The sequence below is a fragment of the Streptomyces sp. XY431 genome, from assembly GCF_001279805.1.
GTDB lineage: Bacteria > Actinomycetota > Actinomycetes > Streptomycetales > Streptomycetaceae > Kitasatospora > Kitasatospora purpeofusca.
This window is the reverse complement of record NZ_LGDO01000184.1, coordinates 1-55701: the sequence shown is the minus strand read 5'-3', so window position 1 is coordinate 55701 and position 55701 is coordinate 1. Positions and strand designations below refer to the sequence as shown.

The following is a 55701-nucleotide window of genomic DNA, read 5'->3' as shown; positions in this document are numbered from 1 at the left end:
CCTCTCCGGCTACAACGACCCGGCAAAGGAGCCGGACTCGCTGGTCGGCAAGGACGCGAAGCTGCGCGAGGCCAACAACCCGGTGACCATCGTGAAGGCCGCGCCCCAGCCGCCGAAGGTCTCGCTGTACGTCTCCGGCAACAAGGGCGACGGCTACGAGGACGGCCAGGCCGTCGCCGCCGCCGCCAAGGCGCCGACCACCGTCCAGGTGGTCGAGACCACCGGGCCGCACACCAGCGATGTGTGGAAGGACATGGTGCCGGGCGTCTTCGAGTGGCTGACCGGCATCATCCCGGCCCAGTAGCGGAGCACCCCCGCGCAGAGCGGAGGCCCCGGAGCGCGGTGCTCCGGGGCCTCCGCTCTGCGCGGAGGGACCGCTCTGCGCCGAGGGGCCCTCAGGCGAGTTCGAGGGCCAGGTAGAAGTCCACCCGGTCCTCCAGCCGGGACAGGTCACGGCCGGTCAATTCCTCGATGCGGCCGATCCGGTACCGCAGGGTGTTGACGTGGACGTGCAGCTGCGCGGCGCACCTGGTCCACGAGCCGTCCGAACGGAGGAACGCCTCCAGCGTGCGGACCAGGTCCGCCTGGTGCTCGATGTCGTAGGCGATCACGGTGTCCAGCAGCCGGCTGCGGAAGGCCCGGCGCACCTCGTCCGGGACGGCCGCGAGCAGCAGTACGTGCGAGGCCAGCTCCTCCGGCCCGGCCACGCAGACCCGGCCGACCCTGGCGGCGGCGATCCGGCGGGCGTGCCGGGCCTCCTCCAGCGCGCCGCGCAGACCGACCGCCTCCTTGGCGGGGGCCGAGACCCCGAGGGTGATCCGGCCCTCCGAGCCGAGCCCGGCCTCCAGCGGGGCGAGCAGCTCGCGCAGGGTGTCGGCGGGCACCGGGCTGTCCAGTGCGGGCAGCACCACCACCGCGCCGGCCCCGGCCCCGGCGACCAGCGCCCGGTCGCTGGTGCCGCCCAGCGCCTCCTCCAGGATCGCCCGCACCGCGCCCTCGGGCAGGCCGGTGCCCTCGGCGCTGAGCACCAGCCAGGAGCCTTCCGCCGCCTGCGGCTTCGGCTCGCGGCTCTCGTAGCGGGCGGCCATCGCCGAGGACGCGTACAGGGTGCGGCTGATCTCGGCCGGGTCCGCGTCGCGCTGGAGCAGGGTGAGCACCTCGTCGGCGAGGCGGCGGCGCAGCCGCCGGCCCTCGTCCCGGCGCTGGCGTTCGGCGGCGACCAGCCGGGCCAGGTTCTCGGCGAGCTGCTGGCGCTTCGCGGTCCACTCGGTGACGTCGCCCGCGACCGCGAGCACCCAGTCGGCGAGCGGCGCCTCGGCCTCGGGCGCGGCCGGCGCGGGCAGCAGCGAGTAGGCGCCGGCCGCGAGGCGGGCCCGGTGCGGGGGGCGGCGGCGCTGGCGCTGGGCGGCGAGGTGGGCGCGGATCAGCTGGTCCCGGTCGGCGGGCGGGAGCCGGTCGACGGGGCCGGCGATCACCGCGCCGGTCGGGGTGAGCACCCAGCAGTCGAGGTCGAGGTCGCCGCCGAGCAGGTCGAGGACGGCGTCCAGGCCGCCGCCGCCGGCCGCCGAGACCAGCAGCCGGTGCCGGTCGACCAGGGCCGCCAGGTCGGCGGCCCGGTCGGCGGAGACCTGGCGGCCGACGAACTCGGTGACGGTGCCGAAGGCGATGTCGTCGGGGACGGCCAGCAGCGGCATCCGGTGCCGGCGGCAGGCCTCGACGAGGTCCTCGGGGACGGGGCCGACCTCGGCCTCGCCGGCCGCCAGGGCGACCGCGCCGCCGGCCACGATGGTGCGCACGAAGCGCTCCGAGTCGGCCGGGGCGGTGCGCCAGAGCATGCCGGTGAGGACCAGCTCGCCGCCGTGCAGATAGCGCCCCGGGTCGTGCAGGTCGGTCGTCATCACCCCGCTGACCTGCCGGTCCAGCTCCTCCTCGGCCGCGAGCAGACGCAGGCGCGGGGCGCCGGGGGCGAGCAGGTCACGGACACGCATCCGGAGGCTCCTAACGGGCAGGTGGCGGGGGCGGGGGCGGTCCGAGGGCTCGGTCCGGGGTGACAGTGTGCCCGAACATCCGTGCTCGGCGTTACGTCCCAACGGGTGCCCGGACCACGGGGCCGTAGCTCGGGAATCACGGCCGGATTACGGTCGTAGGTGTGGCCCGGCCGACGGCTGGGCTGCGAGATCGTCCTTCTTAGAGGAACGTACAGGATGCCGGGCGGGACCACAGCCGGGGCTTCATGCCATCGGTGACTGCCAGTGGCCCCCGTCACAGCGGTTCACTGGCCACACGCCGCCGGACACACCCCGGTGACCGGAATCCGACGCGGAGGCGACGACGCGGAGGTCCCGGTCCGAACACCGGGGCCCGGGCGACCGGGCCGGGCACTGTGCCCACCCGTCCGGACGGTTACGACTTGAGGAGACACCCGCATGGAGTTCCTTCGGCCCGCCACCTGGGACGAGGCGCTCGCGGCGAAGGCCGAACACCCGACCGCGCTGCCCATCTCGGGCGGTACGGACGTCATGGTCGAGATGAACTTCGACGTGCACCGGCCACCCGCGATTCTCGACCTGAACCGCGTCACCGAGCTCACCGAGTGGTCGAACGACGGCGAGGTGGTCCGACTCGGCGCAGCCGTCCCCTACAGCCGGATCATCGACGAGCTGTCCGGCCCGCTGCCCGGCCTCGCGCTGGCCGCCCACACCGTGGGATCCCCACAGATCCGCAACCGGGGCGGCGTCGGCGGCAACCTGGGCGCGGCCTCGCCGGCCGGCGACTCCCACCCGGCGCTGCTGGCGGCCGGCCGGGACGTCCTGGTCGAGGCGGCCTCGGTCCGCGGCACCCGGCTGATCCCGATCGACGACTTCTACGTCGGGGTGAAGCGCAACTGCCTGGAGCCGGACGAGCTGATCCGCGCCGTGCGGATCCCGGTCGCGGACGGCCCGCAGCAGTTCTCCAAGATCGGCACCCGCAACGCGATGGTGATCGCGGTCTGCGCGTTCGGCTTCGCGCTGCACCCGCGGAACGGCACCGTCGGCACCGGCATCGGCTCGGCCGCCCCCACCCCGCGCCGCGCCGTCGAGGCCGAGGAGTACCTGCGGGGCGTGCTCGCCGAGCGCGGCCTGTGGGAGAGCGGGGAGCTGCTGGGCGCCGAGGTGATCCAGCGGTTCGGCGAGCTGGTCAAGGCCGCCGCCTCCCCGATCGACGACGTCCGGGGCACCGCCGACTACCGGCGGCACGCGCTCGCCGTGATGGCGCGGCGCACGCTCACCTGGACCTGGAACGACTACCGCAAGCAGATCAGGAGCGCGGCATGAGGGTCACGTTCACCGCCAACGGCAAGCCGGTCGAGGCCGACGACGTGTGGGAGGGCGAGAGCCTGCTCTACGTGCTCCGCGAACGCGTCGGGCTGCCCGGTTCGAAGAACGCCTGCGAGCAGGGCGAGTGCGGTTCCTGCACCGTCTACCTGGACGACGTGCCGGTCTGTTCCTGTCTGGTCGCGGCCGGCCAGGTGCAGGACCGCGAGGTGCGCACCGTCGAGGGGCTCGGCGGCGAGGACGGCGAGCTGGGCCTGGTCCAGCAGGCGTTCGTGGACGCGGGCGCCGTCCAGTGCGGCTTCTGCACGCCGGGCCTGCTGGTGCAGACCGACGCGCTGCTGGCGCAGGACGCCCAGCCGTCGGACGCGGACATCCGCGAGGCCCTGTCGGGCAACCTGTGCCGGTGCACCGGCTACGAGAAGATCATGGACGCGGTGCGGCTGGCGTCCGCCCGCAAGTGCGCCGGCACCCCTGCCGGCGGGGCGGTGGCGGAATGAACGCGCGGACGAACACCCACGGCAGTAGCGGGACCAGGGCCGGGACCAGGGCCGGGACCGGTGCCGGGACGAGTGCCGGGACGAGTGCCCGGAACAGTGCCAGGACCATCCAGGGCCAGAAGAACCTCCAGGACATCCGGCAGTCCAGCAAGGACGGCATCGGCGGCTCGCCGCTGCGCCCGGACGGCACGCTGAAGGTGCGCGGCGAGTTCGCGTACTCCTCCGACATGTGGCACGAGGACATGCTCTGGGGCATGGCGCTGCGCTCGCCGCACCCCCGGGCGAACATCCTCTCCGTGGACATCTCCGAGGCGCTCACCGTGCCCGGCGTGTACGCGGTGCTCACCCACGAGGACATCCCCGGCGCCAAGTACTACGGCCTGGAGATCGCCGACCAGCCGGCCCTGGCGATCGACAGGATCCGGTACCACGGCGAGTCGATCGCGCTGGTCGCCGCCGACCACCCGGAGACCGCCCGGCGCGCGGTGAAGAAGATCAAGGTCGAGTACGAGGTGCTCACCCCGATCGTCACCGAGGAGCAGTGCCTCGACCCGGAGACGTACGGCTACGTCCACGAGCCGCACGAGTACAAGTCGCACGCCCACGGCAACATCTGCCACGAGCAGCACCTGGTCTCCGGCCTCGGCGTGACCGACGAGGTGCGGGCCCTGGCGGACGTCGTGGTCAGCGGCACCTACGAGGTCGGCATGCAGGACCAGGCCTTCCTCGGCCCGGAGTCCGGGCTCGCGGTGCCCGCCGAGGACGGCGGCATCGACCTCTACATCGCCACCCAGTGGCTGCACGTGGACCGCCAGCAGATGGCGCCGGTGCTCGGACTGCCGGAGGAGAAGGTCCGGCTCACCCTGGCCGGTGTCGGCGGGGCGTTCGGCGGCCGCGAGGACCTCTCGATGCAGATCCACGCCTGCCTGCTGGCCCAGCGCACCGGCAAGCCGGTCAAGATCGTCTACTCCCGGGACGAGTCCTTCTTCGGCCATGTGCACCGCCACCCGGCGAAGATGTACTACGAGCACGGCGCCACCCGGGACGGCAAGCTGGTCTACGCCGATGCCCGGATCGTGCTGGACGGCGGCGCCTACGCCTCCGCCTCGCCCGCCGTGGTCGGCAACGCGGCCTCGCTGGGCCACGGCCCCTATGTGATCCCGAACGTGCGGATGCACGCCGTCGCGCTCTACAGCAACAACCCGTCCTGCGGGGCGATGCGCGGCTTCGGCGCGGTGCAGGCGGCGTTCGGCTACGAGACCCAGATGGACCGGCTGGCCGCCGAACTGGGCATGGACCCGGTCGAGTTGCGCCGGCTCAACGCCATGAAGCAGGGCGACCTGATGCCCACCGGCCAGGAGATCGACGCACCCGCGCCGGTCGCCGAACTGCTGCGCCGGGTCAAGGACATGCCGCTGCCGCCGCCGCTCGACACCGACGACCTGGACGTGCGGCTGCTGCCCGGCGCGCTGTCCAACACCTCGCACGGTGAGGGCATCGTGCGCGGCGTCGGCTACTCGGTCGGCATCAAGAACGTCGGCTTCTCCGAGGGCTTCGACGACTACTCCACCGCCCGGGTGCGACTGGAGGTGATCGGCGGCGAGCCGGTCGCCCTGGTGCACACCGCGATGGCCGAGGTCGGCCAGGGCGGCGTCACCGTGCACGCCCAGATCGCGCGGACCGAGCTGGGCGTCGAGCAGGTGACCATCCACCCCGCCAACACCGAGGTGGGCTCGGCCGGTTCGACCTCCGCCTCGCGCCAGACCTACATGACGGGCGGCGCGGTCAAGCTGGCCGCCGAGGCGGTCAAGCGCGAGCTGATCGAGAAGGGCCGGCGCCGCTACGGCTGGACCCAGCAGGACCTCACACTGGCCGGCGGCAAGGTCGTCTCCGAGTCGGCCGGCGCGCTGGTCTCCATGGTCGACCTGCTCGGCGAGGACGCCATCGACCTCACCCGCGAGCACCACCACCGCCCGACCGTCCCCTTCGACAAGGAGACCGGGCAGGGCTTCGGCCACGTCCAGTACACCTTCTGCGCCAACCGCGCGGTGGTCGACGTGGACGTCGAACTCGGCCTGGTCAAGGTGGTCGAGCTGACCGCCGTCCAGGACGTCGGCAAGGCGCTCAACCCGCTGTCGGTGGTGGGCCAGATCCAGGGCGGCTGCACCCAGGCGCTCGGGCTCGCGGTGATGGAGGAGATCATCGTGCGGGACGGCAAGGTGCGCAACGCCTCCTTCACCGACTACCTCATCCCCACCATCCTGGACACCCCGCCGATCCCGGTGGAGATCCTCGAACTCCCCGACCCGCACGCCCCGTACGGGCTGCGCGGGGTGGGCGAGGCGCCGACCGTCTCGGCGACGCCGTCCATCGTGGCCGCCATCCGCAACGCCACCGGCCTGGCGCTGCGCCGGATCCCGGTCCGGCCCGAGCACCTGACCACCGAACGGCCCGGGGAGCTGTAGGGCCCGTCCCCGGCCCGCTCCCCCACCCCCCACAACTCCCCGGGGCGGCGTCCGGTCTTCCCCGCCGCCCCGGGGCCGAGCACGGCCCGTACGACCCGCACGACCCGCACGACCTGCGGCATCCGCACGACCTGCACGATCTGCACGGCACCACCCGGCACTACCCGGCACTACCCGGCACCGCTGGCACCGCTGGCACCGCTGGCACCACCACCGCGCCGCCACCGCGCCGCCACCGCACTGCCACCGCACCAGGACCGCCGCCCGCCCACGCCGGGGCCCGGCGACGGCCCGCACCACCCGTGCAACCGTGAGTCGAATCGTCCCCCTGTGCCACGCCTTCGTCGCCTGGCTGCCAGGTCGGCTCGCCCACCCCAACCCCCTTTGACACTTGGGAGTGGACATGACCAGGATCCCCACGGAGCCCGGCACCACTGCAGACAGACCCACCGAGGCCGACGAGGCCACCGGGAACGACGCCCCCACGTCGGTCCCGGCCGCGCCCAGGAACGCACTGGACGCCTACTTCAAGATCTCCGCCCGGGGCTCGACCCTCGCCAATGAACTCCGGGGTGGCCTCACCACCTTCATGGCGATGGCCTACATCATCCTGCTGAACCCGCTGATCCTCGGCGGCGCCGACGTCACCGGCGTCAAGCTGGACCACGCGGCGCTCACCACCGCCACCGCGCTCGCGGCGGCCGTCACCACCGTCCTGATGGGCGTGGTCGGCAATGTGCCGCTCGCCCTCGCGGCCGGCCTCTCCGTCTCCGGCGCCGTCTCGGCCCTGGTGGTGCCGCACACCACCTGGCCGCAGGCGATGGGCCTGTGCGTCATCTACGGCCTGCTGATCGTGCTGCTGGTGGTCTCCGGCCTGCGCGAGAGGATCATGAACGGCATACCCCTGCCGCTCAAGCACGCCATCACCATCGGCATCGGCCTGTTCGTCACCGTGATCGGCCTCTTCAAGGCCGGCTTCATGCACACCGGCGGACCCACCCCGCTCTCGCTCGGCCCGGCGGGCGAACTCACCGGCTGGCCGGTCCTGGTCTTCTGCCTCACCCTGCTCGCCATCTTCGTGCTGATGGCCCGCAACGTGCGCGGCGCGATCCTCATCGGCATCGCCGGCGGCACCGTGGTCGCGATGATCGTCAACCAGCTCGCCGACGTACCCGCCGAGGCCTGGCGCAACTCCGCGCCGGTCTGGCCCGGTTCGCCGGTCGCCGCACCCGACTTCAGCCTGTTCGGCGACGTCGACCTGTTCGGCGCCTTCGGCGGCCAGGGCCTGGGCGCGATCAGCGCCTCGGTCGCGGTCTTCACCCTCGTCCTGGCCGGCTTCTTCGACGCGATGGCCACCATCATCGGCGTCGGCACCGAGGCCGGACTCGCCGACCGGCGCGGCCGGATGCCCGGCCTGTCCAAGGCCCTGTTCATCGACGGCGCCGGCGGCGCGGTCGGCGGCCTGGCCGGCGCCTCCGGGCAGACCGTGTTCGTCGAGTCCGCGACCGGCGTCGGCGACGGCGCCCGCACCGGACTCGCCTCCACCGTCACCGGCGGACTGTTCGCCCTGATGCTGTTCTTCTCGCCGCTGGCCGCCATCGTGCCGGTCGAGGTGGCCTCGGCGGCCCTCGTCGTCATCGGCTCGATGATGATGAGTCAGGCCCGGCACATCGACTGGTCCGACCGCGAGGTGGCCGTCCCGGCCTTCCTCACCTGCACGCTGATGCCGTTCACCTACAGCATCACCGCCGGTGTCGCGGCCGGCGTGATCTCCTACACGGTGATCAAGGCCGGCCGGGGGCGGTGGCGCGAGCCCGGGGCGCTGATGTGGATCCTCACCGGGGTGTTCGTCGTCTACTTCGCGCTCGGCCCGGTCAAGTCCTGGCTCGGCGTGCACTGACCGGCCGACCTCTCTTTCGGAGCACCCGCCGCCGTACGGGATCGTTCTCCCGTACGGCGGCGGCCCCACCGGCCCGTCCCGTGCTCGTCCGCCCCGTCCGCACCCGCCCCCTCCGCACCCGATTGACTACCCTCGAAAGCGCAAAGGAGCTTCCGTCATGCAGGACATCGCCGAGCAGCTGCTGGCCTGGCACACGTCCGGCCGCTCCTTCGCCGTGGCCACCGTCGTCGGGGTCACCGGCAGCGCTCCGCGCGACCCGGGCGCCGCGCTCGCCGTCGACGCGGACGGCGAGGCGATCGGCAGCGTCTCCGGCGGCTGCGTCGAGGGCGCCGTCTACGAGCTGTGCCGGGCCGCGATCGAGTCCGGCGAGCCGGTGCTGGAACGGTTCGGCTACAGCGACGAGGACGCCTTCGCCGTCGGCCTGACCTGCGGCGGGATCCTGGACGTCTTCGTCCAGCCGGTGCGCCCCGGGGCCGACCCGGCCCTCGACGCCGGTATCGCGCTGATCGCCGACGGCACCCCGGTGGCGCTCGCCCGGGTCGTCGCCGGACCGGCCGGACTGCTCGGCGCCACCGTCGCCGTCACCGCCGACACCCACCACGGCCTGCTCTCCCCCGCGCCCTCCGTGGCCGCCCCGCTGGAGCGGTCGGTCGTCGCCGAGGCCCGGGCCATGCTCGACGCCGGCCGCACCGGCCGGCTCGTCCTCGGCCTGGACGGGCGCCCCTGCGACGAGCACGGGCAGGGCACCGTCACCCTCTTCGTGGAGTCGTACGTGCCCGCGCCGCGGATGCTGGTGTTCGGCGCGATCGACTTCGCCGCCGCGGTGGTACGGATCGGCAAGTTCCTCGGCTACGACGTCACCGTCTGCGACGCCCGGCCCGTCTTCGCCACCGAACGGCGCTTCCCCGAGGCCGACCGGGTGGTCGTCGACTGGCCGCACCGCTACCTGGACACCCAGCTGGACCGGCTGGACGGCCGGACCGTGCTCTGCGTGCTCACCCACGACGCCAAGTTCGACCTCCCGCTGCTGGAGCGCGCGCTGCGACTGCCGGTCGGCTACGTCGGCGCGATGGGCTCGCGCCGCACCCACCGCGAGCGCGAGGCCGGACTGCGCGCGGCCGGACTCACCGACGCCGAGATCGGGCGGCTGCGCTCGCCCATCGGCCTCGACCTCGGCGCCCGCACCCCCGAGGAGACCGCCGTCTCCGTCGCCGCCGAGATCGTCGCCCACCGGCGCGGCGGCAGCTGCCTGCCGCTGAGCGCCGGGACCGGGCCGATCCACCACGACCTGGCACAGGCCCCGGCGGCGGCCGAGGACAGCCGGGAGGCACCGGCCCGCCGGGACCGCAAGCCGCACGCCGCCTAGAGCCCCAGGCCCTGGGCGGTCAGCGCACCACGTTGTAGGCCTCGCAGATCAGCGGCGGGCCGCCCGCCATCCCCACCTCGCGGAGGATCGGCATCAGCACCGCCGCGAAGTGCTCGAAGGCCTCCCGGGACTCCCAGACGTCCGTCACGTGCCAGCCCGCGCCGTCCGGCAGCGGGCCGGCCGCGTGTGTCAGCAGCCCGCGCACCGGCCAGTCCTCGGGCCGGTTCAGCCCGGAGCCGCCGGTCAGCCGGTCCACCGACTCCTCGTACTGCTCCCGGCTGACCCCGGGAAGGTCGAACACCACGATGACCGCCATCGGGACACTCCTGTCCTGCGCCGCCCGCGCACCCTGCGCCGCCGCGCTCCGGGGCGGCGTCCGCTCACCGCCCGGCCGCCTCCCAGTGCAGCCCGCGAACCGTCCCGACGGCCACCCGGTACCGCCGACCGGGTGAATTGCGGGCCCCGCAGGAGCGGAGCACGCTGGAATCGAGGACTCGTCCGGGCCCTCGCCCGCGCCCGGGAAGGGGCACCGCCATGCGCGCGCTACTGGAGATCGAACTCGACACCCAGACGGCCAACCGGGCCGTCGCGGACGGCGCCATCATGGCGAGGTTCAACCAGATCATGGCCGACCTGAAGCCCGAGGCGGCCTACGCCTTCCCGCGCAACGGCCGGCGCTGCCAGATCGTGGTCGTCGACGTCGCCGACGAGGCCTCCGTGGTCGCGATCTGCGAGCCGTTCTGGCTGGAGTTCAACGCCCACATCGACATGCACATCTGCATGAACCCGGACGATCTCCGCGAGGGCCTCGGCCGCGTCGGGCGCTGAGCGGCCTGGCGCTGATCCGACCGGGCGGACCGGGCGGAATCAGTCCGAGACCGCCAGCTTCACGCCGAAGCCGACCACGGCCAGGCCCGTCACCCGGTCCATCGCCCGGCGCGCCGACGGGCGGCGCAGCCAGCCGCGCAGCGCCTGGGCGAAGCCCACCAGCACCGTCGACCAGAGCAGGCCCTCGACCACGTGCACACAGGTCAGCGCCACCCCGGCGGCGAAGTGCGGCGCCCCCGCCGGGATGAACTGCGGCAGCACCGCCACGTAGAAGACGCCCACCTTGGGGTTGAGCAGGTTGGTCAGCAGACCGCGCCGCCAGCCCGCGGCGAGGCCGCCGGCCGGGGTGTTCGCGGGGGTGTCGGCTGCGGCGGCGTCCTCGGGCTCCGGGTTCGCGTTCGCGCGGGAGCGGAGCATTCCCACGCCCATCCACACCAGGTACGCGGCACCCGCCCAGCGGAGGATCTCGTAGCCCAGCTGCGAGGCGGTGAGCAGCGCCGTCACACCGGCCGAGGTGAGCGCTCCCCAGAGCAGGGTGCCGGTCTGGATGCCGAGCACCACGCCCCAGGCCTGCCGCCGGTGGCCGAGCGCCGAGGTGCGGAGGATCAGGGCGGTGTCCAGGCCCGGGGTGAGCGTCAGCAGGCCCACGACGAGGGCGAAGGACCACAGGGCGGTCGTCATCTCCATGGCCCACGATCGTAATGGCCCGCGATCGCACGGGGGCCGGGCAGCCCGGCCGCAAGGAGAGGTGCGACCGGGCGGCGGAGGGGTCGGGCCGGGACGCTCGGCGGGACGGGTCAGGCCGGGCGGCGCACCCGCTCCGCCACCCGGCGGCCCTCCTGCTCGGTCGGGTCGAACTCGACCCGCTGCCCCTCGACCAGCGTCCGGTCGCCGCCGTCCGCCGCCACGATCGAGTCGTAGTACACGTACAGCGCCGGGCCGTCGTCGTCGGGGGTGATCAGGCCGTACCCATGGTCGGCCTGGTAGGACTGCACGATACCGGTGGCCATCGGGGTCTCCTCGGGTCCGTCGTCGGCACGCGGGCCGCGACCTCCCCCCTCGCCACCCATGATCGGTGCAGAACCCGCCGGGCGCACGCCCCGGCCCGAACCGGAGGACGGCGACGGATGCGGACGGCCCGCGCGATCTCCCTGCTCCTGCTGCTCCAGGCCCGCCGCAGCATGACCGGCGCCGAACTCGCCGCCGAACTGGAGGTCTCCGAGCGCACCGTGCAGCGCGACGTCCTGGCGCTGGCCGAGGCCGGGGTCCCGGTGTACGCCGACCGGGGGCGGGCCGGCGGCTACCGGCTGCTCGACGGCTACCGCACCCGGCTGACCGGGCTGGACCGGACCGAGGCCGAGGTGCTGCTGCTGGCCGGGCTGCCCGGGCCGCTCCAGGACATGGGCCTCGCCGATCCGGCGCTCGCGGCCCGGCTGAAGGTGGCCGGCGAGCTGGGCGGGGCGCCGGCCGCCGGGGCGCGGCGGTTCCACCTGGACGCGCCCGGCTGGTTCCGCGACGCCCCCGTGCCGCCGCTGCTGGCCGAGGTCGCGCGGGCCGTGTGGGGCGGACGGCTGCTGCGGGTGCGCTACCGGCGGCGGCCGGAGGCGGACCCGGTCGAGCGGGTGCTGCGGCCGACCGGCCTGGTGCTGAAGGCGGGCACCTGGTACCTGGTCGCCCGGCCGGACGAGGAGGGCGCCGAGCACCGGGTGTACCGGGTGGACCGGCTGGTCGCCGCCGAACCCCGCGAGCGGTGGTCCGCCCCCGACCGGGCCGACGAGACGTTCGACCTGGCCGCGTTCTGGGAGGCCCGGGCCGAGGGGTTCGCCCGCTCGCTGCTGCGGGAGACCTTGACCGTACGGCTCAGCCCGCTCGGCCTGGAGCGGCTGCCGCACCTGCTCGAACCGGTCGCCGCCCGGGAGGCGCTGGCGAGCGCCGGGCCACCGGACGGCGACGGCCGGGTGACCGTCCGGCTTCCCGTGGAGTCCCTGGAGGTCGGCTACGAGGAGATCCTGCGGCTCGGCCCCGAGGCCGAGGTGCTGGAGCCGCCGGCCCTGCGGCAGCGGCTGGCCGGGGCGGCGGCCCGCACCGCCGCCCTCTACGGCCCCCCTCAGCGGTAGCCGGCCGGGTCCACCGGGCCGTCCGCGCCCTCGATGTCCACCAGGTAGCGCCAGGCGTCCGGGCGGCTCCCGTCCAGGTCGGTGAAGCCGTACTCCAGGGCCAGGCCGCCGCTGGACAGCGAGGTGCCGTTGAACCGCGCCCGCCCGGGATCGGCGGCCAGCGCGACCACCGCGCGGCCCACGTACGCCGGGGACTCCGAGATGCCGAACTGCGGTTCGGCCGCCGTCGCCTCCCGCCACGTCCCCTCGGTGACGCCGAAGTGCTCCAGCATCATCTCCGAGCGCATCCAGCCCGGGGTGAGCGCCACCGCCGTCGCCCCGCGCGGACCCATTTCGTGCCCCAGCGCGAAGGCCATCCGCAGCACGGCGGCCTTGGCGATGTCGTAGAAGAAGGAGTTCCGGTAGCGGGTCGCGTTGTACTCGGCGGTGCCGTCGGTCATCTCGACCACCAGCCCGCCGGGGCGGCGCAGCAGCAGGGGCAGCAGGTGGTGGCTGGTGACCGCGTGCGTCTCGACGGCCAGCCGCAGCAGGCGCAGGCCCTTGTCGAGGTCGTGCTCCCAGACCGGGACGTTCCAGCCGAACAGCTCCTCGCCGCCCCAGATGTCGTTCACCAGGATGTCCAGCCCGCCCTGCTCGGCCTCGATCCGGGCGGCCACCGCCGCCACCTCGGCCGGGACCAGGTGGTCGGCGCGCACCGCGATGCCCTGCCCGCCGGCGGCCGTCACCAGCGCCGCCGTCTCCTCCAGGGTCTCCGGCCGCCCGTAGTCCCCCCGGTGGCCCTCGGCGCTGCGCCCCGTCCCGTACACCGTCGCCCCGGCGGCGCCCAACGCCACCGCGATCCCCCGCCCGGCGCCCCGGGTGGCCCCCGCCACCAGTGCGGTCCTGCCCTTCAGCGGCTGCTCCGTCATGCCTCGCCCTTCCTCACGTGCCGCGGTGTCTCCACCCGTCGGCATCGATGCTCCCCCGGAATCCCGACACCTCCTGTCGGGATTCCCGACGAAGCCATGGACGGACGTATGGCAGCGGCACCATACGCAGCAGCTGCCTACGAGCGCACGAAGCACGCCGCATCCACGTCACCCGAGCAGGGCGCCGCATGATCGTGGTGGTGGCGGACATCTCCGGCCTGCTCGCGGCGCTCGACCGCGAGCACCCGATCGGACCGGCAGCACGCGAGGTGCTGGACGCTGCGGGGACGCTGGTGATCTCCCCCGTCCTGCTGAGCGAACTCGACCACCTGGCCCGGAGGGTCCTCGGACCCGCGGCGTCCATGGCCGCGGTCGACGACGTCCGGCGTCGGGTGCGGTCCGGGCGCGCGGTACTGCCCGAGATCACCGCCGACACCTTGGACGCCGCTCAGGCCGTCCGGGCCCGCCACCGCGACCTGCGCCTCGACCTGGCGGACGCCGTCAACGTGGCACTGGCCGCGGACTACCGCACCGACGCGATCCTCACTCTCGATCAGCGCGACTTCCGGGTCCTGCCCTTCGACCGGTGATCGACTTCATGGCCCGGGGCGCGCGGTGGCACCGCGCGCCCCGGGTTTCGGCGGTTCGCCCCAGGTGACGTTCAGGCGGGCGGCGAGGCGGCGGAGGCCGGGGGCGAGGCGGCTCCGGGGTTCAGTCGGCGGAGCCCGGAGGGACGACCCAGCGGGTCGACTGGCCCGTAACGGCGGCGATCATGTCGTAGTCACCGTCGTAGTGCAGGACGGTGGCCCCGTGGCGTTCGGCGGTCGCGGCGATGACGAGATCGGCCACGGACAGCGCCCGCCAGTTGCCGGCCGCCGTGAGCATTGCCTGGACCTCGACCGCCCGGTCCCACACCTCGTCCGGTGTCGTCAGCCAGTCGAACCCGCGCAGGCCCTCGCGGATCCGGTCGGCGTCACTCTTGGACCGGGCGCTGTGCATGATCTCCAGCTCGACGGCGCCGCAGAGCGCCAGCCGTCCTTCGGCGAACAAGCGGTCGATCACGACCCGCACCACGGGCTTGGGGTAACGGGCGAATGCCGACTTGTCGATCAGGAACCGCTCACTCACCGGTGCCCACCGGTCCGGTCAGGTCGGGCAGCCCGCCCTCGGCGAGCCAGTCGAGGAACTCCCTGCCCTTGCGGCGCTTGACGGCGTCCTCAAGGGCGGCGTTGACGGTCGCGACCTTGGTCGTCGTCCCGAAGATCTCGGCGGCCTCCGCCAGGAGGGCGTCATTGACGTCTATCACGGTACGAGCCACGGTGGACCTCCCGGGGGTACAGGCCTGCGATATCAAATCCGAGTCTATTCGATATCACAGGCCCATGGGGCCGGTCAGGTGACGTTCAGCCGTGCCGCCAGGCGGAGGAGGCCGGGGGCGAGGCGGCTGAGGAGGCGGGCGGCCTTGGCCTCGGGGGTGACGGGGACGACGGGGCGGCCGGTGCGGACGGCGGTGAGGATGGCGGTGGCGACCTTCTCCGGCGGGAAGCCCCGGCGGGCGTAGAGGCGGGCGGCGCGGGCCTGCTTGGCGGCCTGTTCGTCGGCCGTGGTGGCGGAGAAGGTGGAGGTGCGGGTGATGTTGGTGTTGACGAGGCCCGGGCAGATGGTGGAGACGCCGATGCCGTGGCCGGCGAGTTCGGCGCGCAGGCAGTCGGAGAGCATGAAGACCGCGGCCTTGCTGGTGGCGTAGGCGGTGAGGGCCTTCGAGGGCAGGTACGCGGCGGCGGAGGACAGGTTGACGATGTGGCCGCCCTCGCCCCGGTCGGCCATCAGGGTGCCGAAGGCGCGACAGCCGTGGATGACGCCCCAGAGGTTGACGTCCAGGACCCGCTGCCACTCCTTCTCGGTGGTCTCCAGGAAGGTGCCGGAGTGGCCGATGCCGGCGTTGTTGACGAGCACGTCGGGCACGCCGTGCTCGGCGGCGACCTGTTCGGCGAAGGCGTCGACGGCGGCGCCGTCGCTGACGTCGACCCGGTAGGCGTGGGCCGGCGGGCCGATCAGGGCGGCGAGTTCGGCGGTGCGGCGGGCCGCGTCGAGGTCGAGGTCGCAGACCACCACCCGGGCGCCCTCCGCGGCGAAGGCGAGCGCGGTGGCCCGGCCGATGCCGCTGCCGCCGCCGGTGACGACGACGAGCCGGCCGTCGTCGGGGGTGCCGGCCGGAGCGGCGTCCGCCCCGGCCGCGGTGCGGGCGACGTGCTCACGGACCAGTCCGGCCACGGTGGTTCCCTTCTCCAGCAGTGCGGACCAGTGGGTGGCGCGCAGGGTTCGGCGGGTCAGCCTGGGCACCCAGCGCTCCAGGCCCTCGGACAGGTAGGTGCCGACGTAGTGGTCCTCGGTGAGGGTGATCAGCTGGACCGGCACCTCGGTGGGGCGCTCGCGCGGGTGGCGCAGGGCGGGCCGCATGTTGGCGCGGTAGAGCTCGATGCCGCGCACCGCGTCGCGCCGCAGGGTGGGCTGCGGGTGGTCGGCGCGCGGGGTGACGCCCTCCAGGTCGCGCAGCACCCGGGGCCAGGCGCGGGCCAGGCCGAGCCGCCAGACGCCGGGCGCGAGGAAGGGCAGGTGGAAGGCGGTGATGTACCAGGAGTGGGCGCCCTGGGAGAGGAGTTGCCGCAGGTGGCGCGGGGTGGGGCGGCGGAGGCGCTCGCGCAGCCAGAAGCCCATGTGGTCGAGGCAGGGCCCGGACATCGTGGTGTAGGAGGCGAGGCGGCGTTCGGCGCCGGGGGCGGTGACGGCCTCCCAGGACTGCAGCGAGCCCCAGTCGTGGGCGACGACGTGCACCGGGCGGTCCGGGCTGACGGCGTCGGCGACGGCGAACAGGTCGGCGGCGAGCTGCTCCAGGCGGTAGCCGGTGCGGTCGGCGGGGACGCCGGAGGCGCCGGCGCCGCGCACGTCGTAGCGGACCACGTGGTGGTCGCGGGCGAGGTCGGCGGCGACGTCGTCCCAGACCGCGTGGGTGTCGGGGTAGCCGTGGACCAGCAGCACGGTGGGTGCGGCCGGGTCGCCCTGTTCGTAGACCGCGAGCGGGAGGCCGCCGGACCGGACGGTGCGGGCGTGGGTGGCGCGGGTGCTCATCGGGCGACTCCCTCGGGGGCGGTGGTGGTGGCGACGGCGGTGTCGGCCCCGGCCCAGCGGCGGACGTGCGGGAGGTCGTCGTCGAGCCAGTAGGCGTCGTCCTCGGTCACCACCAGCAGTTCCTCGAACTTGATGCCGACCTCCCGGAAGCCGATGTGCGGCTCCACCGCCCACAGGCCGGGGGTGGGCGCGTGCCGGGAGGAGCGGCCGTCCGCCCAGAGCGGGGAACGGCCGTGCAGGCGCTCGCTGATGAGTTCGCGGCCGAGCGTCTGGAGGGTCCGCACGCCGAAGCCGAGGACGTTCACCCCGGCCGGGCCGCGGGCCGTCGTCCGGGTGACCTGGTGGCCGATCACCCGGCCGGGGTAGACGCGGTGGCGGTTGTCGTAGCCGTGCGCCTCGATCTGGGCGTCCACGGCCGCGTACACCTCGGCGAGCGGCTTGCGGGCGCGGACCTCGGCGAGGATCAGCTCGCGGTAGACCTGGAGGTCGGCGGCGAGGCGGTCCCAGACGCGGTTCTCGCCGACCTTGCCGCCGTAGCCGATGTCGGCGGTGTAGCCGTCCACGACGGGGGCGCAGTCCAGCACGTACGGCATGCCCTCCTGGAGGCGGCGGTTGCCGGCGAAGAACTGCAGCGGGGTGTGGAAGTGACGGAACGCCGTCCGGTCCCCGAACCAGGCGAACGGGACGTGGAAGAAGTCCTGCACACCGGCGGCGACCAGGTTGCGGCGCAGTCGGGCGGTGGCCTGGCGCTCGGTGACGCCGGGTTCGATCCAGGCGGCGACCTGCTCGGCGCAGTCGTAGGCGAGCTGCTGGGTCTCCCGGAAGCGGGCGAGGTCGCGCTCGGTGTACGGGAAGGCGGGGGTGCGCGGCACGGCGGGGGCTCCTTCTTGCGCTGGTGGCTAGACGTCGAGCACGAGGGTCTCGCCCGCGGCGGCGCGGGAGACGCAGGGCAGCAGGGCGCCGTCGGCGCGGCGTTCGGAGGTGAGGCGGCGGTCGCGGTGGTCGGGGGTGCCGGCCAGCAGCCGGACCTCGCAGGTGCCGCAGAAGCCCTGCTTGCAGGAGTACGGGAGGTCGGGGCGGGCCTCGCGGAGCACGTCCAGGGCGGAGCGGTCGGCGGGGACGGGCAGTTCGGGGCCGTCGGCGCCGAGGCGGACCGCGAACGGCTCGCCGTCGGTGACCGGGGCCGCGCCGAACCGCTCGAAGTGCAGGGAGGCGGCGGGCGAGGCGTCCAGGGCCCGCTGGACTGCGGTGAGCATCGGAGCCGGGCCGCAGCAGTAGACGGCGGCCCCGCGCGGGGCGTGCGCGAGGAGTTCGGCGCCGGTGGGCGGGCCGCCGTGCTCGTCGTCGGTGCGCGGGTGGACCCGGGCCGGGTCGAGTGCGCGCAGCTCGTCGGCGAACGGGAGGGTGTCGGCGCTGCGGCCGGTGTGGACGAGGTGCCAGTCCAGTCCGGTGCGCCGGGCCTCCCGGACCATCGGGAGCAGGGGGGTGATCCCGATGCCTCCGGCCAGGAACAGCACGGCCGGTTCGGCGCAGAAGGCGAAGCCGTTGCGCGGGCGGCGGGCGGCGAGCCGGGTGCCGGGGTGGAGGGTGTCGTGGACCTCCGCGGAGCCTCCGCCGCCGTCGGGCAGCCGGCGGACGGCGATGCGGTAGCCGGACCGCTCGGCCGGGTCCACCGGGTCGCCGCAGAGCGAGTAGTGGCGCTCGCGGCCGGAGGGGAGGGTGAGGCGCAGGTGGGCGCCGGGCTGCCAGCCGGGGAGCGGGCCGCCGGAGGGGTCGGCGAGGGTGAGCTCCACGACGTCGGCGGCGACCTGGCGGCGGGCGGTGACGACCAGTTGCAGCGCCTCGGTGGGGCGGCTGTACGGACGGCGCGGGTTGCGCCGCAGCAGCGGGCTGCCGAGGGCGGGGGTGTAGCGGTCGCCGAAGGCGGTGAGGAAGCGGAAGAAGGTGTCGGCGCGCGGGCGGCCGTAGAGGTCGGGGGGCGGGGTGCTCAGGTCCATCCGGCGGGGTCCTCGGTTCCGGTGGCGGCTGACGGCGGGGCTCCGGCAGCCGGCAGCTGGCAGGTTCGGGCGGGGCGGGCGGCGAAAGGGCAGGCAGCGAAAGGGCGGGCGGCGAAGGGCCGGGCGGCGGCCCGGGAGGTCACCGCCCGGCGGCGGCGCGGGCGGCCGGGGAGGTCGCGAGGTAGCCGAGGGCCTGGCTGGAGGAGCCCTCCTGGGTGGGGTGGTAGCCGGGCCGCAGGTAGCGCAGGCCGGAGCGGATCGACCGGACCGGGTCGGGCAGCAGGCCCCGCTTGGCGATCCGGCCGGTCTCGCGCCAGGTGGGCCTGAGCCGCCCGTCCAGGGTCGGGTCGGCCGCCAGCAGGAAGCGGGCGCCGCGCACCCAGAGGTGGACCAGCAGCGGGCCGGAGACGAGCATGCCGCGGATCCGGCGGGCGTAGCCGGGGTCGAGGTGGACCATCAGGTCGAAGGCGACGCTGCGGTGCTCGACCTCCTCCGCGCCGTGCCAGCGCAGCAGGTCGAGCATCGTCGGGTCGGCCTGGGCGCGGTCCAGGCCCGGGGAGTTGAGCGCCCAGTTGCCGAGGAAGGCGGTGAAGTGCTCGATCGCGGCGACGAAGGCGACCCGTTCGACGATGTTCTCGCGCTGCCGGGCCGGGCTCAGGCCGGGCTTGTCGCCGAGGACGCGCTGGAACAGCCAGGAGACCTGTCGGACGTAGGGGCGCGGGTCGAGGCCCTGGCCGAGCAGGTGGTCCAGGACCTCCTGGTGCGCCTCGGCGTGGATGGCCTCCTGGCCGATGAACCCGAGCACCTCCTCGCGGAGCTGCTCGTCGCGGATCAGCGGGAGGGCGTCCTTGAACACCTTGACGAACCAGCGCTCGCCCTCGGGGAGCAGCAGGTGCAGCACATTGATGACGTGGGTGGCCATCGGCTCGTCGGGGATCCAGTGCAGCGGCAGCGCGGCCCAGTCGAAGCGGACGTCGCGGGGCTCCAGGACGAGGCTCTCGTGCACTCGGGCGGCGGGCGCGGCGAGGGCGGGGACGGGGGTGGGGCTGGGCATGGGAGGGCCCTCCTGACCTGCGGGTGGCGGCTCGACCCGGCAAAACGTACTCGCGGGTAGCCCGTGCCACAAGGGTTTCGGCATGCCTTATCGACATCGAGTCTAATAAGTGATGTGCACCGCGCCGACCACCGGGAAACCCGGAAACGCGAAGACCCCGCCGAAGCGGGGTCCCGTGGGCGTGCGGCGGGTCAGACCGCCATCGCCAGCATCAGCGGCGCGGCGCGGGCGGCCAGCAGTTCGGCGGCCGCCTTCAGCCGGTGCGCGTCGCCGACCGGCATCGAGGTGGCCAGGCAGCCGACCGTGCTGCCGGCCGTCACCGGGACGGCCGCGCAGACCGTGCCGACGGCGTACTCCTGGATGTCCAGCACCGGCACGGTGGCGGGCTGCCGCTCCAGCCGGTGCATCAGCTGGTCGGCGTCGGTGACCGTCCTGGAGGTCAGCCGGGCCACCGGGTGGCGGGACAGGTGGTCCCGGCGGCCGTCGTGGTCGAGCTGGCCGAGCAGGCACTTGCCGATCGCGCTGGCGTGCGCGGTGGCCCGGAAGTCCACCCACTCCTGCACCGCCGGCGCCAGCTCGGAGGCCGAGACCGCCACCACCGACAACTCCCCGTCGTGGTAGCGGCTGAAGTACACCGCCGCGCCCAACTCCTCGCGCAGTTCGTCGAGTTTGCGGTCCATCCGGGCGCGCACCAGCTGCTCGCGGTTGTACTGGCCGAGCAGCGCGAAGGTGCCGCCGAGCACCCAGCCGCCGTCCTGGCAGTCCAGGTAGCCCTCGACCTCCAGGATCTCGGCGAGCCGACGGACCGTCGGGAGGCCCAGCGAGGTCTCCCGGGCGAGGGTCACCAGGGTGGCACCACCGGGGTGCCGGTCGACCGCCTCCAGCAGTCTGAGGGCGTGTCGCAGCGAGGTGTACGGACCGGGCGTTCCCTGCTCCGGTACGGCGTGACGGCCCGGGGCTGGTGTCGACATGTCGTCCCCTTCCGATGTCCACCCGCCAGGTGACCCGCGGGTAGGTCCACCCTATCCACCGCCCGCCTCCGCCAACTCCCCCTCGTGGAATATTCGGGTGGACACGGTGAATCGCTTGACTGGCATATGCCCCACCGAACACCCGCTCACTCCCGAGCGGACCCCGGACCCCGGACCCCGGACCACGAACCACGGAGCCCGGTCGTCCGACCGGGAGACGCGGCCGGGCCGCTCCCCCGCTGCCAACGGGGGAACGGCCCGGTCGGGAGGGGCGGCCGGCGTGCGGGGCCGGCCGCCCGGGAACGGGGGGGTGGGGACTCGGGGTCAGGACTCGTCGACGGCCCGCAGCTTCGCCACCGCGGCCTCCAGCCGGGCGCCGTACTCCTCGTCGGCCGCGTGGAAGTGGGCGAGGTTCTTCTCCACGATGTCGTCCCGGGTGACCTGGGCCAGCGCACCGGCCAGGTTGGCGATCAGGCGGCCCCGCTCGCCCTCCGACATCAGCCGGTAGAGCTCCCCGGCCTGGAAGAAGTCGTCGTCCTTGGTGTGGGCCGGGGTGGTGTAGGTGCCGGTCCAGCCGGTCAGCTCGGTCGGGGCGGCGAGCGCCGCGTCGGTCTGCGCCGGGCCGTCGTAGGAGTTGGGCTCGTAGTTCCGGCCCCGGCCGGCCGGGTTGAGCGCGCCGAGGCCGTCACGGCCGTAGTTGGCCGCCTCGGTGGCGCGGGGCGCGTTGACCGGCAGCTGGGTGTGGTTGACGCCGAGGCGGTAGCGCTGGGCGTCCGCGTAGGCGAACAGCCGGCCCTGGAGCATCTTGTCCGGGGACGGGCCGATGCCGGGCACGAAGTTGTTCGGGGAGAACGCGGACTGCTCGACCTCGGCGAAGACGTTCTCCGGGTTGCGGTTGAGCACCAGACGGCCGACCTTGACCAAGGGGTAGTCCGCGTGCGGCCACACCTTGGTGAGGTCGAACGGGTTGAAGCGGTAGTCCGCCGCCTCGGCGACCGGCATCAGCTGCACATAGAGCGTCCAGGTCGGGAACACCCCGCGCTCGATGGCCTGGTGGAGGTCGCGCTGGTGGCTGTCGGCGTCGCCGCCGACAGCCTCGGCTGCCTGCCCGGCGTCCAGCGAGCGGATGCCCTGGTTGGTCTTGAAGTGGTACTTCACCCAGAACGCCTCGCCCTGCTCGTTGACCCACTGGTAGGTGTGCGAGCCGTAGCCGTTCATGTGCCGGTACGAGGCGGGAATGCCCCGGTCGCCGAACAGCCAGGTGATCTGGTGCGTCGAGGCGGGCGAGTGCGCCCAGAAGTCCCAGACGTTGTCGGCCTCCTGGACGCCGGTGAACGGGTCGCGCTTCTGCGAGTGGATGAAGTCCGGGAACTTCAGCGGGTCCTTGATGAAGAAGACCGGGGTGTTGTTGCCGACGAGGTCGTAGTTCCCCTCCTCGGTGTAGAACTTGACCGCGAAGCCGCGCGGGTCGCGGACGGCGTCGTTGGAGCCCAGGTTGCCCGCGACGGTGGAGAAGCGCAGGAACAGCTCGGTGCGCTTGCCGACCTCGCCGAGGAACGCGGCGCGGGTGTACTGCGACACCTCGTCGGTGACCTCGAAGTAGCCGTACGCGCCGGAGCCCCGGGCGTGCACGACGCGCTCCGGAATGCGCTCGCGGTTGAACCGGGCGAGCTTCTCCAGCAGGTGCTGGTCCTGGATCAGCAGCGGGCCGTACGCGCCGGCCGAGGCCGAGTTCTGGTTGTCGGCGACCGGGGCGCCGGACTCCGTGGTCAGGATCTTGGGCATGACGGGTCCTTCGGTGTCGATAAGGGTCTTGCGTGGAGAGGGATGTGACGTGGCGCCACCGGGCGTGACGCGGCATCGGGTCCGGCGCGGCGCCGCCGGACCGGATGCCCGGATGCTCGAATGCCCGGATACTCGAATGCCCGGATACTCGAATGCCCGGATACTCGAATGCTCAGATGCCGAGCAGTCGCCAGGCGGCCGAGCGGCGGCGGGAGGAGTGCTCGCCGTCGGGGCCGTCGGAGTGGCTGAGCCCGGCGACGGCGGCCCGGGCCGCGACCGGCCCGCCGAGCGGACGGGCGGCGGTGAGCTCGGCGGCCTCGGCGGCGGTCAGGCCGGCCTCGGTGAGCGCGGCCGCGGCCTCGGCGGCCGGCACGGCGTCGAACCAGCGCAGCGCGAGGGCGGCCCGGCCGGCCTCGGTGAGGCGGCCGGTGATCCGGAGGCGGGCGAGGCCGCCGTCCGGGTGGACGTCGATCCGCACATGGGTCACCGGGCGGCCCGGGGCGAGCCGCAGCCGGTGCCGGGTGTCGGGCTGGAGGCGGGTGCGCGGCAGCAGCGGGAACCAGCCGTCCGCGTCGGTCGCCGGGTCCCCGCCGGCGGAGGCGTCGTAGCCGACCAGGTCGGCCCAGCCGGGGGCATTGGCGACGAAGTGGGTGGTGTCCACCTCGACGGCCAGGGCCTCACCGCCCCCGGCCAGGGCGATCCGCACCCAGTCGTTGGCCTTGTCGCGCCGACGCCGGGTCTCCCAGCCCTCGCCCATGACGGAGGCGCGGCCGGGAGCGTTCAGGTTGTGCGGGGAGGAGTAGAAGCGGTCGGAGGCGGCCTCGGCGACACCGCCGTGCTCCTGGGCCGCCAGGTCGAAGGTGAGGCCGTCCAGTTCGCGCGGGTCGGGCAGGACCTCGCCGTGGACGCGGAGCCGGGCCACCCCGCCGTCGGGGAAGATGTTGAGCCGGACGTGGGTGAACCGGGCCCCGGAGTCGACCGGGAACTCGTGGGCGGTGTCGCCCCGCAGCGGGGTGCGCGGCAGGACCTCCACCCACTCGGCCCCGGCGAGCTCGGCCGGCGAGGGGTGGCCGGGTATCGAGGCGGCCTCGACGGAGGCGCTCTCCGGGTAGTTGCCGGTGAAGTGCGCGGTGTCGACGACCAGTCCGCGGACCACCCCGGCGGCGCCGAGCCGGACCACGGCCCAGTCGTGGTCCTCGTCGGTGGGGTGCGGCTGCCCGGCGCTCGCGCCCCGGCGGCGGCGGGACTCCCAGCCGTCCATGATCTGGCCCTTGTGGCCGAAGGTGTGCGGGCGGAACTCGGCGGGCGCGGCGACCAGCAGGTTCTCGGCGTCCGCGAAGGTGTCCTCGTTGGTGGCGACGACGCCGGCGCCGAGGGCGCGGGAGGCGAGGTTCACCAGCTCGGTGAACGGCGCCCGGGCGGGGGCGGCGGCCGGGGCAGAGACCGGTGCGGCACCGGTGGCGGGAGCACTCTGGGCGGGGACCGTGGTCACTGGATCTCCTCGGACGGGCTGCTGGGGCGGGTGAGCTGGACGCCGAACGGTGCGCCGCCCGGGTCGACGACCCGGCCGCGCAGCCAGGTCGTGCGCACGGCGCCGGTGAGCGTCCGGCCCGCGTACGGGGTGACGGGGTTGCGGTGGTGCAACTCGGCGGCGTGGACGGCGAAGTCGGCATCGGGGTCGAAGGCCACCAGGTCGGCGTCGTGGCCGACCGCGATGGCGCCCTTGCGCCCGTCGAGGCCGACCAGCCGGGCCGGTCCTGCCGACATCCAGCCGACCACCTCGGCCAGGGTGCGGCCGCGCCGCCGGGCCTCGGTCCAGACCGCCGGCAGGCCGAGCTGGAGGGAGGCTATGCCGCCCCAGGCGGCCGCGAAGTCGCCACTGCCGCCGTGCTCGGGCAGCAGCTTGAGGTCCGGGGTGGAGGGCGAGTGGTCGGACACGACGGCGATGAACTCCCCTGCCGCCAGGGCCTCCCAGAGCGCGTCGCGGTTGGCCTCGTCGCGGATCGGGGGGCAGCACTTGAAGGCGGTGCCGCCGTCCGGTACTCGCTCGGCGGCGAGGGTCAGGTAGTGCGGGCAGGTCTCGGCCGTGACCCGGACGCCGTCCGCCCTGGCCCGGCGCAGCAGCGGCAGGACGGCCGCCGAGGACACGTGCAGGACGTGCACCCGGGCGCCGGTGCGGCGGGCCGCGTCCAGCAGCCGGGCGACGGCGGCGGTCTCCGCGCCGGCGGGGCGGGAGGCGAGGAAGTCCCGGTAGTGGACGCCGGGTTGCTGCGGCGCCGCGGCCAGCACGGCCGGGTCCTCGGCGTGGATGATGGCGAGTGCCCCGAGCCGGGCCTGCTCGGCCAGCGCGGCTTCCAGGCCGGCCGCTTCGAGGTGCGGGAACTCGTCGACGCCGCTGGGCGCGAGGAAGGACTTGAAGCCGAACACGCCTGCCCGGTGCAGGGGTTCGAGGTCGGCGAGGTTGTCGGGGACGGCGCCGCCCCAGAAGCCGAGGTCGACCCAGGCCTGGCCCTCGGCGGTCTTCCGCTTGGCTTCGAGCCCGGCGAGGGTGGTGGTGGGGGGCACCGAGTTGAGCGGCATGTCGACGATCGTGGTGACGCCGCCGGCGGCGGCGGCCCGGGTGGCGGTGGCGAAGCCCTCCCACTCGGTGCGGCCGGGCTCGTTGACGTGCACGTGGGTGTCGACCAGGCCGGGGAGCAGGGCGGTGCCGCCGAGGTCGGTCACCCGGTGGCCGTCGGCCGGGAGGGTGCCGTGGGCGGCGATCCGCTCGATCTTCCCGTCCCGGACCAGCACGTCCGCGGGGCGCTCGCCGTCGGGCAGGACCACCCGGCGGGAGCGGATCACCTCGGTCTCGCTGATGGGCATGAGGGACCTCCGAAGCCTGATGAGGGGATGGCTGGTACGAGTGGGTGCGCCGAAGGATGGCCCGGAGCCTAGGCCCGCCTTCAACAAAACGTCAATGGAGGAAACTACGAGGAGCGCGGTGGACGGGCGCCGGAGCGATTGGGCCGGGAAGGCCGGGACCGGGTGGACCGGGAAGGCCGGGACCGGGTGGACCGGGAAGGCCGGGACCGGGTGGGCCGGGAAGGCCGGGACCGGGTGGGCCGGGAAGGCCGGGACCGGGTGGGTTCAGCGGCGCAGGAGCTCGGCGGCGAGCCGCTCCCCCGCGACCTCGGCCAGCTCTCCGGCCCTGGTCATGCCCTCGCCCGGGGTCTCGCCCAACTCGCTGAGCGCGTAGGCCGCGACGAAGCCGGCGGACCGCCACTCCCGCTCGGACAGCTCCACCCGCCCCGCGACGGCGGCCACCCGAACCCCCGCCCGGGCAGCCGCCGCGGCGACGCCGGCGGGGGCCTTGCCGTGGAGCGTCTGTGCGTCCAGGCAGCCCTCGCCGGTGACGACGAGGCGTGCCCCACGCACCGCCCCGTCGAAACCCAGCAGGTCGAGCAGCAGCTCGATGCCGGGTCGCATGGTGGCGCCGAGCAGGGCCAGCGCGGCGAAGCCGACCCCGCCCGCGGCCCCGGCGCCGGGGGTCTCCCGGACGTCCCGGCCGACGGTGGCGGCGACCACCTCGGCGAACCGGGTCAGACCTTCCTCCAGGACCAGCAGGTCCTCGGCGCTCGCGCCCTTCTGCGGGCCGTAGACGGCGGCGGCGCCGCGCGGGCCGAGCAGCGGATTGTCCACGTCACAGGCGACGACCACCTCGACGCCGTCCATGGTGCGGGCCGAGGTGCCGAGGTCGATCCGGGCCAGTCGGCGCAGCGAGGCTCCGCCGGGCGGGAGTTCGACGCCCTCGGCGTCGAGCAGTGAGACCCCGAGCGCCTGGAGCATGCCCGCCCCGCCGTCGGTGCCGGCGCTGCCGCCGAGGCCGAGGACGATCCGCCGGGCCCCCTGGGCGACGGCCCTGGCGATCAGCTGGCCGACGCCGTAGGAGCCGGCCGCGAGCGGGGCGGTCCGCCCGCCGGGGAGCCGGGCCAGGCCGGAGGCCTGCGCCAGCTCGACCACGGCGGTGGTGCCCCGGACGGCGAGCGCGGCGTCCACCGGCAGGCCGGTGGGGCCGGCCACCTTGGCGGCGACCCTGGTGAAGCCGGCCGCGAGGGCGGCGGCCAGGGTGCCTTCGCCGCCGTCGGCGACGGGCAGTTCGCGCACCTCGGTGCCGGGCGCGGCACGGCGGATGCCGGCGGCGATCCGGGCGGCGGCCTCGGCACCTTCGAGGGTGCCCTTGAACTTGTCGGGCGCTACGACCACATGGCCCTGGTGGGGGGTGGCGGGCATGGCGTGGGCCTCACTTCCGGGCTGGTCTGGCAATGGTTCGTCAAGCATGGGCCCGGGCGGCCCGGGAGCGGCTCCCTCCCCGCCGTTCCCCTCGCCCGCTTCCGACGTACGAGGGGCTCCCCTCGGTGAGGGAGGGAGCCGGTGCGACGCGCCGGGTGCACGACCGAAGTGCCCCGTGAGGGTGGGCGCGTCGCAGCCTGGTCGATCGACGGGCGGGCGGATGAGCCCCGGCCCGCCCGTCGATCGGGTCTGGAGTCGGCCGGCGGCCGACGAACGCCGTCGGCCGTCGGCCGCCGGTCGGCCTCCCGGTGGCGCGGGCACGACCGGACAGGTACACGCCACCGGGAGGAGCTGTGGGGGGTGCGGGGCCGCTTCGCCCCGCCACCCGTGGGGCTACTTCACCTCGCGGCCGGAGAGCCGCTCGACGCCGCGCAGCAGCGCCGAGTGGTCGAGGGAGCCGTCGCCGTTGGCCCGGGCCGAGGCGACCAGCTGGGCGACGACCGCGCCGACCGGCAGCGCCGCACCGACGGCCCGGGCGGCGTCGGTGACGATGCCCATGTCCTTGTGGTGCAGGTCGATCCGGAAGCCGGGGGCGAACTCGCGGTCCAGCATGTTGGCCTTCTTGCGGTTCAGCACCGTCGAGCCGGCCAGGCCGCCGCCGAGCACGTCCAGCGCGGCGGCGAGGTCCACACCCGCGTTCTCCAGGAAGACCACGGCCTCGGCCAGCACCTGGATGTTGACCGCGACGATCAGCTGGTTGGCGGCCTTGACGGTCTGACCGGCACCGGCCGGGCCGACGTGGACCACGGTGGTGCCGAGCGCGGCGAACAGCGGCTCGGCCTCGGCGAAGTCCTCGGCGGCGCCACCGACCATGATCGACAGCACGGCCTCCACGGCACCCGCCTCACCGCCGGAGACCGGGGCGTCCAGGGCCCGGACGCCCTTCTCCTTCGCGGCGGCCTCGACCTTGATCGAGGTCTGCGGGGTGATGCTCGACATGTCGATGAGGAGGGTGCCCGGGCGGGCGTGCTCCAGGACGCCGCCCTCGCCCAGCACGGCCTGCTCGACGTGCGGGTCCGCCGGGACCATGGTGATCACGACCTCGGCGTCCTTCACCGCGTCGGCGATGCTGGCGGCGCCGTGGCCGCCGGCCGCGACCAGGGCGTCGATCTGCGGCTGGGTGAGGTTGTAGCCGGTGACGTGGTGGCCGGCCCGGACCAGGTTGGCCGCCATCGGGCTGCCCATGATGCCGAGGCCGATGAAGGCGATCTTGCGGCTCATCGCGTCGTTCCTTCTGTTGCGTGCGTGCGGGGTGCGTACGGGTGCGTGGGGAGAAGCGGGGGGAGGGCGAGGATCAGAGCGCGGCCGCGCGGTGCTCCCGCGCGAGCCAGTCGAAGCTGTCGGCGCTGACGCCGGTGGACGGCCGGTACTCCAGGCCGATCCGGCCGGTGTAGCCGGCGGCGGTGAGGCGGGCGAACAGGTCCTCGAAGTCGAGCACGCCGGTGCCCGGCTCGTTGCGGGCGGGGGTGTCGGCGATCTGCACATGGCCGATCCGGTCGGCGTAGGTGTCGATGACCGCGGCGAGGTCCTCGCCGTTGCGGGCCAGGTGGTAGAGGTCGCAGAGGAACTTGGCGTTGCCCAGGCCGGTGGCGGCGTTGACCTTGTCCACCACCTCGACCGCGGCGGCCGCGGAGACCAGCGGGTAGCCCGGGGACTCCGGCCGGTTCAGCGCCTCGACCAGCAGGATCGCGCCGACGCCGTGGGCGGCCCGGGCGGCGAGCACGAGGTTCTCCAGCGCGAGCGCGTCCTGCTCGGCCGGGTCGACGCCCTCGACGCGGTTGCCGTAGAGGGCGTTCAGCGCCGGGGTGCCGAGCGAGGCGGCGAGCGCGGCGGCGACCGGCACATTGGCCCGGAAGCGGTCGCGCTCCGAGGGCAGCGAGACGGTGCCCCGGGCGCCCGTGCTCAGGTCGTCGAGGAAGTTGAGACCGGTGAGGCGGACGCCGGCGTCGGTGAAGGCCTTGCGCAGCGCGTCGAGTTCGGCCTCGGACGGGTCGTGCTCCGTGCCGAACGGCCACCACAGCTCGGCGGCGGTGAAGCCGGCGGCGGCGGCCGCGGCCGGGCGCTCCAGCAGCGGGAGCTCGCCGAACAGGATCGACAGGTTGACCGTGAAGCTGTGCCGGGCGGCGGCGCTCGGTTCGGCGGCCATGTCCATCACCTCGTACTCTCTCTTCCGACATCCGCAACTTCCACGATCCGGAAGAGGGATTCTGTCTGGTGGAAGCATGTCCGGGCCGTCGAGCGACTGTCAAGGCATCTGCAACAAATTGTTGAAGCGCTGCGCCGCAGGCCGGGCCCCGACGACCGGCTCACCGCCGCACGACCGCTCGCTAGAGTGAGCGGGTGCGATTGATGGTGGAGTTCACGACAGAACCGTTCGAACTGGACACGTTCCCGCCGCACGCCGTGGCGGCCCGCAAGGTGGTCGACGAGGCGGGTCTCGACGTCGCGGTGGGCCCGTTCGGCACCGGCGCCGAGGGTGAGGCGGACCGGATCCTGGCCGCCGTGTCCAAGCTGCTCCGGGAGAGCCTGGACGCCGGCGCGACCCGGATCTCGGTCCAGGTCAGCGTCCTCGCCGAGGCCGAGGCCGAGGCCGAGGCCGAGAGCGCAGCCGGGGAGGGCGGTACGCCGTGACCGAGCAGACCGAACACCCGCTCGCCGCGGCGATCAAGCCGCTGCTCGACGCGGTCGGCGCGACGCCCGTCCCGCTGGACGAGGCGAAGGCCGAGGACGTCGTCCTGGAGTGGGAGGGCGAGCGGGCGCTGGCCGTCCGGCTGCCGCACCTCAGCAGTGCGCTGGACCGCCTGCTGGCCGAGATGACCCGCCAGTTCGACGGCCGCCCGCTGACCGAGCTGGACCGCTGGGAGAAGCAGCGCGTGGTCGCGCTGCTGGAGGAGCGCGGCGCCTTCACCGTCCGCCACGGCGTCGAGACCGTCGCCACGGCGCTCGGCGTCAGCCGCTTCACCGTGTACAACTACCTCAACCGCCAGGACGGCGCGAAGCCGAACTGACCCCTCCCGCAGGAGCGCGCCCCGCCGGCCCGGCCAGTCTTGCCCGGGCCCCGGCGGGGCGCACTTGTCTCATCACACACGAAACACCCCGCGACCAGGGCCGTCGCGAAACGTAACCACCAACCGTTCAACAAAGTGTTGACGGCCTGATCCCACGGATCTAGCTTGTGCGGGTGGCACCACTCTCCAGGAGGTCCACCCGTGACCAACCACCCCCACGCCCTTGACGCCCTGGCGGCGACCGACTCCGCCGAGCTGAGGGAGATCCTGCTGGACGTCTGCACCAGCCCCGCCTGGGCCGACGCCGTCGCGGCGGCCCGTCCGTGGAAGGACCGCCGGGCCCTGCTCGAGGCCAACGCCGAGGCGATGGCCGGGCTCTCCGTCTCCGACCTGCACGAAGCGATGGCCGGCCACGCCCGGATCGGCGCGCCCAAGCCGGGCGACGCCACCTCCGAGCGCGAGCAGGCCGGCGTCCACGGCGCCGACGAGGCCCTGCTCGACGAACTGCGCCGGGCCAACGCCGCCTACGAGGCCAAGTTCGGCCATGTGTTCCTGATCTGCGCGACCGGCCGCACCGCGGCCACCGTGCTCGACGCCCTGCGCGAGCGCCGGCCCAACGACCCCGCCACCGAGGCGGAGATCGTCCGGGGCGAACTGCGCAGGATCAACGACATCCGGATCAACCGTCTGCTCGACGACAACTGACGGTCGTTCGGCCTCCTCCGGCGCCGTCTCAGGTATCACTGACGCAGCACCTCCGCGTCCCCCCGCACCACCTCTGCCATCAGTAAGGTCACCTCACCCATGACTGGCATCTCCACCCACGTGCTCGACACCAGCCTCGGCCGCCCGGCCGAGGGCGTCCCGGTCGAGCTCGCACTGCACACCGAGGGTGGCTGGCAGGTGCTCGGCACCTCCGCCACGGACTCCGACGGCCGGGCCAAGGACCTGCCGGCCGTGGAGGCGGGCTCGGTCGTCCGGCTGCTCTTCGACACCGCCGCGTACTTCGCCCGGAAGTCCGAGGAACCGCCGTTCTTCCCCGAGGTCACGATCGTCTTCACGGTCGCGCCCGCGCAGCACCACTACCACGTGCCGTTGCTGCTGAACCCGTTCGGATACTCGGTCTACCGCGGAAGCTAGACCGATCGATTGATATGGGAGCCATGTCATGGCCCACGTGCTCGGTCAGAACCAGTACGGCAAGGCGGAGAACCGGATCGTCCGCGTCTACCGCGACTCGACCCGCCACGAGATCAAGGACCTGAACGTCTCGGTCGCCCTCTCCGGCGAGTTCGACGACGTCCACCTCACCGGGTCGAACGCCAACTGCCTGCCCACCGACACCACCAAGAACACCGTCTTCGCCTTCGCCAAGGAGTACGGGATCGACTCGGCCGAGGCCTTCGGCATCCTGCTGGCCCGGCACTTCGTCGACGACACCGAACGCGGTGTCGTGCACCGGGCCAGGATCCGGATCGAGGAGTACTCCTGGGACCGGATCCGCACCCCCGACAGCAGCGCCCGCTTCATCGGCTCCGAGGAGGTCGGGCACTCCTTCGTCCGCACCGGCCAGGAGGTCCGCACCAGCGAGATCGTCTACGACGGGGACTCCGTCCAGGTGATCTCCGGACTGAAGGACCTGGTCGTGCTGAACTCCACCAACTCGGAGTTCTGGGGCTACATCAAGGACAAGTACACCACCCTCCAGGAGGCGTACGACCGGATCCTCGCGACCCAGGTCACCGCCCGCTGGAAGTACGGCTTCACCGGCCGTGACGACGAGGCCCAGCCCAACTGGAACCGCAGCTACACCCACATCAGGCGGCACCTGCTGGAGGCCTTCGCCGAGACCTACTCCTACTCGCTGCAGCAGACCCTGCACGCGATGGGCACCCGCGTCCTCAACAACCGCGCCGAGGTCGACGAGGTCCGGCTCGAACTCCCCAACAAGCACCACTTCCTGGTCGACCTGGAGCCGTTCGGACTCAAGAACGAGAACGAGGTCTACTACGCCGCCGACCGGATGTACGGCCTGATCGAGGGCACCGTGCACCGCGAGGGCGTCGTACCGGTGATCCCGGTCGTCTGAACCCGACCCGCCGGCCTCCCGCCGGCACCCGGCACCACCATCCGCACCACCTGCTTCTCCACCCCCACCCATCGGAGACCGTGCCCAGCCTCACGGCGGCCGGCCCGGGGAGCTGGAGAACCCGCCCCGAGGGACTCCTGCACCGCCGTCCCCGCCCTCGGGGAACACCTCCAGCGTCACGGGCGCGCCGAGAGCCGAGGCACAAGAGGGGCTCGACATGGCACCCAGCAACACCGGCAGCACCGACGGCGGTTCCACCCCTGCGAGAACACCCGGCCCGGACGGCGCACCGGCGCGCCCCGCCGGCACGCCGTCCGGACCGGAGGTCCACCCCGTGGACCAGCTCCTGCCCCCGGTGAGGCTCCTCACCAGCGGGCTCCAGCACGTGGCCGCGATGTACGCGGGAGTCGTCGCTCCCCCGCTCATCGTCGGCGCCGGCGTGGGCCTGAGCCCCGCCGAACTCGCCCTCCTGATATCGGCCAGCCTGTTCACCGCCGGACTGGCCACCCTGCTCCAGACCATCGGCGTCCGGCGGATCGGCGCCCGGCTCCCGTTCGTCAACGGCGTCTCGTTCGCCGGCGTCGCCCCCATGATCGCCATCGCGAAGGAGCACGGGCCGAAGGACGCCCTCCCGGTGATCTTCGGCGCGGTGATCGTCGCGGGGATCCTGTGCCTCCTCGCGGCACCGTACTTCTGCAAGCTGATCAGGTTCTTCCCCCCGGTCGTCCAGGGCACCGTGATCACCCTCATCGGGGTGTCCCTGCTCCCGGTGGCCGTCAACTGGGCGCGCGGCGGTTCGCCGGACGCCCCCGGTTACGGCTCCACCAAGGCCATCGGGCTGGCCGCGCTCACCCTCGGCGCGGTGGTCCTCGGCAACCGGCTGCTGCGCGGCTTCTGGCAGCAGCTCTCCCTGCTCGTCGGCCTGGCGGTCGGCACCCTGCTCGCCTTCCCGCTCGGGCTGGCCGACTTCGGCGCCGTCCACGAGGCCCGGATCTTCGCCCTGCCCTCGCCCTTCCACTTCGGCGCGCCGATCTTCGACGCCGCCGCGATCGCCTCGCTGTGCATCGTCATGGTGGTCGCCATGACCGAGTCCACCGCCGACATGCTCGCCCTGGGACGGATCGTCGACCGCGAGGCCGACGAGAAGACCCTCGCCGCCGGACTGCGGGCCGACGGTCTCGCCACCGCCGTCAGCCCGGTCTTCAACGGCTTCGCGGCCAGCGCCTTCGCCCAGAACATCGGGCTGGTGGCACTGACCGGGATCCGCAGCCGCTTCGTGGTCGCCACCGGCGGCGGACTGCTCGTCCTGCTCGGACTGTTCCCGGTGCTCGGCGCGGTCGTCTCGCTCGTCCCGCAACCCGTCCTGGGCGGCGCCGGGATCGTGCTCTTCGGCACGGTCGCCGCCAGCGGCATCCGCACCCTCGCGGAGGCCGGCCTGGACTCGGGCGCCAACACCGTCCTGGTGTCGGTCTCGCTCGGCGTCGGCATCGTCCCGATCGCCGCGCCGACCTTCTACGACGCCTTCCCGGAGGCCGCCCGCACCCTGCTCCACTCCGGCATCTCGGCCGGCTGCGTCGCGGCCGTCCTGCTCAACCTGCTGTTCCACCACCTCGGCGCCACCCGCCGGGCCGCCACCGAGGGGTCCTCCGACCCGTCGGTGCCGACGGCGACCCCGTCACCCTCCTGACCCACCGGGCGGGCATGCGCCCCGTGCCCGCCCGGCCCTCCCCCTTGGAGTCACCATGGCAGTCCAGCCCCCGCCCGCCGATCAGCGGATCGTCATCGAGAACGCCGCGATCGCCACCGTCGACGCCCACGACACCGAGTACGCCCGGGGCCATGTGGTCCTCCTCGGCAACCGGATCGAGTCGGTCGGCGACGGCCCCGCCCCGGCCTGGCTGGACAACGTGGTACGCCGGATCAACGCCGAGGGCCACCTCGTCACCCCCGGCCTGGTCAACACCCACCACCACTTCTACCAGTGGATCACCCGCGGCCTCGCCCAGGACGACATCCTCTTCGACTGGTTGGTCGCCCTCTACCCGACCTGGGCCCGGATCGACGACCGGCTCGTGCACGCCGCCGCCCAGGGCTCCGCCGCCGCGCTCCTCAAGTCCGGCTGCACCACCGCCGCCGACCACCACTACGTGTTCCCCAAGGACGGCGGCGACATCCTCGGCGCCGAGATCGAGGCCGTCCAGGAGCTGGGCCTGCGGTTCACCGCGCTGCGCGGCTCGATGGACCGCAGCAAGAAGGACGGTGGCCTGCCCCCGGACCACGCCGTCGAGGAGCTGGACGCGATCCTCGCCGCCTCCGAGCAGGCCGTCGACCGCTACCACGACGCCTCCGCCGACTCGATGCTGCAGATCGCGCTCGCGCCCTGCTCGCCGTTCTCGGTCTCCACCCGGCTGCTGCGCGAGTCCGCCGAACTCGCCCGCCGCAAGGGCGTCCGGCTGCACACCCACGGCTCCGAGACGGCCGAGGAGGAGGCCTTCTGCAAGGAGCTGTTCGGGATGGGCCCGACCGACTACTTCGAGTCGGTCGGCTGGCTCGGCGAGGACGTCTGGATGGCGCACTGCGTCCACATGAACGACTCCGACATCGCCAAGTTCGCCGAGACCGGGACCGGCGTCGCCCACTGCCCGTCCTCCAACGCCCGGCTGGCCGCCGGGATCGCGCGGGTCCCCGACATGCTGGCGGCCGGTGTCCCGGTCGGCCTCGGCGTCGACGGCACCGCCTCCAACGAGTCCGGCGAACTCGGCACCGAGCTGCGCAACGCCCTGCTGATCAACCGGCTGCACGGCACCCCGACCGCGCTCACCGCCCGGCAGGCGCTGCGCCTGGGCACCATGGGCGGCGCCCGGGTGCTCGGCCGGCAGAACGAGATCGGCTCGATCGAGGCCGGCAAGCTCGCCGACCTCGCGCTGTGGAAGGTCGACGGCATCCTGCACTCCTCGATCGCCGACCCGGTCGCCGCGCTCGCCCTCGGCGCGCTGCCGCCGCTGGCCGTGCTCTTCGTCAACGGCAACGCCGTGGTCGAGAAGGGGCAGCTCACCACGGTGAACGAGGACCGGATCGCACAGGCCTGCGCCCGGGCCGCCAAGGAGCTTGCTGCCCGGCCGATCTGACGCTCCGCCCGCTCGATCCGGCTGCTCGATCCGGCTGCCACTCCACCCGAACTCCGGGCCGCCCCAGGGACGGTGCGTCACCCGGACTCCGCCGACCGGAAAGGACCCGGACCCTCCCGGTCCGACCCGCCCGGCCGGCGGAACGCGGCCCCGGACCCACGGCGAGGGTCCGGGGCCGCGGCGTGCCGCCGCACCGGAGCCGGCTCCCACCCCCGTGGGGCGCCCGCACCGGTGCGCGACAGGCCGACTCCCGGGGCTCAGCCGAGGCGGACGGCCGGGCCCGGGGCGGCGGCGCCCGGGGCCTTACCCCGCACGGCCGCCGTCAGTGCCGGTCCGGCGAGCGCGAACACCCCCGCCAGCACCACCCAGCCGACCGCCCCGTGGTCCACCGCCGTCAGCGTGACCACCAGCGGCCCGATCACATGCGCGGCCGCCTGCCCGCTCATGAACACCCCCTGGTACTCGCCGTGCGCCCGCGGGTCCGCCAGGTCCAGGCTGAGCGTCCAGCCGCCCGCCGAGGTCAGCAGTTCGCCCAGGCTGTGCACCAGCGCCCCCACCAGCAGCGCACCGGCCGCCGCCCACGCCGGGCCGTACTGCGCCACCGCGTAGACCAGGCACCCGCCCGCCAGCAGCAGCGCCCCGCGCGCACAGGCCCGCGCCGCCGACGCCACATCGGCGACACCCCGGCTCGCCCGCACCTGGAACGCCACCACCAGCACGCAGTTGACCACATTGACCGCCGCCACCGTCGCCGCCGGCGCCCGGGTGCCGAGCACGATCCACAGCGGCAACCCCACCGTCAGCACGGCGAGTTGCAGCTCCAGCACCGCGTGCAGCGCGGTGACCAGCAGATACCGGCGGTCGCGCAGCGCCGTCCGGGGACCGCGCCGGTCCTCGGCGGCGGCACCCGTGCCGCCCGTGGCACCTGTGGCACTGGCGGCAGCGGCGGCGGTCGCCGACACCGGCAGGCCCGCCAGCAGCACCGTCACGCCCAGGAAGCTCACCGCGTCCAGCACCAGCATGGTGACGTACCCGGTGTAACTGTCGGCCTGCAGCGCGAGCGCCGCACCGCCCGAGCCGACCACCAGGCCCGCGTTCATCACCGAGCGCAGCAGCGCCCGCGCCCGCACCTGCCCCTCGGCGGGCAGCGCCCGGGCGATCAGCGCGCTGCGCACCGCCGCCGCCCCGCGCGCCAGCGTCGTCGCGGCGCAGGCCAGCACCACGAACGCGGCGAAGGAGTGCACAAAGGCGTAGCCGAGCACGGCCGCCGCCTCCAGCGGCCCGACCACCAGCAGCAGCCGCTTGCTCCCGACCCGGTCGGCGAGCCGCCCCATCGGCACCCCGGCGAACACCCCGCACACGCCGGCGACGGTGAGGCCGAGCGCCACCGACGTGGGCGTCAGACCGATGGAGCGGGTGAAGAACAGCACGTTCACCGTGACGAAGAGCCCGTCCCCGACGGAGTTCACCAGCCCCATCAGGACGAGTCTGCGCAGCAGCGGGTCGGCGGGCAGGAGGCGTCGGCCGGAGGCGCGCGGGCGCGCCTCCGTGCGAGGGGAGGAAGTCATGGACCAAGGACAGCGGGGTTCCCGGACGGGCGGAATTCTTTTACCGTTACGGTCAATGTTCGAGTTCCGCCTCGGGGTCGACGACCTCGCCGCCACCTGGTTCACCTACTCCCCCCTGCAGGAGACGGTGCTGGGCCTGCGCGCCCGCCGCTGGACGTGGTACTACCCGGAGCAGCAGCCCTGGATCGCCGGCTGGCAGGACCGCTGGGAGACGCTGGACACCGCGCTGCTGGACGCGCTGATCACGCCGAACGCCTTCGTGCCGGACTTCCTGACGCCCCGCCCGGCGGTGCCCCGGCCGGACTTCCACGACGAGCTGGCCGAGCTGGCCAGGACCCCGCCGGAGGAGGTCAGGACGGACGTGCTGGCCGCCTACTCCGGGGACGGGAGTCCGCTGCCGCCGGTGCTCACCGCGCTGGTCGACGATCCGACGGCGCTGCGGGACCGGGTGGCGGAGGCGCTGTCGGCGTACTGGGCGCGCTGCCTGGCCCCCGCGTGGTGGCCGCGGGCACGGGAGGTGCTGGAGGCGGACCTCGCCTACCGGGGCCGGATGCTCTCGGAGCGCGGTTCGGAGGGGCTGTTCGCGGACCTCGACGGCCGGATCTCCTGGCGGGCCGGGGTGCTGCGGCTGAACGACTCCAATCCGGCGGTCCAGGCGCTGGGCACCTCGGTGGACGTGGCCGGGCGGGGCCTGGTGCTGATCCCGACGCTGGCCGGGCTCGGTGCGCAGACCGACATCACCCAGGACGGCCCGCCGCTGATCGCCTACCCGGCGCGCGGCCGGGCGACCATGGCGGAGGGCCTGGCCGGACGGGCCGGGCCGGGCGGGGCGCCGGCCGCACTGGTCGGACTGGTCGGGGCGGCGCGGGCGCGGCTGCTGGTCCTCCTGACGTCGCCCGCCACCACCACCGATCTCGCCCACCGGCTGGGGGTGACGCCCGGCGCGGTCAGCCGCCACCTGGGGGCGCTGACCGCGGCCGGTCTGCTGGACCGCACCCGGCACGGCCGCCGGGTGCTCTACCGGCGCAGCAGCCTCGGTGACGCGCTGACCTGCCGCGGCGGGTGACGGTCGGTGCGCCGCCGGGCGATGCGCCGCCGTACCGGGTGCAGTCGTACCGGGTGTCGCCGTACCGGGCGCCTTCGTACGGAACGGCGCGCCCGGCCAGTAGCGTGACCCTCAGCCCAGCAGGGGCAGTGCGGGCAGGGTCAGGAAGTCCGCGAACTCCTCGGCCAGCGCGACCTGTTCGAAGAGGTGGGCGGCCTCGCGCCAGCGGCCGGCGGCGTAGACCTCGTCGCCGACCTCGGCCCGCAGCGCGGTCAGTTCCTCGGCGACCAGGCGGCGGACCAGGTCGGCGGTGGCCTTCTCCCCGGTGTCGGCGAGGACGACGTCGTTGTGGATCCACTGCCAGATCTGCGAGCGGGAGATCTCGGCGGTGGCGGCGTCCTCCATCATGTTGAAGATGGCGACCGCACCGAGGCCGCGCAGCCAGGCCTCGATGTAGCGGATGCCGACCTGGACGGCGTTGTGCAGCCCGTGCCGGGTGCAGCTGCCGCCGGCGCCCGCGATGTCGAGCAGCTGGTCGGCGGTGACCGGCTCGGCCGGGCCGGGGTTGTCCTTCTGGTGCGGGCGGGCGCCGAGGACGGCGTCGAAGGAGGCGCGGGCGACCGGGACGAGGTCCGGGTGCGCGACCCAGGAGCCGTCGAAGCCGCTGCCGGCCTCGCGGTCCTTGTCGGCCTTGACCTTCTCCAGCGCGGCCGCGTTGACCTCGGGGTCCCTGCGGCTGGGGATGAACGCGGCCATGCCGCCGATCGCGTGCGCGCCGCGCCGGTGGCAGGTCCGCACCAGCAGCCGGGTGTAGGCGGCCATGAACGGCGAGGCCATGGTGACGGTGTTGCGGTCGGGCAGGATGTAGTGCTCGCCGGCGTCGCGGAAGTTCTTGACGATGGAGAACAGGTAGTCCCAGCGGCCGGCATTGAGACCGGCGGCGTGGTCCCGCAGCTCGTAGAGGATCTCGTCCATCTCGAAGGCGGCGGTGATGGTCTCGATGAGGACGGTGGCGCGGATCGTGCCGTGCGGGATGCCGAGTTCGGCCTGGGCGTGGGTGAACACGTCGTTCCAGAGCCGGGCTTCCAGGTGACTCTCGGTCTTCGGCAGGTAGAAGTACGGCCCGGAGTTCGGGTCGTCCGCGCCGCGGGCGAGCAGCCGGGCGGCGTTGTGGAAGAAGTAGAGGCCGAAGTCGAGGAACGCGCCGGCCACCGGCTCGCCGTCGACCAGCAGATGGTTCTCGTCGAGGTGCCAGCCGCGGGGGCGGACCACGACGGTGGCGAGTTCGGCGGCCGGCCGCAGGGTGTACGCCTTGCCGGCGGAGCTGCTGAAGTCGATCCGGCCCTCGAAGGCGTCGATCAGGTTGATCTGACCGCTCACCACGTTCTCCCAGGTCGGGGAGGTGGCGTCCTCGAAGTCGGCGAGCCAGACCTTCGCGCCGGAGTTGAGCGCGTTGATCACCATCTTGCGGTCGGTGGGGCCGGTGATCTCGACCCGGCGGTCCTGGAGCGCCTTCGGCGCCTCGGCGACCCGCCAGTCGGCGGCGCGGACCTCGGCCGTGCCGGGCAGGAAGTCCAGGGTGCCGGTGCGGGCGATCCCGGCGCGGCGCTCCCGGCGGCGGGCGAGCAACTCGCGGCGCCGGCCCTCGAAGGAGCGGTGCAGGCCGACGACGAAGGCGACCGCCTCCGGAGTGAGCACCTCCTCGGCCCGGTGGACGCGCGGACCCGCGACCGTGACGACCGGAGCGGTGGGGGAAGCTCCGGGTCCCTGATCTGCAGCCATGAGCAGGACACTCCTAAGTGGAGGGCTTGATTCTGTAAGGTGGAGACTAGTTTCCGCGATACAGAATTTCAACGGTTTGTTGAGATGATCGCTGGGACTGTACTCCTCCTCCGACCGCGAAGGGAACGCCGGTGGCCCCGACCTCCGAGAGCAGTGAGAGCAGTGAGAGCAGCGCGAGCAGCGGGAGCACCGCGAGCAGCGAGGGCGGTGCCCCGAAGGCGCCCGCCCCGACGGGGCAGGAGCGCACCAGCGGCGGAGTGCAGTCCGTCGAACGGGCCTTCCAACTGCTGGAGGCGCTCGCCGACTCCGGCGGCGTGGCGACGCTCAGCGAGCTCTCCACCTCCTCCGGACTGCCGATGCCGACCATCCATCGCCTGGTTCGTACCCTCGTGCAGCAGGGCTATGTCCGCCAGGACACCGCACGCCGCTACACCCTCGGCCCGCGGCTGATCCGGCTCGGCGAGACCGCCGGACGACTGCTCGGCAGCTGGGCCCGCCCCTACCTGGCCGAACTCATGGAGGCCACCGGCGAGACCGCCAACCTGGCGGTGCTGGAGGGCGGCGAGGTGGTGTACGTCGGGCAGGTGCAGTCGCGGCGATCGATGCGGATGTTCACCGAGGTCGGCCGCCGGGTGCAGCCGCACTGCACCGGCGTCGGCAAGGCGCTGCTGGCGCAGCTGCCCGACGAGGAGGCGCGCGCCGTGCTCGGCCCCAACCCGCTGCCCGCGCACACCCCGCACACCGTCACCGACCCGCAGGAGCTGATGGCCCAGCTCGCCGAGGCGCGCGAGCGCGGCTATGTGGTCGACGACCAGGAGCAGGAGATCGGCGTGCGCTGCATCGCCCTCGCCGTTCCCGGCGCACCGACCCCGACGGCGCTGTCCGTCTCCGGCCCGGAGGCCCGGATCAGGGCGCTGGAGGAGCAGGCCGGCGCGGCGTCGCTGGTGCCAGTGATGCACGGGATCGCGGCCCGGCTGGGCCAGGTCCTGGCACCCTGACGTTCGGTCGCAGACGCGGCACGCCCGGGCGTTCACCCGTTCGAGCCACCCTTCGAGCCGCCCGAGGGCGGGTTGCCCCGGCCCCGGACACCCGTCGGCCACGCTGGTGCGGACGCGGCCCGCGACGGCGCGGGCGCGCCGGACACGAAGGGCAGGGTGAGCGGCGATGACCCGCAGCGGTTCCGTTCGAAGGCTTCTCGGCAGGTCGTTGGTGACGGGGTGCACGGTGGCGGTGCTGGCCGCCGGACAGGCCGGCGCGGTCTGTCCGCCGGACGACAAGACGCCCGCACCCGGGACGAGCGCCCCGGCACCGGGGGCCGGTGATCCCGGGGCCGCGGATCCGGGCACGACCGCCGACCCGGCCGCGGCGGCGGTGCCCTCGGACTCCGACCTCTACGTCGTCCGGATCGACCCGGAGCCGGCCGCGCCCGGCGGCACCACCACCCTGCACGCCTTCGTCGGCAACCTCGGTCCGGACCGGACCGCCTCGCCGTTCACCGTCGTGGTCACCCTGCCGGCGGGGGTGACGGCCGAGGGGCCGTTCTTCCCGGAGAACTGCTACGAGTTCCAGAACGGCCACCGGGTGCGCTGCACCTTCCCGGCCGGTCTGCCGAAGTTCCGCAGCGCGACGGCCCTGATCCCGCTCCGGCTCTCCCCCGACGTCCCCGTCGGCGAGCTGACGGGCGGCTACGTCGCGGTGCGCGGCGACGACGACCGGAACGACGCGAACAACCGGCAGCCGTTCACGATCGAGGTCGTCGAGACCACAGGTCCGAGGCCGGCCGTCTGACCGTCGGCCCCGGACCTGTGGCCGCTGCTAGCGGTACACCCGGACGTAGTCCGCCGCGAAGGTGATCGGCGTGGTGCCCGAGGGCGCGGGGTGGTAGTTCCCCGCGCTCAGGGACAGGTTGAGGATCGGGTACGCCGCCCAGTCGGCGCCGACACCCTTGCCGTCCGAGAAGACCTTGGTGCCGTTGATGTACCAGTCGACCGAGCTCGCACCGTAGTGGGTGCCGATGGTGACCCAGCCGTCCTTCGCGATCGCCTTGGCGTCGGTGAGGTACAGGTGGCCCGGGTTGATGTGGTTGGTCAGCTCCAGCAGGTTCGGGTTGTCGGTGTGGTACTCGAAGGAGTCGATCTCCCCGTGGGTGCCGCTGGTGCTGTTCCACGTCCAGAGCGCCGGCCAGGCGCCGGTGCCGGCGGGGAGCTTGACCCGGGTCTCGATGTAGTCGCCGGTCTTCACCTTGAAGCCCTCGCTGGAGTACTCGGTGGTGAGCAGCCCGGTGTCCCAGGCCTGCTTGCCGTTCTCCAGCGTGTGCGTGCTCGGCCTGGCGGTGAAGGTGGCGACGCCGCCGGAGACGGCGACGTTGTTCTTGTTCAGCCAGTCGAGCTTGTTGTCGTTCGGGTTGTGGTCGCCGTAGTGGTAGGAGCTGCTCCGGTCGGCGGTCCAGCGGGAGCCGAGGGCGAGGCTGTTGAAGTCGTCGGACCAGGTGAGCTGCTTGCCGGCGACCGGGGCACCCGTGGTGGGGGTGGTGGGCGTCGGCGTGGGGGTCGGCGTCGGGGTGGCGGCGGAGACGACGAGCTGGCGGGAGGGCAGGTTGTGCCAGCCGCCGGCGCTGTCCTGCCAGAAGCCGAACTGGGTGTAGGTGCCGGCCGCCAGAGTGCGGGTACCGGTGGTGATCGACAGGCCGGCGGGGCAGACCTGGACGTTGCTCCTGTTGCCGGGGAAGTCGAGGTTGCGCCCGGCCGCGTCGCGGATGCCGACGCCGACGGTCTTCGCGGTGAAGCAGGACGAGGAGTGCAGCGTGAGCGAGGCGGCCGTCGCCTTGCCCGCGACCATGGTGGCCGGGGCGAGCTTGTCCTGGGTGACGGTCGGCAGAGCGGCGGCCTGGGCGCCGGTCACGGCCGGAAGGCCGAGCAGTCCGGCACCGGTGACGGCGAGCGCCCCGGTCGCGGCGAGGGCGGCGGTGCGGCCCCGGTGGGAGGGACGGGCGTGGCGGGCGGCCGGGCGGCGGGCCTGGAGGCCCGGGTTCCGGGCAGGCCGAGGGGGCTGCGGGGAGGCAGTGGGCATGGCAGTGGTCCTCTGCGACGCCTACGAGGTGAGCTGTCGGGTTCGGGCGCGAGGTTGCCCGGCCGTCCGGAGAGCGGCTTCACCCCTAGCCTCGACACACGCGCACGGTTGGCGCGCGGCCGGGCACTGACCTGGGTCCCCCGCTCCCGTCCGCTGTGGTGCTCGATTGCCGGCCGGCGGGTGGACGGGACTCGGCGTCCCGACGGCGGGGCTCCGCTGTGGCGGAAGCCTCTGCAGGCTAGGCAGGCCGTCCGCGCACGGACAACCTTCCCGGGGCGGTTGTCGCGCAGCTCACACCGCCGCCCCGCGCCCCCGGCGACCGTTCCAGGCGGGCCGTGGTGGCCGTGGTGGCGGGTCCGGCGGGGAAAGTGCGCCACGGAGGCGGGGTGGTCGGATAGGTTGGAGATCCATCCGCGTCCGGAACCGTCCGGGTCGCAGCGAGCACCACGACAGCACGTCCAGAGACGAGGAGACCCGCCCCACCATGACCGCGTCCCTGCCCGCCTTCGCCGGCCGTACCTTCCTGTTCCGGGTCGACAACGGCGCGGCGTTCCGCAACGCGTACTCGGCCGACGGCAAGCGGCTGCGCTGGGAGGGCCTCGGCGAATCGGCGGGCCAGTGGGAGGACGTCTCCCTGCATGTCGCCGAGGTCGGCCCGCAGCTCTACTTCGTCAGCTGGACCGAGGTGAGCGGCATCACCGTGAGCCACGTCATGGACCTGACCCGGATGACGGTCCGCGCGTTCTGGACGTACGAGGGCGAGGGCGGCCGGGTCGGCGAGCTGCACACCGGCACCCTGGAGCAGGTGGCCTGAGCACCCCGAGCGCCCGCCCGCGGGTCCCGGCCGGACACCCGGGCGGTCGGGTCAGGCCGACGGACTGGCGGCCGGGACCGTCAGGCGCTGGGAGATCCACTCCAGTGAGGACGGGAGCAGCTTGCTCCAGGTCTCGAAGTTGTGGCCGCCGGTCTCCAGCATGCTGTAGGAGACCTTCATCGGGCCGTGCGCGGCGGCCACGAACGCCTCGGTCTCGCGCCGGTAGTTGCCGTCGCCCTCCCGGGTGCCGGCCAGCAGCACGGAGATCGCGGGCTGCGGCAGGTTCTTGAGACGCCACATCAGGTCGGCCTCGTTGCGGCGCTGTTCGCTGCCGTTGTAGAGGTCGCCGGTGCTCGGGTCGTCGGCCGCCTGGTAGTAGCCGGAGAGCGAGACGGCGGTCGGGTAGACGTCGGGGTGACGCATCGCCAGCTTGAGCGCGCAGTAGCCGCCGGTGGAGTTGCCCATGAACGCCCAGGCCCGCGGGTCGGCGGAGACCCGGTAGGTGGCCTGGATCGCCGAGGGCACGTCCTTGGCGAAGTAGGCGTCGGTCTGCGGACCGCCCGGGACGTCCTCGCACTCGGTGTCCTGCGGCAGCGCGGGCGAGGGGCGCACCAGCACCAGCACCGTCGGCTGCATCCGCCCCTCCTGAAGCAGCTTCAGCGCCGCGCCCGGGTAGTTGAGGCGGGTGACGAGGTTCTTGGCGATGCCCGGGAAGCCGGTGCTGACGACCAGGACCGGGAACTGCTTCTGCTCGTACTCGGGCTGGAAGTACTGCGGCGGCAGGTAGACGTACCCCTCGGTGGAGAGGCGGGTGGTGGCGCCGTCGATGCGGACCTCGCGGATCTCGCCGGACTTTTCGCGGTCGCGGCCGAGCGCCCCGCCGCCCTGCACCTCGGCGTGGCCGATGGTCTCGACGCGCAGCCGGCCGGACGCGTCCACCTTGTTGTGGATCACCACCGGCCCGCTGTCCCCGGTGCCCAGCAGGTCGTCCCAGCTGCTGTAGAACGCGAAGTAGTTGTTGGCGACCAGGCCGAGCGCGGCGAGGACGGCCAACTGGGTGACGAGCAGGGCACCGATCCGGCCGAGGACGGCCTTCCAGCTCCGCTTCGACAGTCTCGGCCACAGCCAGATCGTCCCGACCATCGCCGCGACGGCGATCAGAACGGTCAGTGCCAGCACCTTGTGGCTCGTCAGACCCATGTCGTATTTGCTCCCACGCCTCGTACTCCCCCGCCCCCGAGGGAAGGACACCCGGGAGGGCCGCCCCGGTTCCCCCGTCCGCAGTGGGGCACCGTCGCCGAGGCGCGACCACCCAGCCTAGCCGCTCCGGGGCACCCACCGCCCCCGCCGACCAGCGGTGACGCCATCGGCCTTGAGGAGGAGAAGCGGGCCGCCGGGGTGTGCTTCGGGCCCCGGTCCGCCGCGTTCCGCGGTTGCGCGGGCTGTTGCGGCGGAGCGGGTGACGGAGGCGGCGTCAGTTGACGCGGGTCCACAGGTCGAGGCCCGCGGTGAGTTCGCGCATGCAGCGGGCACCGAGTTCGCGCGGCGAACCGGGGCCGGTGGCCGGGGCGCCGGAGCGTGCCCACTGCTCCAGTGCGACCCGGATCGCGGCGGTGGCGGCGGCAGCGGCGAGCCGGATCTCCAGTACGTCGGTGCCGGGCGGGCAGCGGTCGGTGATCGCGGCCCGCAGCCGCTCCTCGGAGTCGGCGTGCACCCGCTGCCAGACCGTGGCCAGCCGGGGGTCGCGCAGCAGGTCGCGGGTCCAGCGCAGGGCCTCGACGGCGGGCGCGTCGGACGGGTTCAGGGACTCCGCCGCCGAACGCTCCAGCGCCTCCCGGACCGGCAGGTCGGACGCGCTCTCCGTGAACAGCCGCACCCAGCGTTCGCCGCCGGCCGCGAGCAGCGGGGCGACGGCGTCCTGAACGTCCTGATCACCGGCGGCGGCTCGGGCATCGGCCGGGCCACCGTGCACCGGATCCTCGCCGAGGGCGGCCGGGTCGTCGCCCACCCACATGTGACGCCGACGGGCTCCGGGCCCCGGTCGTACTGCCCTGCGGGTAGTACGACCGGGGCCTCGCCGCTGTCGGGGCGTCATCGGGGGCCGGGGGTCACCCCCGCCACTCCACTGCGAACGCCCGGGCCGGGTTGGCGGTGAGGATGCCGTGCGGGACCTCGGGGCCGAACGCGCGGGCCAGCCGGGGCGCGAGGGCGGTGAGGAGGTGCGTGGGCCCGGGAGCGGAACGGGCGGTACGGGTGGTGGTGTCGCCGCCGAGGAGCAGTTGGCCGCCGTGTCCCGCCTCGACCAGGGCCGCCACCGTGTCGAAGAGGTGGTGGTCGGTCGCGTGGTTGGCCCGCGAGGGGCCGTCCAGGGCCACGAAGGCGCCACGCGCGGCGAGTTCGCGGTGCAGCCGGAGGTCAGGGAACCGGTTGAGGTGCCCGAGGACCACCCGCTCGGGCGGGACGCCGTGCCGTTCGCAGAGCAGGTCGAGGACATCGGGTGCGGCGGTGCCGAGTTCGTGGTGCACGGCGATCGGCGCGCCGGTGGCGTGGTGCGCCTCGGCGGCCGCCGCCATCACCCGGCGGGTGTGCGGGTCGAGGCCGTGGTAGTCGCCCGCCACCTTGATCAGTCCGGCGCGGACGCCCTCGGGGGCGCCCCGCAGTCCGGTGGTGAGCTCGGCGGTGAAGAAGCCGGCCAGGCCCTCGTAGCGCCGGTCGAGCTCCGCCGGATCGTAGTGGACCGCCTGGTGGAGCCCGGTGGCCGCGACCAGGTGGACCCCGGTCGCCCGGGAGAGTCCGGGCAGCGCGTCGGCCCGTCGCCACATCCCGGCCGGCGTCCACTGGACGAAGGCCCGGCCGCCGGCGGCCGCGAAGCCCCGCAGCACCGCCTCGGCGGCGGCGGGGTCGTCCAGCTCCTCCCCCGGGAGCCTGGGGCTGCGGAGGAAGAGGTGGTCGTGGGCGTCGCAGACGCCGAGTTCGGCCGGATCGAGGTCGCCGAGGACGGTGCGGACGCTGTGACTGGGGCGGCTGGGGGCGTTCATTCCGCCGCTCCCCCGGTCCCGGGCGCCTCCGGGGTGGCGGCCGCTTCCGCCTCGGCCTCGGTGAAGACGGCGGCGGCGACGCGCAGTCCGGCCAGCGCCTTGGGCACGCCGACATAGGGCGCGAGGTGGACCAGGACCTCGGTGACCTCCGTCCTGCTCAGGCCGATCCGCAGGCTGTTGCGCACATGGTCGGCGAGTTGCGGCTCCACGCCGCCGAGCGCGGTGAGCGCCGCCAGATTGGCCACCTGGCGGTCCCGCAGGGCGAGTCCGGGCCGCTGGTAGGTGCCGCCGAAGAGCGCGGTGACGATCCAGTCCGCGAAGCCCGGCGCGAGCTCGTCGAGCGGACCGAGCGTGCCGGACCGGGTCCGCTCGCCCGCCAGTTCGGCGAGCAGGGCGTGACCGGCGGCCCGGTCGAACGGGGAGGGCACCAGGCCCGCGTCGAGGGAGCGGTCGGCGGGCGGAGTCGGGGTGGTGGCTGCCGGATTCACGGGGTGGGACGGTCCTTTCACCAGTGGCGGCCGACGGGCAGCCGGTCGAGTTCGGGGCTGGAGAGGTGGTGCACGCGGTACCGGGTGCCGGGCGCCCCGGCCGGGGCGTCGGCGCGCCACAGGGCGATCCGCAGCAGTTCCCAGCGGGCGGGGTCGAGGGCGACGGCGGCGGTGTGCAGGTCGGGGTGGTCGGGCAGTTCGGCCAGGGCCCGTTCGACGGCCTCGGCCGGGTCAGCGCCCTCCGGCAGCCGTTCCGTCAGCCTGGTGGCGGCGACGGGACCGGGTACGACGACCGGACCGGTTGCGGCCGGACCGGCAGCGGCCTGACCGGCAACGGCCGAGCCGTCGGCCGCCGGACCCCGGCGGAGGCCGGCGCCGATCCAGTGCCGGACGGCGGGGCGGCCGAAGTCCGCGCAGAGGGTGCGGAATCCGGGGCCGAGGAGGAAGGCGTTCAGGCCCTCGGTGGTGCGCCAGAGGTAGAACGGCGCGTACTGGTTGACGGGCGAACCGTCGCGGCCGCGTTCGCGCACCAGGTACGCCTTGAGGCCGAGGCCGGGCCAACTGTCCAGCAGTGGGCCCTTGGTAGCGATCCGCCGGTGGACGGTGCTCATGTCGTAGTCGGCGGGCAGGGTGATCTCGTACTGCATCGCGTGCACGGCGGACTCCGGGTGGGGCGACGGGGGATGTGCTGCCGCTCAGTCGCGGCGGTGGGCGGCGAACAGGGCGAGGGCACCGCGGGCGGCCTGCTCGAACGGTTCGGCACTGTCGGCGGCGCGGGCGAGCACATAGCCGCCCTGCACCACGGCGACCACGGCGGCGGCGAGGTCGGCGGGCTCGGCCCCGGGCCGCAGTTCGCCGTTCGCCTGCCCTTCGGCGATCACGGCGGCGAGCCGCCCGCGCAGCCAGTCGAAGGTCTCCTCGACGGGCGCGCGCAGCCGGGGGTCGGCGACCACGTCCGGATCCTGGGCCATCCGGCCGATCCGGCATCCGCGCAGCGCGTCGCGCTCACGCCCCAGATAGGCGGCGACCCGCTCGTAGGCGGTCCCGGGACCGGCGAGGTCGGCCTCCGCGACGGCCCGCATCTGCTCGGCGCTGCGGCGCAGGGCCGCGGCGGCGAGGTCGGACTTGCCGTCGAAGTGGTGGTACATGCTGCCCTGGCCGACGCCCGCCCGCTGCTGGATGGCCTTGGGGCTGGTGCCGACGTAGCCGCGCTCCCAGAGGAGTTCCTGAGTGGTTTCGATGAGGCGGTCCTGGGTTGCCATGGCCGTCACTGTACCTACTGGTACAGCTGACTGTACATACCAGTAGGTACAGAACCTCGAAGCCTGCCCGAGCGCCCGAATGCCCGAAGGCTCGAACGCCCGCGGACCGCGGACCGTGGACCGTGGGCCGCCCCCCGGCGGTCCACGGCCCTGCGTGATCGTCGTCCCCAGGAACACCCCGCGGCACTCACCGGCGGACCGTGGCGCTCATCACCTCGCACGGCCACCGTCGATCACGGTGCGTCACCGACGGCGGAGCGGCGGCCCGTCGAGGCCGATCACGGCCGCCGGGAGGGCAGGTCGCGCCGGACCACCGGCGCGACCTCGCCCGCGAACAGCTCCAGCTGCTCGCGCTGGGCGCCCTCGGTGAGCAGGTCCACACCGATGCCCACCACCTCGTTGCCGAAGGCCTCGTGATAGCGGTGGATCTTCTCGATCACCTGCTCCACACTGCCGACCAGCAGGGAGCCGCGCTCCACGGCGTCCTCCAGCGAGGTGAACGTCGAGCCGTTGCGCCGGCCCGCCGCCCACCTCGCCATCGCCTCCCAGTACGGGCGGAAGCCGGCGAACGCGTCCTGCGAACGCCGGGCGACGAACAGTCCGCCGAAGCCGGTGCCGACCCGGGCGTCCTTCGGGTCGTGGCCGTAGTGCTCCCAGCGCTCGCGGTAGTGGTCCACCAGTGCCTTGTACTGCTCCATCGGGTGCGAGGTGTTGGCCGAGAACAGCGGATCGCCGTAACGGGCGGCCAGGTCGGTGGAGAGCGTGCTGGTCGCGCTGCCGTGCCAGACCGGGATCGGCTCCTGATAGGGCCGGGGCCAGGTGGTGACCGCGTGCAACGGCGGCCGGGTGCCGCCCTCCCAGGTCACCTTCTCCTCCCGCCAGAGCCGGCGCAGCAGGCCGTAGTTCTCGGCGAGCGCCTCCCACTGCCGGTCCTCCGCCAGGCCGAACTGCTCGAACAGGCGCGGGTCGTTGCCCTTGCCGATGATCAACTCGACGCGCCCGCCCGAGATCTGGTCGACGAGGGCGTACTCCTCCGCGGCCCGGACCGGATCCACGACGGACAGCACGGTCACGGTGGTGAACAGCCGGATCGCCGAGGTGCGGGCGGCGACCGCGCTCAGCAGCACGGCCGGAGCCGGGGACAGGAACGGCTCGCCGTGCCGCTCTCCCACTCCGTAGCCGTCGAAGCCGAGACGTTCGGCGGTGACGGCCTGATCGATGATGTTGTGCACCTTCTCGTGCGGAGTGCGCCGCACACCCGTGACGGGATCGGGCACGTTGGAGGCGAGGGACGAGACGATGAACCGCACGGCGGTCTCCTTGGGGGGCGCTCGGTGGGCGGACGGCCGGCGCGGCGGCCCGGCGGAGCGCCCCACGGTCGGCCGCTCGCGCAGGGGCAGCACCGAAGGGTCGGATCGCGCGGGGCCGGTCGGGAGTTCAGGAACCGGCGTTCAGCACGCGGCGCTGCGGGGGCGACAACAGCGCAGGTCGACGGCACGGACGCACATCGCTCCGGCCCCCTCCGCTCGCACGCGCACGATCCACGATCTTCCGCGAGCATAGGCATCGGCCCGCACTCCGGGCAAGGGCCGCCCCCGCCAACCCGGGTGCGGCTCCCGACGACCGCGGCACGCCCCTCGGCCCGTCGACCCCGACCTGGCAGGATGTCTGCCATGAGCTACCTCGCCGCGGAAGACCGCTATGCCTCGATGACCTACCGCCGGGCCGGCCGCAGCGGCGTGCTGCTCCCGGCCGTCTCACTCGGCCTGTGGCACAACTTCGGCGACACCCAGCCGCTGGACGTCCAGCAGGCGGTGCTGCGCCGGGCCTTCGACCGGGGCATCACCCACTTCGACCTGGCCAACAACTACGGTCCGCCGTACGGCAGTGCCGAGCGCAACTTCGGCCACCTGTTCGCGCAGGACTTCCGCCCGTACCGGGACCAGCTGTTCATCGCCTCCAAGGCCGGCTACGACATGTGGCCCGGCCCGTACGGCGACGGCGGCAGCCGCAAGTACCTGCTGGCCAGCCTGGACCAGTCGCTGGGCCGGATGGGCCTCGACTACGTGGACGTGTTCTACTCGCACCGCTACGACGCGAACACCCCGCTCGAGGAGACCATGGGTGCGCTGGACTCGGCCGTCCGGTCCGGCAAGGCACTGTACGCGGGCATCTCCAACTACCCGGCGGAGCAGCACCGGGAGGCCGTGGCGATCCTGCGCGAGCTGGGCACGCCGGTGCTGATGAACCAGTGCTCGTACTCGATCCTCAACCGCTACGTCGAGGACGAGGGCGTGCTGGACGCCGTCGCCGACACCCGTACCAGCCTGATCGCCTACTCGCCGCTCGCCCAGGGCCTGCTGACGGACCGCTACCTCACCGGCGACGTGCCGAGCGGGTCACGGATGTCGGTGGGCAAGTTCCTCCGCGAGGAGGCGCTCACCGGGGCCAAGCTGGACCAGCTGCGGGCGCTGAACAAGGTGGCCGAGCGGCGCGGGCAGACCCTGGCGCAGCTGGCACTGAGCTGGGTCCTGCGGGACGAGCGGGTGGTGTCGGTGATCATCGGAGCCAGCAGCGTCCGGCAGCTGGACCAGAACATCGACGCGCTGGCGGGCGGTCCGCTGACGGACGAGGAGCTCGCGGAGATCGACGCGCTCAGCCGCTGAGGCGCGCCGAGCCACCGGGGCGCTCCCGGAGCGACACCGCGGTGCCCCGCCGGTCGATGCGTGACCGGCGGGGCACCGCGCTCGTTGGACCGCGTGTACGGGACCGTCCGTACGCGTCCTTCGAGATCTCGGGAGCCCGTCGTGCGGATGTACCTCCTCCGGGCCGTCGCCCGCTTCGCCCGGCAGCTGGCGCTGACCTCGCCGCTGCCGTTCCCCCTCCTTCCCGGTGCCCTACCGGCGTTGGACGCCCAGCGCCGGTAGCACCGTCTCGGCGACCCGGTGGGCCTCCTCCAGCAGCGGATTGCCGGAGAGGATGAAGGTGTCCACCCCGAGCGACTCGAACTCCTGGAGCCGCTCGACCACTTGGGCCGTCGATCCGACCACGGCGGTGCCCGGGCCGGGGCGGAACAGGCTCATTCCGGGCCACAGGTTGGGGTGGACCTCCAACTCCCGGGCCCGCGCCGGCACCTTGCCGCCGTGCTGCCGGAACTGCCGCTGCCAGCCGATGCCGTCCTCGCCGCGCGCCCCGCCCAGCCGGCGGGCGTAGGTGGCTTCGCTGGTCACGCCGAGCAGCCGGTCGGCGGCGGCCCAGGCCTCGTCCTCGGTGTCGCGGACGATCAGGTGCAGCCGCAGGCCGATCCGCAGGGTGCGTCCGTGCGCGGCGGCGCGCTCCCGGACCAGGTCGAGCTTCTCCTTGAGCTGCTGCGGCGGTTCGCCCCAGGTGAGGTAGACGTCCACGTGCTGGGCGGCCATCTCGATCCCGGCCGCCGAACTGCCGCCGAACCAGAGCGGGATGCCGCCCGGCTGGACCGGGGTGAGCTCGCGCAGGCTCGCCCCGGCGTTCCGGAGGTCGTAGAACTCCCCCTTGTGGTCGAAGACTTCGCCGGAGGTGAGCCGCTTGACGATCGACCAGTACTCGGCACTCAGGCGGTAGCGGTCGTCGTGCTCGACGTGCAGGCCGTACTCGCGCAGTTGCTCGGTGGAGCCGTTGACCACGTTGAAGCGCAGTCGTCCGCCGTGCAGGTGGTCGAAGCTGAGCGCCATCTTGGCCAGCAGGGTGGGCGAGATCAGCCCGGGGTGGACGGCGAGGAGCGGCTTGAACGCCGGGGTGGTGGCGGCGGCGAGTGCGTTGCCGAGGTCCCACACGTCGTGCAGGTCGGTCGCCAGCAGCGCGCCGGTGTAGCCCAACCGCTCGACACTGCCGGCGAGTTGCTGGAGGTAGCGGAGGTCGACCGGGCGGCGTCCGGCCGGCTCCCAGGGGTAGTGGCCCTCGCGCGGGATGATGTACCAGAGGAATTCGGAGGCCATCGGTCAGACCGCCCGGGTGTCGGCGGTGACGGCGGTGACGGCGGTGACGGCCGTGTCGGCGGCGGCGGCCGTCGGGTCCGTGGCCGCGGCGGCCACCGGGGCCTCCAGTGCGGGCAGATGGGCGTCGGCGACGAGCACCCGGCGGTCGACGAAGCCGACCCGGTGGAAGATGTCGGCCGCCTCCTGCTGCTCGGCGACGAACCCGGCGGTCGCCGGCTCCAGCCGCCACGGCAGCCCGGCCAGGGCGGTCCGCCAGTCCTCGGCGCTGCCGCCGAGGTCCGCCGCGGCGATCGCGGCCGCCTCCGAGAGGTGGGCGGCCACCCAGGCATCCGCGCGGCGCAGGGCGGTCACGATCGCCGCGACCACCTCGGGCCGGTCGACGGCGAAGCCGCGCCGGGTGAAGAACACCGAGCGGTCGGTGATGACCTCGCCGGTGCGGACCAGCTCGCGGAACCCGCCCTCGCGCCGGGCGGCCGCGAGTTCGGCGCCCTGGGCGATCCAGCCGGCGATCCCGCCCTCGCGCAGCCACCGCGCCTGGTCCTGCCCCGCCGCCGGGCGGACGGCCGTGACATCGGTCGCGTAGGAGAGGCCCTCCGCGTGCAGGGCCTTGGCGAGCAGGTGGGTCTGCCAGGAGCCGATGGCCAGGACGACGGTGCCGCCCTTCAGGTCCGCGACCGACCGCACCGGCCCGTCGGCGCTCACCAGCAGCGCGCCGTGGTCGGGCCGGGGCGCCGACACCGCCGCGTAGACCAGGTCGTGCCCGGCGGCCTGGGCGGTCACCGGCGGGGTGGAGCCCGTGCCGCCGAAGTCGATCACGCCCTCCGCCAGCAGCTCGCCGGTACGCGTCCCGTCGGTGTAGTGGTGGAACTCTCCGGTCTCCCCGAGCAGCGCCAACTCCTCGTCCAGATAGTCGAGTCGGGAGAGGTAGTAGAGGGACGGATTGCTGGCGTGGACGCCGAGGGTGATGGCCATGGGATCAACTCCTGTGGTGCGGGTGGGGCGAGGGGGTTCGGGAGAGGGGGGTCGGGAGAGGGGCGGTTGCCGAGGGGGCGCTCGGTGTCAGTGGACGCCGAGGTCGGCGAGCAGCCGGCGGCGCAGTTCGGCGAAGGCGGGGTCGGCCGGGTCGCGCGGGCGGGCGACGCCCACGTGCTGGTCGCGCACCAGCTTGCCGTCCCGGAGCACGGCGACCCGGTCCGCGAGCCGCACCGCCTCGTCCACGTCATGGGTGACCAGCAGCACGGCCGGCCGGTGACGGCGGACCAGATCGCCCACGAGGTCCTGCATGCGCAGCCGGGTGAGCGCGTCCAGGGCGGCGAACGGTTCGTCCAGCAGCAGCAGTTGGGGTGCCCGGACCAGAGCGCGGGCGAGTGCGGCGCGCTGCGCCTCGCCGCCGGAGAGGGTGACCGGCCAGGCGTCGGCGTGCCGGTCGAGGCCGACCTCGGCGAGCGCCTTCAGCCCGGTCTCCCGGGTGGCGGCACCGCGCGGCAGGCCGACGGTGACATTGGCGAGCACCCGCTTCGAGGGGACCAGCCGCGGTTCCTGGAAGACCACCGTCCGCACCGGCGGGACGAGGACCGTTCCGCCGTCGGCCCGGTCCAGCTCGCCGAGGATGCGCAGCAGGGTGGTCTTGCCGGTGCCGCTGGCGCCGAGCAGCGCGACGAACTCGCCCCGGGCGATGGAGAGATCGACTCCGTCGAGGACGGCCCGGGTGCCGAACACCCGGCGCAGGCCGCGCAGATGGACGGCCGGTTCGACCCGCGCGGAGCCGGAGTCGGGGGCCGGGGCGGCGGTGACGGCGGGGGCGACGGCGGGGGCGACGGCGGGGGTGGTGGTCATCGGGTGCCTCCCTGGGCGGCCCTGCGCCAGGGCATCAGGACCCGCTCCAGCAGGCGGACGATGCCGTCGGCGGTGAGTCCCAGGACCCCGTAGATCAGGATGCAGACGGCGAGGATGTCGGTACGGGAGTAGTTCTGCGCCTGGGCCATCAAGTAGCCGATGCCCTCGGTGGAGTTGATCTCCTCGGCGGCGATCAGGGCGATCACGCTGAGCGTCATGGAGAGCCGCAGGCCGGAGAGGAGGGCGGGCAGGGCGCCGGGCAGGACGACGGTGCGCACGATCGCCCAGCGCCCGAGGCCGAAGCTGCGCATGGCCTCGATCAGCTTGGGGTCGGTGTTGCGGACCCCGCCGGAGGTCGACACGTACATGGGGAAGCTGGTGGCGACACCGATCAGCGCGACCTTGGCGGTCTCGGTGATGCCGAACCAGACCATGAACAGCGGGACCAGGGCGAGGAAGGGGACGGTGCGCAGGACCTGGACCGCCGAGTCGAGGAGTTCCTCGCCGAGGCGGAAGAAGCCGGTCACGACGCCCAGCACCAGCCCGGTGCCGGCGCCGATCAGCAGGCCGAGGCCGGCCCGGGTGAGCGAGACGCCGAGGGCGTCGGTGAGTTGGCCGTTGCCCCACAGTTCGCCGACCGCCTCGGCGACCTGGGCGGGCGAGGCGAGCACGTCCTGGGTGAGCGCGCCGGTGGCGGAGGCGAGGGCCCAGCCCCCGAGGAGGGCCAGCGGGCCGAGGGCGCGCAGGGTCAGCGCGAGGGCGCGGGGGCGGGAGGTCCGGCGGCGGGTGCGCGGTTCGACCAGTCCGGCGGCGCGGGCGGCGGCGGTCTCCGGATCGGTGCTGCCGACACCCGACGCCTGGGTGGCGGTGGTCACTTGGCGCCACCGCCGAGCGTCCCGAGGTCGATCAGATAGGGCTTGACGTCGACCGGCTGCTTGGTGACCTTCTGCTCCGCGAAGAACGCGGCGACGGTGCCGAAGCGGGCGATGTCGGCCTCGCCGATGGCGTCGGCGGCGGCGCCCTGGCGGGTCACCTCGACGGCGACGTCCTTCTCGGCGGCGGTGACGGCGGTCGGCCCGGAGTCGGTGAAGACATTGAGGTACGCGGCCGGGTCGGCCTTCTCCTTGAGGCCGTTCTCGCGCAGATAGGTGTAGAAGGCCTTCACCACCTCTGGGTGCTTGTCGGCGAAGCCGTTGCGGACGGCCCAGACGGCGTAGTTGTCGGAGCCGACCTCCCTGCCGTTGACCAGGAAGTGCGCGCCCGAGTTGGCGATCGACGGGGTGGAGAAGGTGTTCCAGGTGGCCCAGGCGTCCACCTGCCCGGAGTTGAAGACGCCCGCCGTCTGGTCGGCGCGCAGATAGACCCGCTCGACCTTGTCCGCCGGGATGCCGTTCTTCTCCAGTGCCTTGAGCAGCAGGTACTCGCTGGTGCCGCCCTGGCTCACGGCGACCTTGTGGCCGACGAGGTCCTGCACGGTCTTGATGGGCGAGCCGTTCTTCACCAGGATGCCTTCGCCGACGCCGTCGGGGGCGGTCTGGGCGAACAGCTTGAAGCCGGGCTTCTGGGCGAGCGCGGCGACGGCGGAGGTGATCGAGCCCTGGGCGACGTCGAGCTGGTCGGCGGAGAGGGCCTGGGCGGCGGGGGCGAAGGGGCCGGCGCTGCCGGTCCAGGCGACCTTGGCGTGCACGGCCGCGAGGGCGCGGTCGAGCGAGCCGTCCTTCTTCCCCAGGGCGAGGAAGCCGTTGTTCCCGGGGTCGGGGAGCCGGAGCACCGCCTCGGCCTTGTCGGCCTTGCCCCCTCCGGCGGCGGTCGCTCCCCCGTCGGCGGAGGAGCCGCAGGCGGCCAGGAGGGTGGTGGCGAGCAGGACGGTGGCGGCGAGGACGGGGCGGGAGGGATTCACGGGGTCGGCTCCTAGGTCGGGGGGCGCGGGCGGAGAG

At 73.8% G+C, this 55701-nt stretch carries 53 protein-coding genes, 2 pseudogenes and 1 riboswitch (1 of these 56 only partly in view); of the genes and pseudogenes, 22 read left to right on the top strand and 33 right to left on the bottom strand.

Annotation, left to right across the window (positions count from 1 at the left end):
• On the top strand, positions 1–304 hold the end of the coding sequence (locus tag ADK60_RS19625; protein WP_045942052.1) for an alpha/beta hydrolase. Its footprint begins 863 nt before the window's first position; only the last 304 of its 1167 coding nucleotides appear in the window; the start codon falls outside the window, past its left edge; it ends in the stop codon at positions 302–304.
• A gap of 91 nt (positions 305–395) precedes the next feature.
• Here the strand turns inward: ADK60_RS19625 and ADK60_RS19620 are convergent, their stop codons facing one another.
• Positions 396–1988 (bottom strand): PucR family transcriptional regulator, encoded by a 1593-nt coding sequence (locus tag ADK60_RS19620; protein ID WP_053647662.1) that lies wholly within the window; start codon positions 1986–1988, stop codon positions 396–398.
• Positions 1989–2426: 438 nt separating this feature from the next.
• Between ADK60_RS19620 and ADK60_RS19615 the strand changes: the two genes are divergently transcribed.
• The 5 genes from ADK60_RS19615 (at position 2427) to ADK60_RS19595 (ending at position 9542) form a co-directional block, all read left to right on the top strand.
• The gene (locus ADK60_RS19615) at positions 2427–3314 is read left to right on the top strand and encodes an FAD binding domain-containing protein (RefSeq protein ID WP_053647660.1); all 888 of its coding nucleotides are present in this window, start codon (positions 2427–2429) and stop codon (positions 3312–3314) included.
• The gene (locus tag ADK60_RS19610) at positions 3311–3811 is read left to right on the top strand and encodes a (2Fe-2S)-binding protein (RefSeq protein ID WP_045942049.1); all 501 of its coding nucleotides are present in this window, start codon (positions 3311–3313) and stop codon (positions 3809–3811) included. The genes ADK60_RS19615 and ADK60_RS19610 overlap by 4 nt, the downstream gene beginning before the upstream one ends.
• Positions 3808–6276, top strand: coding sequence for a xanthine dehydrogenase subunit D (pucD, locus tag ADK60_RS19605; protein WP_234371160.1), 2469 nt, complete (start codon positions 3808–3810; stop codon positions 6274–6276). The genes ADK60_RS19610 and pucD overlap by 4 nt, the downstream gene beginning before the upstream one ends.
• A gap of 403 nt (positions 6277–6679) precedes the next feature.
• Positions 6680–8176: an NCS2 family permease gene (locus ADK60_RS19600; protein WP_053647658.1), complete on the top strand. Its 1497-nt coding sequence runs from the start codon at positions 6680–6682 to the stop codon at positions 8174–8176.
• A 157-nt stretch (positions 8177–8333) separates the two neighbouring features.
• A complete protein-coding gene (locus tag ADK60_RS19595; protein WP_053647656.1) occupies positions 8334–9542 on the top strand; it encodes an XdhC family protein in 1209 nt (402 codons plus the stop codon).
• 19 nt (positions 9543–9561) lie between these two features.
• Here ADK60_RS19595 and ADK60_RS19590 read toward each other — a convergent pair whose 3' ends face one another.
• The gene (locus ADK60_RS19590; RefSeq protein WP_045942046.1) at positions 9562–9858 is read right to left on the bottom strand and encodes a hypothetical protein; all 297 of its coding nucleotides are present in this window, start codon (positions 9856–9858) and stop codon (positions 9562–9564) included.
• A gap of 218 nt (positions 9859–10076) precedes the next feature.
• On the opposite strand from ADK60_RS19590, the gene ADK60_RS19585 reads away from it, so the two are divergent.
• A complete protein-coding gene (locus ADK60_RS19585; RefSeq protein ID WP_045942045.1) occupies positions 10077–10370 on the top strand; it encodes a hypothetical protein in 294 nt (97 codons plus the stop codon).
• 39 nt (positions 10371–10409) lie between these two features.
• Here ADK60_RS19585 and ADK60_RS19580 read toward each other — a convergent pair whose 3' ends face one another.
• Positions 10410–11057 carry a LysE family translocator gene (locus ADK60_RS19580; RefSeq protein WP_053647654.1) on the bottom strand — a complete coding sequence of 216 codons (648 nt, stop codon included), beginning with the start codon at positions 11055–11057 and terminating at the stop codon, positions 10410–10412.
• A 110-nt stretch (positions 11058–11167) separates the two neighbouring features.
• Positions 11168–11380 (bottom strand): cold-shock protein, encoded by a 213-nt coding sequence (locus ADK60_RS19575; RefSeq protein WP_030392049.1) that lies wholly within the window; start codon positions 11378–11380, stop codon positions 11168–11170.
• Between the two features lie 117 nt (positions 11381–11497).
• On the opposite strand from ADK60_RS19575, the gene ADK60_RS19570 reads away from it, so the two are divergent.
• Positions 11498–12487, top strand: coding sequence for a helix-turn-helix transcriptional regulator (locus ADK60_RS19570; RefSeq protein WP_053647651.1), 990 nt, complete (start codon positions 11498–11500; stop codon positions 12485–12487).
• On the opposite strand, the gene ADK60_RS19565 is transcribed toward ADK60_RS19570, so the two are convergent.
• Positions 12478–13395 carry an SDR family oxidoreductase gene (locus tag ADK60_RS19565; RefSeq protein ID WP_053647650.1) on the bottom strand — a complete coding sequence of 306 codons (918 nt, stop codon included), beginning with the start codon at positions 13393–13395 and terminating at the stop codon, positions 12478–12480. The two genes, ADK60_RS19570 and ADK60_RS19565, sit on opposite strands and share 10 nt — an antisense overlap.
• 188 nt (positions 13396–13583) lie before the next feature.
• Here ADK60_RS19565 and ADK60_RS19560 point away from each other — a divergent pair, with 188 nt between their 5' ends.
• Complete coding sequence (locus tag ADK60_RS19560) at positions 13584–13985, top strand: PIN domain-containing protein (RefSeq protein WP_079008523.1); 402 nt, start codon at positions 13584–13586, stop codon at positions 13983–13985.
• Positions 13986–14106: 121 nt separating this feature from the next.
• Here the strand turns inward: ADK60_RS19560 and ADK60_RS19555 are convergent, their stop codons facing one another.
• The 13 genes and pseudogenes from ADK60_RS19555 to ADK60_RS19495 all read right to left on the bottom strand — a co-directional run bounded on the left by ADK60_RS19555 (position 14107) and on the right by ADK60_RS19495 (position 28809).
• On the bottom strand, positions 14107–14523 hold the full coding sequence (locus ADK60_RS19555; RefSeq protein WP_053647648.1) for a PIN domain nuclease: 417 nt from the start codon (positions 14521–14523) through the stop codon (positions 14107–14109).
• Positions 14516–14713: a type II toxin-antitoxin system VapB family antitoxin gene (locus ADK60_RS19550; RefSeq protein ID WP_043465077.1), complete on the bottom strand. Its 198-nt coding sequence runs from the start codon at positions 14711–14713 to the stop codon at positions 14516–14518. Before ADK60_RS19550 ends, ADK60_RS19555 begins: the two co-directional genes overlap by 8 nt.
• 74 nt (positions 14714–14787) lie before the next feature.
• Positions 14788–16524, bottom strand: a complete 1737-nt coding sequence (locus ADK60_RS19545; protein WP_053647645.1) for an SDR family oxidoreductase — start codon at positions 16522–16524, stop codon at positions 14788–14790.
• Positions 16521–17396 carry a M24 family metallopeptidase gene (locus ADK60_RS19540; protein ID WP_053647643.1) on the bottom strand — a complete coding sequence of 292 codons (876 nt, stop codon included), beginning with the start codon at positions 17394–17396 and terminating at the stop codon, positions 16521–16523. Before ADK60_RS19540 ends, ADK60_RS19545 begins: the two co-directional genes overlap by 4 nt.
• A gap of 27 nt (positions 17397–17423) precedes the next feature.
• Positions 17424–18521, bottom strand: a complete 1098-nt coding sequence (locus ADK60_RS19535) for a PDR/VanB family oxidoreductase (protein WP_053647642.1) — start codon at positions 18519–18521, stop codon at positions 17424–17426.
• 139 nt (positions 18522–18660) lie between these two features.
• A complete protein-coding gene (locus ADK60_RS19530) occupies positions 18661–19575 on the bottom strand; it encodes a metal-dependent hydrolase (RefSeq protein ID WP_053647640.1) in 915 nt (304 codons plus the stop codon).
• A gap of 191 nt (positions 19576–19766) precedes the next feature.
• Positions 19767–20546 carry an IclR family transcriptional regulator gene (locus ADK60_RS19525; RefSeq protein WP_045942029.1) on the bottom strand — a complete coding sequence of 260 codons (780 nt, stop codon included), beginning with the start codon at positions 20544–20546 and terminating at the stop codon, positions 19767–19769.
• 324 nt (positions 20547–20870) lie between these two features.
• On the bottom strand, positions 20871–22331 hold the full coding sequence (locus ADK60_RS19520) for a catalase (protein WP_053647638.1): 1461 nt from the start codon (positions 22329–22331) through the stop codon (positions 20871–20873).
• A 385-nt stretch (positions 22332–22716) separates the two neighbouring features.
• Positions 22717–23823, bottom strand: a pseudogene (gene alc, locus ADK60_RS19515) (allantoicase); the annotation flags it as partial.
• Positions 23820–25196: an allantoinase AllB gene (gene allB / locus ADK60_RS19510; RefSeq protein ID WP_053647636.1), complete on the bottom strand. Its 1377-nt coding sequence runs from the start codon at positions 25194–25196 to the stop codon at positions 23820–23822. The pseudogene alc and the gene allB, both read right to left, overlap by 4 nt.
• 264 nt (positions 25197–25460) lie before the next feature.
• Positions 25461–26603 carry a glycerate kinase gene (locus ADK60_RS19505; RefSeq protein WP_053647634.1) on the bottom strand — a complete coding sequence of 381 codons (1143 nt, stop codon included), beginning with the start codon at positions 26601–26603 and terminating at the stop codon, positions 25461–25463.
• A gap of 393 nt (positions 26604–26996) precedes the next feature.
• A complete protein-coding gene (locus ADK60_RS19500) occupies positions 26997–27884 on the bottom strand; it encodes a 2-hydroxy-3-oxopropionate reductase (protein WP_053647632.1) in 888 nt (295 codons plus the stop codon).
• 73 nt (positions 27885–27957) lie between these two features.
• Positions 27958–28809, bottom strand: coding sequence for a TIM barrel protein (locus ADK60_RS19495; protein WP_053647681.1), 852 nt, complete (start codon positions 28807–28809; stop codon positions 27958–27960).
• Positions 28810–29012: 203 nt separating this feature from the next.
• On the opposite strand from ADK60_RS19495, the gene ADK60_RS19490 reads away from it, so the two are divergent.
• From ADK60_RS19490 to ADK60_RS19460, 7 genes are all read left to right on the top strand, one after another.
• The gene (locus ADK60_RS19490; protein ID WP_353651756.1) at positions 29013–29294 is read left to right on the top strand and encodes a thiamine-binding protein; all 282 of its coding nucleotides are present in this window, start codon (positions 29013–29015) and stop codon (positions 29292–29294) included.
• A complete protein-coding gene (locus ADK60_RS19485; RefSeq protein ID WP_030392032.1) occupies positions 29291–29671 on the top strand; it encodes a helix-turn-helix domain-containing protein in 381 nt (126 codons plus the stop codon). The genes ADK60_RS19490 and ADK60_RS19485 overlap by 4 nt, the downstream gene beginning before the upstream one ends.
• A 201-nt stretch (positions 29672–29872) precedes the next feature.
• Positions 29873–30376 carry a 2-oxo-4-hydroxy-4-carboxy-5-ureidoimidazoline decarboxylase gene (gene uraD / locus ADK60_RS19480; RefSeq protein WP_053647630.1) on the top strand — a complete coding sequence of 168 codons (504 nt, stop codon included), beginning with the start codon at positions 29873–29875 and terminating at the stop codon, positions 30374–30376.
• Between the two features lie 99 nt (positions 30377–30475).
• A complete protein-coding gene (gene uraH, locus ADK60_RS19475; protein ID WP_045942025.1) occupies positions 30476–30811 on the top strand; it encodes a hydroxyisourate hydrolase in 336 nt (111 codons plus the stop codon).
• 28 nt (positions 30812–30839) lie between these two features.
• Entirely contained in the window at positions 30840–31760 is a 921-nt protein-coding gene (gene pucL, locus ADK60_RS19470) for a factor-independent urate hydroxylase (protein ID WP_053647628.1), read from the top strand.
• Between the two features lie 217 nt (positions 31761–31977).
• Positions 31978–33447, top strand: a complete 1470-nt coding sequence (locus ADK60_RS19465) for a nucleobase:cation symporter-2 family protein (RefSeq protein WP_079008519.1) — start codon at positions 31978–31980, stop codon at positions 33445–33447.
• Between the two features lie 55 nt (positions 33448–33502).
• Positions 33503–34888, top strand: a complete 1386-nt coding sequence (locus ADK60_RS19460; RefSeq protein ID WP_045942022.1) for an 8-oxoguanine deaminase — start codon at positions 33503–33505, stop codon at positions 34886–34888.
• 257 nt (positions 34889–35145) lie between these two features.
• On the opposite strand, the gene ADK60_RS19455 is transcribed toward ADK60_RS19460, so the two are convergent.
• Positions 35146–36456: an MFS transporter gene (locus ADK60_RS19455; protein ID WP_053647626.1), complete on the bottom strand. Its 1311-nt coding sequence runs from the start codon at positions 36454–36456 to the stop codon at positions 35146–35148.
• Between the two features lie 55 nt (positions 36457–36511).
• Between ADK60_RS19455 and ADK60_RS19450 the strand changes: the two genes are divergently transcribed.
• Entirely contained in the window at positions 36512–37522 is a 1011-nt protein-coding gene (locus tag ADK60_RS19450) for an ArsR/SmtB family transcription factor (protein WP_053647623.1), read from the top strand.
• 111 nt (positions 37523–37633) lie between these two features.
• Here ADK60_RS19450 and aceB read toward each other — a convergent pair whose 3' ends face one another.
• Positions 37634–39283 carry a malate synthase A gene (aceB, locus tag ADK60_RS19445; protein ID WP_053647620.1) on the bottom strand — a complete coding sequence of 550 codons (1650 nt, stop codon included), beginning with the start codon at positions 39281–39283 and terminating at the stop codon, positions 37634–37636.
• A gap of 257 nt (positions 39284–39540) precedes the next feature.
• Between aceB and ADK60_RS19440 the strand changes: the two genes are divergently transcribed.
• Positions 39541–40281, top strand: coding sequence for an IclR family transcriptional regulator (locus ADK60_RS19440; RefSeq protein WP_030392023.1), 741 nt, complete (start codon positions 39541–39543; stop codon positions 40279–40281).
• A gap of 166 nt (positions 40282–40447) precedes the next feature.
• Entirely contained in the window at positions 40448–41071 is a 624-nt protein-coding gene (locus ADK60_RS19435) for a hypothetical protein (protein WP_159400496.1), read from the top strand.
• A gap of 27 nt (positions 41072–41098) precedes the next feature.
• Here ADK60_RS19435 and ADK60_RS42080 read toward each other — a convergent pair whose 3' ends face one another.
• Entirely contained in the window at positions 41099–42352 is a 1254-nt protein-coding gene (locus ADK60_RS42080; RefSeq protein ID WP_079008518.1) for a glycoside hydrolase family 16 protein, read from the bottom strand.
• 3 nt (positions 42353–42355) lie between these two features.
• A riboswitch (cyclic di-AMP (ydaO/yuaA leader) is annotated at positions 42356–42523 on the bottom strand.
• A gap of 313 nt (positions 42524–42836) precedes the next feature.
• Here ADK60_RS42080 and ADK60_RS19425 point away from each other — a divergent pair.
• Positions 42837–43166: a MoaF-related domain-containing protein gene (locus ADK60_RS19425; RefSeq protein ID WP_052709344.1), complete on the top strand. Its 330-nt coding sequence runs from the start codon at positions 42837–42839 to the stop codon at positions 43164–43166.
• 51 nt (positions 43167–43217) lie between these two features.
• Here the strand turns inward: ADK60_RS19425 and ADK60_RS19420 are convergent, their stop codons facing one another.
• Both ADK60_RS19420 and ADK60_RS46730 read right to left on the bottom strand, forming a co-directional pair.
• Positions 43218–44366: an alpha/beta hydrolase gene (locus ADK60_RS19420; protein WP_053647613.1), complete on the bottom strand. Its 1149-nt coding sequence runs from the start codon at positions 44364–44366 to the stop codon at positions 43218–43220.
• Between the two features lie 274 nt (positions 44367–44640).
• Positions 44641–44880 (bottom strand): hypothetical protein, encoded by a 240-nt coding sequence (locus ADK60_RS46730; protein ID WP_079008517.1) that lies wholly within the window; start codon positions 44878–44880, stop codon positions 44641–44643.
• A 204-nt stretch (positions 44881–45084) separates the two neighbouring features.
• Between ADK60_RS46730 and ADK60_RS46725 the strand changes: the two are divergent.
• Positions 45085–45171, top strand: a pseudogene (locus ADK60_RS46725) (SDR family NAD(P)-dependent oxidoreductase); the annotation flags it as partial.
• A 103-nt stretch (positions 45172–45274) separates the two neighbouring features.
• On the opposite strand, the gene ADK60_RS19410 reads toward ADK60_RS46725, so the two are convergent.
• The 5 genes from ADK60_RS19410 to ADK60_RS19390 all read right to left on the bottom strand — a co-directional run bounded on the left by ADK60_RS19410 (position 45275) and on the right by ADK60_RS19390 (position 49264).
• On the bottom strand, positions 45275–46204 hold the full coding sequence (locus ADK60_RS19410) for a phosphotriesterase family protein (protein ID WP_053647609.1): 930 nt from the start codon (positions 46202–46204) through the stop codon (positions 45275–45277).
• The gene (locus ADK60_RS19405) at positions 46201–46692 is read right to left on the bottom strand and encodes a carboxymuconolactone decarboxylase family protein (RefSeq protein WP_234371159.1); all 492 of its coding nucleotides are present in this window, start codon (positions 46690–46692) and stop codon (positions 46201–46203) included. The genes ADK60_RS19410 and ADK60_RS19405 overlap by 4 nt, the downstream gene beginning before the upstream one ends.
• A gap of 17 nt (positions 46693–46709) precedes the next feature.
• Positions 46710–47348 (bottom strand): DUF4865 family protein, encoded by a 639-nt coding sequence (locus tag ADK60_RS19400; RefSeq protein WP_053647607.1) that lies wholly within the window; start codon positions 47346–47348, stop codon positions 46710–46712.
• A gap of 39 nt (positions 47349–47387) precedes the next feature.
• Positions 47388–47954: a TetR/AcrR family transcriptional regulator gene (locus tag ADK60_RS19395; RefSeq protein ID WP_045942007.1), complete on the bottom strand. Its 567-nt coding sequence runs from the start codon at positions 47952–47954 to the stop codon at positions 47388–47390.
• A gap of 278 nt (positions 47955–48232) precedes the next feature.
• Positions 48233–49264 (bottom strand): LLM class flavin-dependent oxidoreductase, encoded by a 1032-nt coding sequence (locus ADK60_RS19390; protein WP_053647605.1) that lies wholly within the window; start codon positions 49262–49264, stop codon positions 48233–48235.
• Positions 49265–49627: 363 nt separating this feature from the next.
• Between ADK60_RS19390 and mgrA the strand changes: the two genes are divergently transcribed.
• On the top strand, positions 49628–50620 hold the full coding sequence (gene mgrA / locus ADK60_RS19385) for an L-glyceraldehyde 3-phosphate reductase (protein ID WP_053647603.1): 993 nt from the start codon (positions 49628–49630) through the stop codon (positions 50618–50620).
• Positions 50621–50851: 231 nt separating this feature from the next.
• On the opposite strand, the gene ADK60_RS19380 is transcribed toward mgrA, so the two are convergent.
• From ADK60_RS19380 to ADK60_RS19360, 5 genes are all read right to left on the bottom strand, one after another.
• Positions 50852–51928: an LLM class flavin-dependent oxidoreductase gene (locus tag ADK60_RS19380; protein ID WP_053647601.1), complete on the bottom strand. Its 1077-nt coding sequence runs from the start codon at positions 51926–51928 to the stop codon at positions 50852–50854.
• Between the two features lie 3 nt (positions 51929–51931).
• Positions 51932–52900, bottom strand: a complete 969-nt coding sequence (locus tag ADK60_RS19375; protein ID WP_079008515.1) for an ABC transporter substrate-binding protein — start codon at positions 52898–52900, stop codon at positions 51932–51934.
• 87 nt (positions 52901–52987) lie between these two features.
• On the bottom strand, positions 52988–53764 hold the full coding sequence (locus ADK60_RS19370; protein WP_079008514.1) for an ABC transporter ATP-binding protein: 777 nt from the start codon (positions 53762–53764) through the stop codon (positions 52988–52990).
• The gene (locus tag ADK60_RS19365; protein ID WP_053647675.1) at positions 53761–54567 is read right to left on the bottom strand and encodes an ABC transporter permease; all 807 of its coding nucleotides are present in this window, start codon (positions 54565–54567) and stop codon (positions 53761–53763) included. The genes ADK60_RS19370 and ADK60_RS19365 overlap by 4 nt, the downstream gene beginning before the upstream one ends.
• Before the next feature lie 68 nt (positions 54568–54635).
• Positions 54636–55664 (bottom strand): ABC transporter substrate-binding protein, encoded by a 1029-nt coding sequence (locus ADK60_RS19360; protein WP_053647599.1) that lies wholly within the window; start codon positions 55662–55664, stop codon positions 54636–54638.
• Between the last annotated feature and the right edge of the window lie 37 nt (positions 55665–55701).

Coding starts and splice junctions, on each gene's coding strand:
- pucL (WP_053647628.1), top strand. CDS start 30,840: ATGGCCCACGTGCTCGGTCAGAACCAGTACGGCAAGGCGGAGAACCGG.
- ADK60_RS19455 (WP_053647626.1), bottom strand. CDS start 36,456: ATGACTTCCTCCCCTCGCACGGAGGCGCGCCCGCGCGCCTCCGGCCGA.
- ADK60_RS19610 (WP_045942049.1), top strand. CDS start 3,311: ATGAGGGTCACGTTCACCGCCAACGGCAAGCCGGTCGAGGCCGACGAC.
- ADK60_RS19465 (WP_079008519.1), top strand. CDS start 31,978: ATGGCACCCAGCAACACCGGCAGCACCGACGGCGGTTCCACCCCTGCG.
- ADK60_RS19375 (WP_079008515.1), bottom strand. CDS start 52,900: ATGGCCATCACCCTCGGCGTCCACGCCAGCAATCCGTCCCTCTACTAC.
- mgrA (WP_053647603.1), top strand. CDS start 49,628: ATGAGCTACCTCGCCGCGGAAGACCGCTATGCCTCGATGACCTACCGC.
- ADK60_RS42080 (WP_079008518.1), bottom strand. CDS start 42,352: ATGCCCACTGCCTCCCCGCAGCCCCCTCGGCCTGCCCGGAACCCGGGC.
- ADK60_RS19495 (WP_053647681.1), bottom strand. CDS start 28,809: ATGGCCGCCGAACCGAGCGCCGCCGCCCGGCACAGCTTCACGGTCAAC.
- ADK60_RS19505 (WP_053647634.1), bottom strand. CDS start 26,603: ATGCCCGCCACCCCCCACCAGGGCCATGTGGTCGTAGCGCCCGACAAG.
- ADK60_RS19450 (WP_053647623.1), top strand. CDS start 36,512: ATGTTCGAGTTCCGCCTCGGGGTCGACGACCTCGCCGCCACCTGGTTC.
- ADK60_RS19590 (WP_045942046.1), bottom strand. CDS start 9,858: ATGGCGGTCATCGTGGTGTTCGACCTTCCCGGGGTCAGCCGGGAGCAG.
- ADK60_RS19565 (WP_053647650.1), bottom strand. CDS start 13,395: ATGACGGAGCAGCCGCTGAAGGGCAGGACCGCACTGGTGGCGGGGGCC.
- ADK60_RS19500 (WP_053647632.1), bottom strand. CDS start 27,884: ATGAGCCGCAAGATCGCCTTCATCGGCCTCGGCATCATGGGCAGCCCG.
- ADK60_RS19490 (WP_353651756.1), top strand. CDS start 29,013: ATGGTGGAGTTCACGACAGAACCGTTCGAACTGGACACGTTCCCGCCG.
- ADK60_RS19460 (WP_045942022.1), top strand. CDS start 33,503: ATGGCAGTCCAGCCCCCGCCCGCCGATCAGCGGATCGTCATCGAGAAC.
- ADK60_RS19615 (WP_053647660.1), top strand. CDS start 2,427: ATGGAGTTCCTTCGGCCCGCCACCTGGGACGAGGCGCTCGCGGCGAAG.
- ADK60_RS19580 (WP_053647654.1), bottom strand. CDS start 11,057: ATGGAGATGACGACCGCCCTGTGGTCCTTCGCCCTCGTCGTGGGCCTG.
- ADK60_RS19525 (WP_045942029.1), bottom strand. CDS start 20,546: ATGTCGACACCAGCCCCGGGCCGTCACGCCGTACCGGAGCAGGGAACG.
- ADK60_RS19560 (WP_079008523.1), top strand. CDS start 13,584: ATGATCGTGGTGGTGGCGGACATCTCCGGCCTGCTCGCGGCGCTCGAC.
- ADK60_RS19520 (WP_053647638.1), bottom strand. CDS start 22,331: ATGCCCAAGATCCTGACCACGGAGTCCGGCGCCCCGGTCGCCGACAAC.
- ADK60_RS19575 (WP_030392049.1), bottom strand. CDS start 11,380: ATGGCCACCGGTATCGTGCAGTCCTACCAGGCCGACCATGGGTACGGC.
- ADK60_RS19545 (WP_053647645.1), bottom strand. CDS start 16,524: ATGAGCACCCGCGCCACCCACGCCCGCACCGTCCGGTCCGGCGGCCTC.
- ADK60_RS19585 (WP_045942045.1), top strand. CDS start 10,077: ATGCGCGCGCTACTGGAGATCGAACTCGACACCCAGACGGCCAACCGG.
- ADK60_RS19395 (WP_045942007.1), bottom strand. CDS start 47,954: ATGGCAACCCAGGACCGCCTCATCGAAACCACTCAGGAACTCCTCTGG.
- ADK60_RS19380 (WP_053647601.1), bottom strand. CDS start 51,928: ATGGCCTCCGAATTCCTCTGGTACATCATCCCGCGCGAGGGCCACTAC.
- ADK60_RS19570 (WP_053647651.1), top strand. CDS start 11,498: ATGCGGACGGCCCGCGCGATCTCCCTGCTCCTGCTGCTCCAGGCCCGC.
- allB (WP_053647636.1), bottom strand. CDS start 25,196: ATGCCCATCAGCGAGACCGAGGTGATCCGCTCCCGCCGGGTGGTCCTG.
- ADK60_RS19530 (WP_053647640.1), bottom strand. CDS start 19,575: ATGCCCAGCCCCACCCCCGTCCCCGCCCTCGCCGCGCCCGCCGCCCGA.
- ADK60_RS19535 (WP_053647642.1), bottom strand. CDS start 18,521: ATGGACCTGAGCACCCCGCCCCCCGACCTCTACGGCCGCCCGCGCGCC.
- ADK60_RS19595 (WP_053647656.1), top strand. CDS start 8,334: ATGCAGGACATCGCCGAGCAGCTGCTGGCCTGGCACACGTCCGGCCGC.
- uraH (WP_045942025.1), top strand. CDS start 30,476: ATGACTGGCATCTCCACCCACGTGCTCGACACCAGCCTCGGCCGCCCG.
- ADK60_RS19600 (WP_053647658.1), top strand. CDS start 6,680: ATGACCAGGATCCCCACGGAGCCCGGCACCACTGCAGACAGACCCACC.
- ADK60_RS19370 (WP_079008514.1), bottom strand. CDS start 53,764: ATGACCACCACCCCCGCCGTCGCCCCCGCCGTCGCCCCCGCCGTCACC.
- aceB (WP_053647620.1), bottom strand. CDS start 39,283: ATGGCTGCAGATCAGGGACCCGGAGCTTCCCCCACCGCTCCGGTCGTC.
- pucD (WP_234371160.1), top strand. CDS start 3,808: ATGAACGCGCGGACGAACACCCACGGCAGTAGCGGGACCAGGGCCGGG.
- ADK60_RS19620 (WP_053647662.1), bottom strand. CDS start 1,988: ATGCGTGTCCGTGACCTGCTCGCCCCCGGCGCCCCGCGCCTGCGTCTG.
- ADK60_RS19410 (WP_053647609.1), bottom strand. CDS start 46,204: ATGAACGCCCCCAGCCGCCCCAGTCACAGCGTCCGCACCGTCCTCGGC.
- ADK60_RS19420 (WP_053647613.1), bottom strand. CDS start 44,366: ATGGGTCTGACGAGCCACAAGGTGCTGGCACTGACCGTTCTGATCGCC.
- ADK60_RS19435 (WP_159400496.1), top strand. CDS start 40,448: ATGACCCGCAGCGGTTCCGTTCGAAGGCTTCTCGGCAGGTCGTTGGTG.
- ADK60_RS19425 (WP_052709344.1), top strand. CDS start 42,837: ATGACCGCGTCCCTGCCCGCCTTCGCCGGCCGTACCTTCCTGTTCCGG.